The organism is Paraburkholderia ginsengiterrae (assembly GCF_001645125.1).
Classification (GTDB): Bacteria; Pseudomonadota; Gammaproteobacteria; order Burkholderiales; family Burkholderiaceae; genus Paraburkholderia; species Paraburkholderia ginsengiterrae.
Genome location: NZ_LXKA01000339.1, coordinates 1 through 51621 on the forward strand (window position 1 = coordinate 1; position 51621 = coordinate 51621).

The following is a 51621-nucleotide window of genomic DNA, read 5'->3' on the forward strand; positions in this document are numbered from 1 at the left end:
GTTGTCCTCGCGCTTCAGGTAGACCGGATTGCGCAGGCGTGCCGACAGATTCGGCGCGCGTTCGAGTTCGGTCTCGCGCGCCACGTCGTAGACGCGTGCGGTCAGGGTTTTCTTCAGGTAGTCGTGGCGCAGCGCGACGCTGTCGGCGGCAGCGACCGCCTGGGTGAGTTCGTGTAACGACAAGGCAGTCTCCTGTGCGGCAAGGCTAGTTCAGCAACGTGATCACCCCAGGAGGCAGGCAAGCGGACATAAAAAAACCCGCCTCGTGGGGCGGGTTATCTGTCACTGAGATCCGACGTGCGCTAACCCACCATTCGATGAATGATGCTAATAATCAGCGCAATACGGATGTCGAGGCAGTTCATGCGTTCGATCTTCGTTGACTTGACGTGCTTTGTCAATCCCTGTGCGGCGCTCAGTCGTGCACGCCGCTCTGTTTTTTGAACGCGCTGAGTATGCGCCGTTCCAGCGCATTGTAATCGCGGCCGAAGTGATGATCGCCCGAAGTGCGGATCACCTCGATGCCGGTTTGGGCCAGCGCGGGACACAATGTGTCCTTTTCATTTTCGCCGTAGAAACACTGCACGATCGCGGGCGGCAAGCGCGTCATTTCCGGTTGGACCTTCAATGCCTTGTCGCTGGCCGGCATGCCGAGCCAGCCGCCCACGCGGATCTGGAAGTCGGCGTCCGGCGCGAAACCGAGCAATGCAATCAGCGAGACCTTCGCGCGCAGCGCATCAGGCAGGCGGTTATACGCGAACGGCATCACGTCGGCACCAAAAGAGTAGCCAACCAGTGCGATGTGCTGCGCGTGCCAGCGCGAGCCATAGGTTTGCATCACGCGTGCAAGGTCGCGGCTCGTCTGCGCCGGCGGCTTCTCGCTCCAGAAATAGCGCAGGCTATCCCAGCCGATCACGGACACGCCGTCTTTCTGCAAGGCCTGAGCGATGGTCTTGTCGAGATCGCGCCAGCCGCCGTCGCCGGAAATCACAATCGCCATGAGGCCGTTCGGATGCGCGGCCGGCAATTCGATCAGCGGCAGATCGGACACATCGTCGTCGCCCGTCGAGACCGCTTGCAGATGCGGCGTGAGCAACGCGACGAGACGTGCGCGATCGGCATTGCCCGCGGTTGCCTTCTCGACGAAGCCAGGCACCTTGTCGCGAATCACCGTCGGGTCCGGCGGGCACGGCTGAAAGCGCGCATCCAACGTGCTCTCGGCATTGACCGCGACAGCGCCGGCAATCGTATTCGACGGCGCCTGTTCGAGCACATGCATCGCGAGTGTCGCGCCCTGCCCTGTGCCCGCCACGATCGGCGCGAAATAATGGCTCGATTGCAGTTGCCGTTCGAGTTGGTGACTCAAGGCTTCGGCATCGCCCACCAGCTTATGGCAGGTTTCCTTCGTTGCACTGAGATTCGCCGCATAGCGGGCGCTATCCACACCGACGGTCAACGCACCGGCTTTGGCGAGTGCATCGGCGCTTTGCTGGTCTGCCGCGCTCCAGCCGCCTGCTTGCGAATAAAGCACCACGAAGCCGCGCAGCGGACCCACCGGCTGCGTGACCTGGACATCGCCAAAACGGCCGCCGGGCACGGTGGTCGCCGCCGCGTGAGCGAGCGCGCAGCCAGTCACGAGGCTCGCCGCAACAGCGAGCCTGAAAAACGAATTCAATGTCATGAACGCCGGCCTCCTGCCAGCAATGACAGGTCCGCGAGTGTGAAGAACACGCCCACCGAACCCGACGCCGCGAGATAGCGCGGCTCCCAATGCGGCTGGAACTTGCTCTTGAAAGCACGCAGTCCGCGGAAGTTGTAGAAGCGGCCGCCGAAGCGCCACACGATGCCGGCAAGCCGGTGCCAGCGCGATGCAAGCGGCGTGGGCCGCATGCCGGAGAGCGGCGCGATGCCGAGGCTGAGCGAGCGGAAACCCGCCTGCTTCAGATGGAGCGCCAGGTGCGTGAACAGATACTCCATCGCATACGACGACGCGCTTTCGACGTGACGCATCACGCCGACCGTCGCTTCGGTGTTCAGATCGGTCGTCATGAAGGTGACGAACGCGGCCGGCTCGCCGTTCTGGCGCACCAGCATCACCGATTGCGCGGCGAGATACTCGTCGGTAAAGGCCGCGACCGAGAAGCTCTTTTCACGCGCGTCGCGGCTGTCGAGCCAGCCGTCGGAAATCTCGCGCAGCGTATCGAGCGATGCGGGCACGTCGGCCTGATCGATCATTTCAACGGTGAAACCGTCGCGCTCGCCACGCTTGAGCGCATAGCGCAGATGCGCGCGATGCGAGCCCTTCAGGTCGAAATCATCGAGCACGACGTGCGCCTCTTCGCCGAGCTTCATGAGCGTGAGGCCCGCGTCGAGATAAAGCGGCAACGCGTTGGCGCGAACCTGGTAGAACGCGGCCCGTCCACCGTGCGTATGGGCGAGCGCGACGAACTTGCTGATCAGGCCCGCCCACTCTTCACGCGGGCCGACCGGGTCGTGCAGCGCGGCCCACGTGCGGCCGTATTTCGCGTACATGAGGAACGCTTCGCGCGACTCGGAAAACATGAAGCTCTTGTCGCCCATCAGCGCGAGACCGGCGTCGCTGCGCTCCTGCGCGCGCACGATGCGCGCCGCGCCGCGCAGATCTTCCGGCGCCGGTTTGACGAAGCGGCCCGGCGCGGGACGCAGCAACTGCCAGAACGAAAAGGTCGCCGCGAACAGGCTCGCGGCCAGCGTCGCGCGCAGCGCGCGCGGCGCGCGTTCGTCGAAGGCGAATTGCCACCACAGATCGCGCGTGTACGGCACATCGCGAAACGCGAACAGCATGACCCACGTGGCCAGCATCAGCACCATCGCAACCGACACCAGCCAGCCCGCAGTAAACCGTTCGGCGAACAGCGACGAATGACGGTTGAAACGCCTGCGCGTGGACAGCAGCAGCGCGATCAGCATACCGAGCACGCCTGCTTCCACGAAGGCAAGCCCCTTGGTCAGCGACAACGCGAGACTCAGCACGGCGAGCATCAACGTCATCCACCACGCGGCGTCCAGGCGCCGCAGTAAGCCACGCGCGACGAACAACAGCAGCACGCCGAGCACGCTGCAGAGCATCTGCGAGCTTTCGAGCACCCACAGCGGCAGCACGTCGCGCAGAATATGAATGCGATGCCAGAACGCGGGCGTTGCGCTGGAGATCACCAGCATGCCGCCCACCACGAACGTGACGAGGCTCAGGAACAGCGGCGCGAGTTTCGACGCGGCGGCCGCGTGTTGCAGCGGCAAGCGGCTCTTCAGCGCGCGCCCCTCGAAACCGGCAAGCAGCGCGGCCGACACGATCAACGGCACACCGAAATAAATCGCCCGGTAGGCGAGCAGCGCGGCAACCATCTGATGCGTTTGCACGCTGCCGTTCAGCGTGAACACCATGGCCGCTTCGAAAACGCCGACACCGCCGGGCGTATGGCCGATCATGCCGAGCAGCATGGCCGCGGCATAGACCGTGATGAAGGTGACGAAGCTCACGTCCGCATGCGGCAGCAGCGCCCACAGTGCGAGTCCCGCGGCCACCACGTCGAGAACCGCAAGGGCCACCTGCGCAAGCAGATCGCGACGTGCGGGCAAATCGAACGAAAGCCACTGCCAGCGCGTGCGGATCGAACGCGTCTCGCTGCGGCACGCGGCGGCCGCCAGCGCAAGCGCGCCGAGCAGCGCCGCGCCGATCCAGACCAGCGCGAGCGGCGTGAGGTGCAGCATCGGCGCGAGCGCGCCGGCCTCGCACACCATGCCGAGGGCTGTCATCAGCACCAGCGCCAGCGCGAGCGAGACGCTCGTGAACACCGTCATGCGGCCGATCTGCGCGGGCGTGACGCTTGCCACGCCATACACGCGCGCACGTACGGCCCCACCGGTCAGCGCGCCGAAGCCGGTGGCATTGCCAAGCGCGGAGCCGGCCGTCGCGCCGACCCACAGCGCCGCGCGCGGCACATCTACGCCGAGATAGCGCAAGCCAACGGCGTCGCGCCCGACCAGCGCCACATAACTGAGCGCGGTAGCGCCGAGCGCCGCGGCCCACTCGCCGGCCGTCAGGTGGCGCAACTCGCGCATCACCGAACGATAGTCGACCGCTTGCGAGAGATGTTGCAGAACGACGAGCAGCAGTCCGCACACGACGAGCGCGAGCACGGGCGCAATCAGCCCGCGGCTGCCGAGCGCTTTCAATGCGCGGTCGAACATTGCGACTGGCCGGTCGAATCTGTTGGTAAAGCGGTGGAATGGGGTCAATGCGGGGCCTTGCTTGGATCTGTCGCGACGACGGAACGTCCGCCGCGGCGTCGCCTGCTACGGGCGATTACAAATGGATAACGGCAAAGGGCGCAAAAGGTTGACAGCGTCAGCCATTTCAGCGGGATTTAATTGAATCCGGCTGTCGAATCGGCCTGCGCTGCGCTCGCTGTGTTCGCCTCGGACCCCTTTTTATTGCATCAAGAATTTCGCGGTGCGTGCCGTAATCGGGAGCAATAGCTCAGTGAAACGCGGTGCATTTACCGCACGCAGTTCGATATTTGAAGGGGAACGATGATGGCAGAACAGGGTTGGATGATGGCCGGCGTGTATCTGGTCGGATTGGTGTCGATGGCGCTGCTGATGAGCGCATTGTCCGCGCGGGCAACGCGGACTCGCACGGCTCGTTCGACCATCGCGAAACCGGCTAAGGACTAATGCTCACCGTCCGGCCGTTGGGCAATCGCGGCCGGACTATCCCGAACGACTTGACGCCCGGACGCCGGCCGCATGGCCGGCACAGCGCATTCCGGCGCGCGGCCCGGTCGGCCTGCGCGCGGTGCACAGTTCGTGACTTACTGCGGACGGCGGTACGTTTCCGCGATCATGGCGCAGTTTTGCAGATGCAGGTTCAACGCACGCAGCGCCAATGCGCGCAGCTTGCCCAGCAGGGTGTTGTTGGTGGCGCGAACGGCTGCGGTCTGGGTAGCGGTATTCATGGCGAGCTCCGAATCAAGTGACCTAGGGTTTATACCTAGGCAATAACCCGATTATAGCCCTCTCGTGCCGCATCGCAACAAAAATCAATGAAACCGCTGCGCCGTTGCGCGGCAGTCACATCGGCCGCCCGCGGACTCCGGAAAAAAGGGCTGCATCGGACCACCGGTTATTAACAATCCGCACCGTACAGGTGCAATAATGACCGCTTTGCCTGCGACCGTCCGCCGCAGCCCGTCGCCATGACCGCCGTCCAGAAAGCCCTGATAGCGCCTCTCATCGTCGCGTGCGCGATGTTCATGGAAAGCGTCGACGCGAACGTGATCGTCACCGCGTTACCGGTCATGGCACGCGACTTCGGGCGCGATCCTGTCACGCTGAAAATCGCGGTGACGAGCTACGTTCTGGGGCTCGGCGTGTTCATCCCGGTGTGCGGCTGGCTCGCCGACCGGTTCGGTGCACGCACGGTCTTCCGCACGGCAATCGGCATCTTCGTGACGGGCTCGCTGCTGTGCGCCGCGTCGAACTCGCTGGCTACCTTCACACTCGCGCGCTTCGTGCAAGGCGTGGGCGGCGCGATGATGGTGCCAGTCGGGCGCATCATCATCTTCCGCGTGGTTCACAAGTCCGACTTCATCCGCGCGATGAACTATCTGAGCGTGCCCGCGCTGCTCGGCCCGGCCGCCGGCCCCCTGCTCGGCGGCTTTATCACCACCTATCTGCACTGGCGGCTGATCTTCTTCATCAACGTGCCGATCGGCATCCTGGGCATCTATCTGACCAACCGGCACATCGCCAACACGCGCGAGCCGGATCCGGGGCCGCTCGACTGGATCGGTTTTATTCTCTCGGCGGCGGGCGCGGTGCTGCTTCTGCTCGGGCTCTCGCTGGTGGGCGGCGAACTGATGTCGAATCGCGACGCGTTCGGCATGTGCGCGTGCGGCGCCTTTCTGCTGCTCGTCTATGTCGCCTACGCGCAGCGCGTCAAACTGCCGTTGCTCGACCTGCGCTTTTTCAAGGTGCCGACGTTTCAGGCGAGCGTGCTCGGCGGCTCGCTGTTTCGTATCGGCCTCGGCGCGTTGCCGTTTCTGCTGCCGCTGATGCTGCAGGAAGGCCACGGCATGAGCGCGTTCCAATCCGGCCTGATCACCTGCGCGTCCGCGTTCGGCGGCATGTTCATGCGCACGTTCGCTTCGAGCGTGCTGCACCGGTTCGGCTTCCGTTCGGTGCTGGTGGTCAACGCCGCGTTATCGGGGCTGTCGATCGCGGCCTGCGGACTGTTTTTCCCCGGCACGCCGACCTGGATCATCTGGGCGGTTGTGCTGCTCGGCGGCTTCTTCCCCGCGCTGCAATTCACCAGCCTGAATTCGCTGACTTACGCCGAGATCGCCAGCCGTGACGTGGGACGCGCCACGAGCCTCGGCAGTGTCGTGCAGCAGATGTCGCTCGGGCTCGGCGTAACGGTCGGCGGCATCGTGCTGCAGATTTCGCGCGTGCTACATGGGCATCCTGGCCTCATGTGGTCGGACTTCTGGCCCGCGTTTCTGGTGGTCGGCCTATGCTCGTTCGCCTCCATTCCGGTCACGCTGCGCATGCCGCATCGCGCAGGTGAGGAGATTTCGCGCGGCGGGCGCGGCTAACCGGCCCCACTATCGCGTGAGGCCACCGCGCGCTTGCGATCACCCGTGGCGTCGCGCGTCCGCCTCGGCCAGCAAGCGATCGAACAGCGCGAGTTCCACCGGCTTGACGAGATGCATGTGGAATCCAGCCTCGCGGCTGCGCTCGTGATCGCTTGTGTGGCCGAAGCCGGTCACGGCGGCGTACAGGGTATGGGCAAGTTCGGGCATCTCGCGCAGCACGGCGATCGTTGCGTAGCCGTCCGTCTTCGGCATCGCAATGTCGATCACGGCAAGATGAGGCGCGAAAGCAGGCGCTATCTGGAAGGCCTGCTCCGCCTCGTAGGCAATGCGGACTTCGTGGCCTTTGAGTTCCAGCAGCATCGCGAGGCTGTCGGCCGAGTCGCGATTGTCGTCCACCAGCAGGATGCGCAGCGGCGCGACTTCGGCCTGCTCCTCTGCCGGCTGGTCGCCCGCGGCGTCGGCTGGCGCGCCGGCCAGCGGCAGGCTCAGCGTAAATGTACTGCCGGTTCCCGGCCCTTTGCTGCTCGCGAGAATGCTGCCGCCATGCATTTCGACAAGCGACTTGCACAACGTGAGGCCGATGCCGAGACCGCCTTCGCCGGTATTCTGCCCGTCCTTTTCCTGAGCGAACAACTCGAAGATCCGGTCGAGCGAAGCCAATGGAATGCCACGCCCCTCGTCGCGCACTTCGAGCACGGCCATATGGTGATCGATACGCCCGAGCACCTCGATCGTGCTGCCCACCGGAGAAAACTTCGACGCGTTATGCAGCAGGTTTTGCAGCACCTGCACGAGGCGCGTCAGGTCGCCGCGAACGAACACCGGATCGGGCGGCATGCGCGGCTCGACATGCTGCTCGTTGGCATCGGTAAACGGGCGCGCCGCCTCGATCCCACGCGCCACGATCTCGCTCAGATCGACGCGGTCGAGGCGCAACTCGACCTTGTTCGAAGTGATCCGGCCGACATCGAGCAGGTCTTCCACCAGGCGCGTGAGGTGAGTGACCTGCCGGTCGATCAGATCGCGTGAACGTGCCAGGGTGGGACTCACGCCCGTTTCGATCTGCATCACGCCGATCGCATTGCGTACCGGCGCGAGCGGATTGCGCAATTCATGCGCGAGGGTCGCGAGAAACTGACGCATTCGCTCACCCGAACGCGTGAGCTCTTCGCGTTCGCGGCGCTCGGTCAGATCGCGCGTGACCTTGGCGAAGCCGCGCAGCCGGTTCGATTCGTCATGCACCGCCGTGATGTTGACGTTGGCCCAGAACGTCGTGCCGTCCTTGCGCACGCGCCAGCCTTCGTCCTCGACGTGGCCGATCTGCCGGGCAATGGCCAGCTCGCGTGCCGGCTTGCCCGCCGCAGCTTCTTCCGGCGTATAGAACACCGAGAAATGCTGGCCGACGATTTCCTCGCGCGTATAGCCTTTGATCCGCGCGGCGCCTGCGTTCCAGCTCACCACGTAGCCGTCAGGGTCGAGCATGAATATCGCGTAGTCCTTGACACTGTCGACCAGCAGGCGGAAACGCTCCTCACTCTGCCGCAGCGCTTCCACGTGTTCGCGCTGCGCGGTCAGATCGCGTGTAATTTTGGCAAACCCTGTAAGAATGCCTGATTGATTGCGGATCGATGTGATCACGACGTTCGACCAGAAGGTCGTGCCGTCCCTGCGAACGCGCCAGCCCTCGTCTTCGAAGCGGCCGGTCAGCGATGCCTGTTGCAACTCGTAGGCCGGCCAGTCACGTGCCACCGCCTCCTCGGTATAGAAGCGCGAAAAATGCTCGCCGACGATCTCCTCGTTCCGATAGCCCGTCAGCTTCTGCGCACCGGCATTCGCGCTGACGATCCGGCCCGTCGCGTCGAGCAGGAAGATTGCGTAGTCTTCGATCGCCTGCAACAACGGCCCATAGTCGACCGCGATCGTAGCGGCCGCAGCGGTCGCAGTCGCGGTTGAGCCGCTGTCGTTAGGGGCGCTGGGCCCGTCGAACTGTTTCATGGCGTGATGAAAGAAGGGCATCGTCCAAAAGCATACATGGGAGTCACCCAATGCTTTGCCTATGATTTCACCTGGGGAGCACGTGAACGGCTCTCCTTCAGACCGCCTTGTACGCAATTGCCGTGCCCCGTCCGGCACGTCCGGCACGTCCTCAACCTGGCTGCCCTATTCAGCCCGCGGCACTGACCTTTTCCGCCAGCTTCGCGTCGTAACTGGAATGGACGTGCACGCGTTTCTTGTCCGGAAATGCGTACGCATAGGCCTTGCGCAGCGCCAGCGACGCCTCGTGAAAACCCGACAGGATCAGTTTCTGCTTGTTCGGATAGTTGGCGATGTCGCCAACCGCGAAGATGCCGGGGCGCGAGCTCTCATAGTTGGAGGTATCCACGTCGACGCGGCCGCCGTGTATCGTCAGCCCCCACTGCGCAATCGGCCCGAGATCGGCAACGAGGCCGTACAGCACCACGAGGTGTTCGGCCACAAGACGCGTCTCGCCCTCGATATGCCGCAGCACGATGGACTTCAGCGCATCCCCTTCGATGTCGAGTCCAGCAATGGCGCCGACGACGAAATCCATCTCGCCGGCCGCGACCGCGCGACGCATCGATTCCACGCTCGAATCGGCCGCGCTGAAGCCGCTGCGCCGGTGCACCAGCGTCACGCGCCGGGCCACTTCGCGCAGCGCGAGCGCCCAGTCCAGCGCGGAGTCGCCGCCGCCCGCCACGACCACGGTCTTGCCGGCGAAATCGGCCAGGCGCGGCACGCTGTAGTGCACATGGCGCGACTCCAGCGGCACGGCTTCGGCAAGCGCCAGCTTTTGCGGCACGAACGCGCCATTGCCCGCGGCAAGCAGAATCGCCGCGACGTCGAAGACAAGCCCGCGATCGGTATGCACGGTCCAGCGCCCGTCCTCGCCCTGCGCGACCGACTCGACCCGCTGTTCGAGATGAATCGGCACGTCGAACGGCTTGCATTGCGCCATCAGCCGATCGACCAGATCGCGCGCGGTGCAGGACGGAATGGCGGGAATATCGTAGATAGGTTTGTCTGGATAAAGCTCGATGCATTGCCCGCCGACCTTGTCGAGTCCGTCGACGATATGGCAGGACAGGCCGATCACGCCCGCCTCGAAAGCGGCAAAAAGGCCCACGGGGCCGGCGCCGACAATCAGAACATCGGTGCGGACCGGCTGCGGAAGTTGGGCGGCGGCGGAAGTCATGCGCAATCTCGTCGAATAGGTGGATGACCCACCATACCGAATCGCCCGAAGCCCGGCAACGATGCCATTACGACCGGTAAGGACGCTCGGCGATCCGTCGCCGTGCATCGCCACCACCGCAAAGTGGTCACCTTAAAATAGACAGAATTGGCAATTTCACAAAGCCAGTCATGCGACTAATCTTCACTCATCGCATCACGGAATGCGTCCAAACCAACTCAGGAGTGCATCATGCAACGTCTGAACTATTACAAAGCCAACCCCGCCGCGATCAAGGCGTTGATGGGTGTTGAAGAGCGCATCGGCAAATCGGCGCTCGAAAAATCGCTGACCGAACTGGTTCGCTTGCGCGCCTCGCAAATCAACGGCTGCGCATACTGCGTCGACATGCATACCACCGATGCGCGCAAAGGCGGCGAAACCGAACGCCGTCTGGCAACGGTGGTGGTGTGGCGCGAAACGCCCTTCTTCACCGACCGCGAACGCGCCGCGCTCGAATGGACCGAAGCGCTGACGCTGATCTCGCAAGACCATGTGCCGGACGCGATCTGGGAAGCCGTGCGCCCCCACTTCAGCGACGAAGAGCTGGTCGACCTGACGCTGCTCGTCACCGCGATCAACGCATGGAACCGCATCGCGATTTCGTTCCGCACGATGCCGAGTTGAGCGCCGCGCGCTGACGTGGCGGGTTCAGCAAAGTTGTGTTGCTTGAACCCGTCCTTCTGCGCGATTTAATCCGGAATCCTGCCTATACGGCGAGCAGCCTCATTCCCCGATCCACGAGCCGCGCAGATCGCTGTCGTACAGCAATTGCAACAGCGTGCCCGCCGGCTTGCTGAGCCGTTTCGCCGCCAGCGCGATGAATTCCACCGACGGCAACGCCGGCAGGCTGGCGGCATTGAGCGGCGGCGTGAGCCCCCGCGCCGCCAGGTACTGCGGACGAACCGTAATGCCGAGCCCGCCGCGCGCCGCCGCGATACAGCCCGAATGGCTGCTGCTCGTGCACACCACTTGCCAGCCGAAGCCCGCCTCGGCGAGCGCGTCGAGCACGACCGCCCGCGTCACGCTCGGCTCAGCGACCAGAATCAACGGCAAAGGCTGGCTCAGATCGACCAGCGTGCCGGCGCGCGCCAGCCACTCCAGCCGGCCGGTAAACAGCGGCACGCCACGCCGGTCGCCCAGGCGCCGCTTGCCGACCAGCAGATCGATCGCACCCGCGTCCAGCAGTTCATAGAGCTTGCCGGTCATGCCGATGGTGATCTCCAGCTCGACGTCCGGATGCGCGTCACGAAACGCCGCCAGCACGGCAGGCAATGGCCCGAGCGCCACATCGTCGGAGGAGCCGAGGCGCACGCGGCCCTTCAGGCGCGACGCGCGGAATTGCGACTCGGCCCGCGCCAGCGCCTGCAGAATCACGCTCGCGTGCGCGAGCATGGCCTCGCCGTCCGGCGTCATGGCAAGCGAATGGGTATCGCGCACGAACAGCCGCCGGCCGACGCTTTCTTCGAGCCGCCGGATGTGTTCGCTGACGCTCGACTGCGTCAGATCGAGCCGCCGCCCCGCCTCGGTAAAACTGTGACACGCGGCGACGGTCGAGAAAGTCTTGAGCCAGATGGGATTGAGCATGCGCCATTGTCGCGCTGCTTATCGGCAAAGTCGATAACAGTCAGCGTCTCCAGTGGGGTTCCCGATCGGCAAGGATGTCAATATGATGACCAGATTCCCCCGATGAATGTTTCGAGCCCGGGCGCCCGCCCCACTGCCCGGCCGCCCCGCTAAAGATGACCAAGGATTCTTCCCACACCGCGCTGCTCTGGATCGTCGCCTCCGGCTTTTTCATGCAGTCGCTCGATACGACGATCGTCAACACCGCGCTGCCGTCGATTGCGCACAGCCTGAATGTGGCGCCGCTCGCGATGCAGCCGATCGTCGTCGCCTACACGCTCACCATGGCCATGCTTACGCCCGCCTCGGGCTGGCTCGCCGACCGGTTCGGCACGCGGCGCGTCTATTTCGCGGCCATCCTCGTGTTCGTGCTCGGCTCGGTCTGCTGCGCGAGCGCGCATACGCTAAGCCAGCTGGTGCTCGCGCGGGTGCTGCAGGGTTTGGGCGGCTCGATGCTGCTGCCGATCGGACGGCTCGCCGTGCTGCGCAGCGTCGCGAGCGAGCAGTACGTCGCGGCGCTCGCGTTCATTTCCATCGCGGGACAACTGGGGCCGATCGCCGGACCGACGCTCGGCGGCTGGTTCGTTCAGGCGATCACGTGGCACTGGATCTTCCTGATCAACGTGCCGATCGGTGTGGTGGGCCTCTACGCGGTCCAGCGCTTTCTGCCGTTACACGGTGGAGCTGACGCACCGCCCTTCGACTTCGCCGGCTGCGCGCTGCTGTCGTTGTGCATGATCGCGTTTTCGCTGGCGATCGACGCGCCGGTGCACGCCCATCGGGCGGCATGGTCGGCGGGACTGTTCGCGCTCGCCGTCGTGAGTGCGCTTGCCTACATTCCGTATGCAAGGCATCGCGCCAATCCGCTCTTCAAGCTGTCGCTGTTCGGCGAGCCGAATTTCAGCGTCGGGCTGATCGGCAATCTCGGCTGCCGCATCGGGTCGAGCGCAGTGCCCTTCCTCGTGCCGTTGCTGCTGCAATTGCAGCTGGGCTACTCGCCGCTGCATTCCGGTCTCATGATGCTGCCCGCGGCGCTGGCCGGCACGGTGGCCAAACGCTGGATCGCGCCGCTTGTGCGCCGCTACGGCTACGACACATTTTTGCTGGTGAACACCTTGATCGTGGGTTCGTCGATCGTTGCGTTCGCATTGATTTCGCGCGGCACGCCGCTCGTGATCGAGGTCGCGATTCTGGCGGTGTTCGGCGCGGCCAACTCGATGCAATTCGCGGCGATGAACAGCGTCACGCTCAAAGACCTCTCACATGAGGATGCCGGCAGCGGCAACAGCCTCTTTTCGATGGTGCAGATGCTGGCGATCGGGCTCGGCGTGTCGATCGGCGGCGGGCTGGTGAATCTGTTCTCGGCGCAATCGGGATCGGCCGCGCTCGGCTTCCGCCTGAGCTTCGTTTGCGTCGGCGCGATCACGCTGGTGTCGGCTTGGGTATTCCGCCATCTCGACAACACGTCTGCCGCGCGCCCCGTGCGTGGCCAGGCGACGCAAGGCGCGGGCCGCTGACTTTTGCGTTTATTCACTTTGCATTGACAGGCGGCAGTACCCTGCGCTAACGCATGAATTCAAACAGGCTTTCGCGTTAGCATGTCATGCATTAACTAATGCATAACAAAGGGATCTCGCATGCCATTTGACGAGCGCGTGCTGAACGGCATCGGCGTCCTGACGGCAATCGTCGATTGCGGCAGTTTTGCGGCGGCGGGTGAAGCGCTCGACATGTCGCAATCCGGGGTCAGCCGCGCGGTCGCGCGGCTCGAGGCACGTCTGGGCATCCGCCTCTTCGACCGCACCACGCGCTCGGTCACGCTAACCGACGAGGGGCGGCGCTTCTACGAACAGATCGTCCCGCTGCTGAGCGGTCTGGAAGAAGCCGCGGCGTCTGCCGCCCAGGGCGGGAGCGCCGTGCGTGGGCGTTTGCGCGTGAACATGGACCCGTTCTTCTCGCGCCTCATGCTCGGGCAAAGGCTCGGCGGATTTATCGACAGGCATCCCGATCTGCAACTGGAGCTGATCACGCGCGAGCAGCTCGGCGATATGGTTGCCGACGGTTTCGATCTGGCCATCCGTTTCGGTGACCCGCCGGCGCCGGCGCTGATCGCCCGCAAGCTGACGGAAGCGCGCATTCTCACGGTCGCCGCGCCGTCGTATCTGAAGAAGCATGGGCATCCGGCGAACCCGGCCGAACTCGAAAACGGCAAACATGTGTGCATCAAATATCGCGATCCGCTAACGGGCTATCCTTTCAGCTGGGAGTTTCATCGCGGCCGCAAGAAGATCGTCGTGACGCCGCAAGGCCGTTTAACGGTGAACGACGTGGCGACCCTGCACAGTGCCTGCATGGCAGGCCAGGGGGTCGCGCAGATTCTCTCGCTCGGCAACGAGTCGCTGATGGCGAGCGGCAAACTGATCGAGGTGCTTCCCGATTGGGGCGACGGCGCGTATCCGCTCCATGCGCTCTATCCTTCGCGGCATCAGCCGCCGGCGAAAGTGCGCGCGTTCGTCGACTTCATCGTGTCGCTGACGGGCGCCGCGCCGCGCGAATCGTCAGTCAGTTGAAATATAAAAGATGAGTCTTGAAGCGGCTTTACGGCAAATCAGTAAAAAATTCGCATAAATTTTTCCCTTCCCGCCCCTTTCAGAAGCCAAACATTTCTTCCTATTTTTTGCCGATTATTTTTTCGGCGCGATGGACTATTTTTCTGCTTGCAGCGATGTGTGCGTCAAGCAAACCGGCTGCCGCCCCTGAACAGAAAAGAAAGGCGACGCTCATGTCCATCAACCCGGCTCACCCCCACCTTCCCAAGGTCTCAATTTGCCTGCCGACCTGCAATCGTCCTGAACTGATCGTCGAGTGCATCGACTCGTGCCTCGCGCAGAGCTACGGCAAGCTGGAAATCGTGATCGGCGATGACTCGAAAGACACACGCACCCAGCAGTTGATCGCGGCGCGCTATGGCGACGAGCCGCGCGTGCGCTACCTGAAGCATGAACCGCCGCTCGGCCAGGCGCGCAACGTCGCCAGCCTGTTCAACCGCGCAACGGGTGACAAGATCCTGCTGATTCACGACGACGACCTGCTCACCACGGCCGGCGTCGAAAAGCTCGTGTCGCTGTGGACGCTTCATCCGCAACTCGACGCGGTATTCGGCGACCAGTACGAGGCCGATCACAGCGGTGCGATCGACTTCGAAGCCAGTGCGTACCTGAATGCGGACTTCAGACGCACCCGGGATGCCGAAGGCCTGCAGCGTCTGCCGGGCAGGACCGGTCTGATCCAGATGTTTCCGAACAATGGCTGGATGGCCGACGCGCAGCTCGTCAAGCGGATTGGCTATTCGGATCAGCACGGCATGTGCTGCGATTTCGTGTTCGGCACCGAACTCTGCCTCGCGGCGCGCGAGGTGTTTTACCTCCACGACTACGTCTCGGTGTACCGCAAGACGGCCAACTCAATCTCGCACAGCACCCGCGGCACGACCATCGCGGCGCCGGTCAGCGCGTACGCGTTCGTCAAGGCGTTGAAGCTGCCGCCGGAACTGGAGCCGTCGCGCAAGCTGGCGCTGCAGCGCCTCGCGCCGATCGTCGTCTCCGTTCACGCGAAAAACCGCCAGGTGCGCGCGGGCATCAAGGTCATGCTTGGCCATCTGTTCGCGTACAACTACGGGTTCAGCGTACGGCTCTACTACCATCTCCTGATGCTCGCGCGTGCCGCGTTGCGCGGGCCCCAGCAGGTCGCCACGGCCACCGCGGCCACCGCGGCCGCAGCGGTGGCGGCCGTGGCCGCGGCGCCCACTGTGGCCGCCAATCCGGCCGCGATCGTCAAGGAGCGCGTCGCGGAACTCATGACCGACCACTCGGAACCGGTCTGACGCTGCGCCGTTGCGCCGCTGTATCCTGGAAGCCGGCACCAGCGGTGCCTGCCAATCTCGCGCAATCAGCGTGTTTTCTGCTAAGCATCTTCTGCTTAGCAAACGCGTAATTGTTGCTTGGTCCCGCGCACCGCGCTGATTACGATGACCATGAACCGTCATCAGCGCCGAGGTGATTCGCCATGTCCGACAGTACCTGTTTCAAACCGCGTGTGATCGAGCCGGTCGCCGTCAACCAGCCCGAAGGATTGGGGCTCGCGGTGGAACTCTGGTTCACGCATCCCGTCGACCGGATCGCCGGGCGAGCGCTGCAGATTCATTTGCGCGGCGACGCGAAGATGGCGCAGGCCGAAGCGCTGCGCGACCTGCTTCATGCATTGGGAACCGAGATCGTGGTGGCGTGATCGTGGTGGCGTGAGAGAGCGCCCATGAAAAACGGCGGCCGGGTTGCCCCGCACCGCCGTTTTCAGGTCACGTTCCGACGTGACGGCATGTGGCCGCTACCGGCTCAAGGTTCGTGCCGCAGATACCCTTCTTTCGACGGATCGCGCATGCGCAGCGAGACGATGCCGGCAATCGCGCACAGTGCGGTGACGTACCAGTAGAACGTCGACTCGCTGCCGACCGACTTCAGCCACAGCGCGACGTATTCCGCCGAGCCGCCGAAGATCGCATTGGCCACCGCGTACGACAGACCCACGCCGAGCGCACGCACTTCCGGCGGGAACATTTCCGCCTTGATCAGGCCGCTGATCGATGTGTAGAAACTGACGATCGCCAGCGCCACCACAACCAGACCGAAGGCCGCATACGGGCTCGTCACGTCTTTCAGCGCGTGCAGCAGCGGCACCGTACCGATGGTCGCGAAGAAGCCGAAGAACAGCATCGAACGGCGGCGGCCGATGCGGTCCGACAGCGCGCCGAAGAACGGCTGCATCACCATGTAGACGAACAGCGCCGCGGTCATCACGTTGCTGGCCGTCTTTGCATGCATGCCGGCCGTGTTGACCAGGTACTTCTGCATGTACGTGGTGAACGTGTAGAAGATCAGCGAGCCGCCGGCTGTGAAACCCAGCACCGTCATGAACGCACCCTTATGCTGCCACAGGCCGCGCAGCGTGCCGGCTTCCTTGCGCTGACGCGTCTCGGCCGTGGTGGTTTCGTCGAGCGATTTACGCAGATACAGTGCGACTAGCGCCGCCATCGCGCCGATCACGAACGGCACGCGCCAGCCCCAGGCCTTCAGCTCTTCGGTGGACAGCGTCTGTTGCAGCACCACCAGCACCAGCAGCGCGCACAACTGCCCGCCGATCAGCGTGACGTACTGGAACGACGCGAAGAACCCGCGCCGGCCCTTGAGCGCGACCTCGCTCATATAGGTCGCGCTGGTGCCGTATTCGCCGCCCACCGACAACCCCTGGAACAGCCGTGCGACCAGCAGCAGCGCCGGCGCCAGCGCGCCGATCTGCGCATACGTGGGCAGCAAGGCGATCACGAGCGAACCGCCGCACATCATGAACACCGACACCATCATGGCGTTGCGGCGGCCGTGCTTGTCAGCCAGTCGCCCGAAGAACCAGCCGCCGATCGGCCTCATCAGGAAGCCCGCGGCGAACACGCCTGCCGTGTTGAGCAACTGCGTGGTGGTGTTGCCGCTCGGGAAAAACGCCGGCGCGAAGTACAACGCGCAGAACGAATACACGTAAAAGTCGAACCACTCGACGAGATTGCCCGAGGAAGCGCCAACGATCGCGAAGATGCGGCGCCGGGTGTCGTGAGCCGAGGCCACGGAGTGATCGGTCAGGTCGGTCATGTTGTTATCTTTCCTTGTCTTTGAACGGAGGCAGCGGTCGTGGCGCCGCCTTCACAACGCGCGCCGGGGCGCCGTCGCGGCCCTCGTCGTACGGGTGCGCGAATTTTACAGAATTGCAAGGAGAACATGGGGCTTTGTTGGCGCCCAATAGGGAAAGCCCCTGCCAGTCGCAAGACTGCAGGGGCTTCGGACAGACTCAATCGGATTGCCGCACGGTTGCGGGTTCAGGACGACGTCACACTCTCACCGCCGGCGGGACATACCGGCACTCATAACGCTTGCGGACCGTGCCGTTCTCATCGACGCTTTCCAGGTACACGTCGAACTGCCACAACCGCGCCATGTGCTTGAGCACCTCGTCGCTATCCGACGACAGATGCCGGTTGTCGCTCATGAAGTGCCGCAGCGTCAAGCTCCGGTCGCCGCGCGTATTGACCGCCCACACCTGGATATTCGGCTCGCGGTGATGCATGTCGTACTGCCGCGACAGCGCCTGGCGCACGTACTGATACCCGCTGTCGTCGTGAATCGCCGAGACTTCGAGCGCATCGCGCATGTCGTCGTCGAGCACCGAGAAAAGACGCATTTCCCGGATCAGATGCGGCGACAGATACTGCGCAACGAAACTCTCGTCCTTGAAGTTGCGCATCGCGTAGTGCATGGCTGGCAGCCACGGACTGCCGGCCAGCTCCGGAAACCATTTGCGGTCTTCCTCGGTGGGCGATTCGCAGACGCGGCGAATGTCGCTCATCATCGAAAAACCGAGCGCATACGGGTTGATGCCGCTGTAATACGGCTTCGTGACCGGCGGCTGGTAGACCACATTGCTGTGCGAATGGAGAAACTCCATCATGAAGCCGTCTTCCAGCGTGCCCTGGTTGTACATGGTGTTGAGCAAGGTGTAGTGCCAGAACGTCGCCCAGCCCTCGTTCATCACCTGGGTCTGCCGTTGCGGATAAAAATACTGGCCGACCTTGCGCACGATACGGATCACTTCCCGTTCCCACGGCTCCAGCAGCGGCGCGTTTTTCTCCGCGAAATACAGCAGATTTTCCTGCGGCTCCGGCGGATAGCGCTCCTCGATTTCCTCCGGCAACGGCGTATGCCGGCTCGGCAAGGTGCGCCACAGTTCATTCACCTGCGACTGCAGGTATGCCTCGCGCTCACGGCGCGCGGCAAATTCCTTCTCCAGCGACAGCTTCTGCGGACGCTTGTAGCGGTCCACGCCATAGTTCATCAGCGCGTGGCACGAATCGAGCAGTTCTTCCACCCGGTCGAGGCCAAAGCGCTCCTCGCACTCCGCGATGTAGTTCTTCGCGTAGACGAGATAATCGATGATGGCGTGCGCATCCGTCCACAGCTTGAACAGATAGTTGCCCTTGAAGAACGAGTTATGCCCGTAGGCGGCGTGCGCGATGACGAGCGCCTGCATCGTCATCGTGTTCTCTTCCATCAGATACGCGATGCAGGGGTTGGAATTGATAACGATCTCGTACGCGAGCCCCATCTGGCCGCGACGGTAGCTTTTCTCGGTAGAGAGAAAATGTTTGCCGAACGACCAGTGGCGGTAGTTCACCGGCATGCCGACGGACGCATACGCGTCCATCATCTGTTCGGAACTGATGAGTTCGAGCTGGATGGGGTACACGTCGAGTTCATATTGCTCTGCAACACGGGCAATATGCGAGTCGTACTCTTCGATCAATTCGAAGGTCCAGTCGGACGGGCACGGCAGAGGCCTTCTATCGGCTACGTTCATACGGACTTCCCTTTGCCCCTCAGTGGGCGTTCCGGTGTGTCCCCGTGCTGCAGCGGTGTCGACGGCTCCGGCTGCGGCGGCTCGACCTTCGTCCGCCCCGGCCTCGGCATGCCCCGACTGTTGCTGCTGCGGCACGCCTTTCCCGCGCTCCGGCTGATAGCCGCGCGCTTCGTTATGCAAATGCTTGCTCGTCATGAAGACGCCGCCTGCTTTTCGAACAACTCGCGAAACACCGGATAAATGTCCGCCGCGGTCTCGACCTTCTTCATCGCCATATGCGGCTGGCTCAGGGCCAGTTGCGCATATTCGAGCCACAGGTTCTGCTCTTCGGGCGTCACCTGAATATACGCAAAATACCGCACCTTCTCCAGGATGTCATCCGACAGTATCTTGCGGCACTTCGGCGAGTCGTCGGTCCAGTTGTCGCCGTCGGACGCCTGGGCACCGTAAATGTTCCATTCAGTCGGCGAATAGCGCTCGTCCATCACCTTGCGCATCAGCTCGAGCGCGCTCGACACCACCGTGCCGCCGCTTTCGGTCGAATGAAAGAAGGTATCTTCGTCGACCTCCTCCGCGCGCGTATGGTGGCGGATGAACACTACCTCGATGCGCTCGTAATTGCGTTTGAGAAAGAGGTACAGCAGGATGAAGAAGCGCTTGGCGAGATCCTTGCGCTGTTCGTCCATGGACCCGGACACATCCATCAGACAGAACATCACCGCCTGACTGGACGGCGTGGGCTGCTTCACGCGGTTCACATAACGCAGATCAAACGGGTCGATGAACGGAATCCGCCAGATGCGCCCGCGCAAATGGTGAATCTCCTCTTCGAGCACTTTGATCTCCTCGCGGCGATCCGCGGGGTCGGCCTTCATCGCCTCGAGTTGCCGCTCCATTTCATGCAACTGGTTGACGAGCGGCGCGCCGAGCGCGATGCGGCGGCCGAGCGCGCTCCTCAGCGAACGGACCACGTCGATATTGTTCGGCGTGCCTTCGGCAGCCCAGCCCGCGCGGATGCTCTTCCACGTGGGCACAGCCATCAGATGGGTTTTGACGAGACGCGGCAGTTCGAGGTCGTCGAAGAAATACTGCATGAATTCTTCGCGGCTCAGCTCGAATACGAAGTCGTCCTGCCCCTCGCCTTCATTGCTGGCCTGGCTGCCCCCGCCGCCTCCGCCACCGCCTTGCGGGCGCGGAATCTTGTCGCCGCGGATGTAGTCGGAGTTGCCTGGATGCACCATCTCCCGCTTGCCGCCCGGACCGTGGCGGAACGACGGCTCCGCGATGTCCTTGCGCGGGATGGTGATGCTCTGGGTGTTCTGTATGTCTTTGATGCTGCGGTCGCGCACCGCTTCCGAGACGGCGCGACGAATATAGTTCTTAACGCGACGCAAAAAACGTTCGCGATTTGCAATGCTCTTGTTCTTGCCTGCCAACCTGCGGTCGATAATTTGATGAAGCACGCCAGGTCTCCCGTGTCGATCGGAGTTGGTGCTTCAGCACTTACTCCGATCCCATGCATCCGCACAAATTCCATCAATGTGCGCGAGACACGCGCTGCATGCCCAGCAACGCTATGTCCATGCGGCTTGCGCCTTGCAGCGTGCCCGCGCGGCCGGACCGCGCGGGCGGGACGCCATGCGCATCATGATGACTTGCGCACGCGCAGATACCAGTCACACAGCAAGCGCACCTGCTTCGGCGTGTAGCCCTTCGTCACCATGCGATTGACGAAGTCTTCGTGCTTGCGCTGCTCCTCCGCCGAGCCCTTGGCGTTGAACGAGATCACCGGCAGCAGTTCTTCCGTGTTCGAGAACATCTTCTTTTCGATCACGACGCGCAGCTTCTCATAGCTGATCCACGCAGGGTTCTTCCCTGCATTGGCCGCTCGCGCACGCAACACGAAATTCACGATCTCGTTGCGGAAGTCCTTCGGATTGCTGATGCCCGCGGGCTTCTCGATCTTCTCCAGTTCGGCGTTCAATGCCGCACGGTCGAAACTCTCGCCGGTGTCGTGGTCGCGGAACTCCTGATCCTGAATCCAGAAGTCCGCGTACGTCACGTAGCGGTCGAAAATATTCTGTCCGTACTCGGAATACGACTCCAGATACGCGGTCTGAATCTCCTTGCCGATGAACTCGGCATAACGTGACGCGAGGACATCCTTGATGAACGACAGATACTTCTGCTCGGTTTCCGGCGGGAACTGCTCGCGTTCGATCTGCTGCTCGAGCACGTACATGAGGTGCACCGGATTGGCCGCGACTTCGGTCGAATCGAAGTTGAACACGCGCGACAGGATCTTGAACGCGAAGCGGGTCGACACGCCGGTCATGCCCTCGTCCACGCCCGCGAAATCGCGGTACTCCTGGAACGACTTGGCCTTCGGATCGGTGTCCTTCAGATTCTCGCCGTCGTACACCTGCATCTTCGAGAACAGGCTGGAATTCTCCGGCTCCTGCAAGCGTGTGAGCACGGACATCTGCGCCATCATCTTTAGCGTGCCCGGCGCGCAGACCGCATTGGCCAGCGACGAATTGCGCAGCAGCTTCTCGTAAATCTTGATCTCTTCGCCGTAGCGCAGGCAGTACGGCACCTTCACGACGAAGATCCGGTCGAGCAGTGCTTCGTTATTGCGGTTGTTGCGGAACGCCTTCCATTCCGACTCGTTCGAGTGCGCGAGGATCACGCCTTCGAACGGGATCGCGCCGAAACCTTCGGTGCCCTTGAAGTTGCCTTCCTGGGTGGCGGTCAGCAACGGGTGCAGGACCTTGATCGGCGCCTTGAACATTTCGACGAATTCAAGCAAGCCCTGATTGGCGAGACACAGGCCGCCGGAATAGCTGTACGCGTCCGCGTCGTCCTGTGCGTACTGTTCGAGCTTGCGGATGTCGACCTTGCCGACCAGCGACGAAATGTCCTGATTGTTTTCGTCGCCCGGCTCGGTCTTGGCGATACCGATCTGGCGAAGGATCGACGGGTAGCGGCGCACCACGCGGAACTTGCGGATGTCGCCGTTATATTCATGCAGGCGTTTTACCGCCCACGGGCTGAGAATGCTTTTGAGGTAGCGGCGTGGAATGCCATATTGCTCTTCGAGAATCGGGCCGTCTTCCTCGTAGTCGAACAGACCGAGCGGCGACTCGTTCACGGGCGAACCCTTGATCGAATAGAACGGCACGCGTTCCATGAGCTGCTTCAGGCGCTCCGCGATCGACGATTTGCCGCCGCCGACCGGGCCGAGCAGATACAGAATCTGTTTCTTTTCTTCGAGCCCCTGGGCCGAGTGACGGAAGTAGGCGACCACCTGCTCGATCACGTCTTCCATTCCGTAGAACTCACGGAATGCGGGGTATACCTTGATGACTTTGTTCGCAAAGATACGCGACATGCGCGGATCGTTGCGAGTGTCGATCTGTTCCGGTTCCCCGATGGCTGTCAACATGCGTTCGCCGGCCGTGGCGTACGCGGCGGGATTTTCTTTGCAGAGCGCGAGATACTCCTCGAGCGAGAACTCATCTTCTCGCGTTTTCTCGAAGCGGGTCGCGAAACTGCTGTAGATATCCATGCTACCTCCTCGCCGAAGTCTGGATCGATGTCGTGCGCGGCGCGCTATTCGGAAACGACATCGCTCGAATTCATCCTAAACCCTTTTAAATTTTTTTTCACGAACTACGTTGCGAAAATCGCGCCGTATTCGCCTACTAACATTCCTCACTTGGAAACAAAGTTTCGACCACCTACAATCTTGCACTCACGTCGCAGCGATTGCGGCCCTCATCTTCACCCCACGTTCATTGAATGTTCCCGCTGTTGCATCGGACAACCTGTCTGCACGCGCACACTGTTTGCAAAAAGCGCGGACGTCATGTGCGCTTTGTGCGGCCGGCCACCTTTTTTCCTCAACGCGCGACACGCGTATTCGGCCTACACGAGCCAACGCCTGTTACATGTTGACGCGCAATGCGGGCCTGAAGCGCGCTGCGTTCGCAACTGCTGCACCAGTTCGTCAACGCGTGAACGATTTTGTTCCGCGTCATCTCGTACCCGTGTAATGCGCCGTTACAAGCATCACGCATGCATCGCCACTGCATTAACCTCATCGATAGCAGGGTTTGCCGCGGTCATAACTGGATGACGGCGACGCCCGACATTGCTTCAATAGGTGTATACGGCAAAGCCGCCTTCACAGATGCGATGAATGTAAAACGGCCGCCCGCAGGCAGCCGTTCGAATGAGGCGTGCTAAAGCCGCAGAGCCCGGTGACGTGCGTCGCCATGCGGCGCCATGACCGATAGCCGTCTTGCTCAGGTCAGTTCAATCTCCACTTCGCCGAGGCCGTCGATATGGCCACGCACGATGCCCGGTTTGTTCACACTGTGAGCGCCAACGTACGAACCGGTGGTGAGCGTCCATTCCGGCTCGATGGTGATGCCCATGGCGGCGCAGTGGTTGACGAACCACACCAGCAGTTCACGCGGATCGCCGGCCGGATTGCCGGTAGCTTCGGGTATCAGCGATTCACCGTCGAAGCTCAGTTCCAGTTCGGGCGAAACGAAGTCGAAGCCGCGCGCGAGCCCCGCATAGGCCACCGGATGCCCCGTCATCAGCGCGCCGTTGTTCTGCGCGTCGGCCAGCTGCGCAAGCGGCGCGACATTCGGCCACTCGGCGAAGCGGCTATCTACGATCTCGATGGCCGGCAGCACGACGCCGACCTTCGAGAGCACTTCGTCGCGCGCGTAGGCACGCCCGCGCGGTTCGATCGCCTCGGCGAAGCGGAACGCAATCTCCAGTTCCACCAGCACCCGGAAGAAGCCCGCGTGCGCGATGCGCGCCGGCGACTGCAGCACCAGCGAGGCAGGAATCGGCGCGCCCGAGGCGGCGCCACCCGGCGTTTTGGCGCCGACTTTCCAGGCGCCGGTCGAGTCGCCGAGGCCGGCGATCACCGCCTGCTGGATCGCGTACGCGGTTGCCGCATCCGGCGGCAGGCTGTCGGGGGCGGGCGCATCGATCGGGCGATGCAGCCGGCGTGCCTCGACGAGGCGGTGCGCGAGGTCGTGTGGCGTCATGTCGGTCCTTTGTGGCTGGCGCATTGAGCGGTTACGGGGGCGTGGATGCCGTCAGAGGTAGGCCGCTGAGCCCTGGCAGCGTCCGTCAATGTACCGGATCATGAGGCCGGCCGGGTGTCAACTTGCATCGCCAGCGCGAGTTAATGCACACATCATAAAAAAAGACCGCGAATGCGGGCGCAATCGCGGTCTTTTGGCGTAAGGCGGTATCCGCGGCGGCGGCGTTCAGTCTGCTGCGCCGCCGGGAATGGATGTTGCAACGCAAACCGGGTTAGAACATGGGTTAGAACCGGGCTTAGAACGTTTCCCAATCCTGGTCGCTGCCGGCGCCAGCCGTCGCCATAGCTTTGGCCGGCGCGCGGGCCGGCGCGGCAGCGGGCTGTGCCGTGGCGGCCGGCACTTTGGGCGCGGCGGCGGCTTGCGGCGCGGGCTGCGCAGCGGCGCTATGGAATACGTGGCGCGCGGCTTTGCCACGCGCGGGGGTGCTCACGCGCTTCGGCGCGCTGCTCACGGACGCGTGCACAGGCGCATGAGAGCCGCCCTCTTCCAGCTGGAACACGGCGACCGCGGTGCGCAGCTTGCCGGCCTGGTCTTCGAGCGAGGACGCGGCGGCCGCCGCTTCTTCGACCAGCGCGGCATTTTGCTGCGTGACCTCGTCCATCTGCGTGACGGCTCGCGCCACCTGATCGATGCCGCTGCTCTGCTCTTCCGAAGCGGCAGCGATCTCGCCCATGATGTCGGTCACGCGCTGCACCGCGCCAATGATTTCGGTCATGGTGCGGCCCGCCTCGTCGACCAGCGCCGAGCCCGACTGGACCCGCTCGACCGAGGTGTCGATCAGCTCCTTGATTTCCTTCGCCGCGGCCGACGAGCGCTGCGCGAGGCTGCGCACCTCGCCCGCCACGACCGCGAAACCGCGCCCTTCTTCGCCGGCCCGTGCCGCTTCCACGGCCGCATTCAGGGCCAGGATGTTGGTCTGGAACGCAATGCCTTCGATGATCGAAATGATGTCGGCGATCTTTGCCGAGCTCTGGTTGATGTCGCCCATCGTGCCGACCACCTGGCCGACCACCGCGCTGCCCTTGTTGGCGATCTCCGACGCATTGGCCGCCAGCGAGCTGGCCTGGCGGGCGTTGTCGGCGTTCTGCTTGACCGTGCCGGTCAGCTCTTCCATGCTCGACGCGGTTTCCTGCAACGCCGACGCCTGCTCTTCGGTCCGCGAGGACAGATCGATATTGCCGGCCGCGATCTGGCGCGTGGCGGTCGCAATCGATTCACTGCCGCTGCGCACGGTACGCACCGTTTCGGTGAGGCTGCGCTGCATTTTGGCGATGCCTTCGAGCACCTGCCCCATTTCGTCACGCGAGGTCACGACGACCGGGCGGCGCAGATCGCCTGCCGAAATTGCTTCGAAGTGGCCGAGGGCTTCGCCGAGCGGCCGGGCGATTGCGCGGCTGAGCGTCAGGTACGAGATCACCGCGGCCAGCACGCCGATCACCAATGCACCCGCGCCGATCATGCGGAATACTTCAAAACTGCTTTCCGCGGAGTCGTAGCCTGCTTTCGCCGAGGTGAACTGGAACTTGGCCAGTGCTTCGTCGGCTGTGGCCAGATCGTTGTACGAAACCTGCAGGCGCTTCGAATTGTCGATCACTTTGGACTGGTCGTTCACCGCGATGACTGCCGCAAACGTGTCCAGTTGCTGATGCAACGCGTCGCGTTTGGCGACGACGTCCTGGGCGAGGCGGTCTTCCTCCGCGTCGCGCGGCAGGTCCATATATTTCTTCCACCACATATCGGAGTTGGCGCGCATCATGCGTGCGCGTTCGAGCACCGACGGCGCCTCCGGCGTGCCGATCATGAACGCTGCCCGGTCCAGCGCGAGCCGCTCGCGCGCCGCGTAGAGTTCGGCGTCGCCAATATCCACCGCGCTCGGCATGGCGTTCGTGAAAGTGTCCTGATAAGCGTCGTTCGAACGGCTCATCCCAAACAAACCAAAGACGCAGATGGCGACCAGCAGCGCGGCCAGAAAAGCCATCGTGAGGCCTATCCGTGCCTTGATCGTGATGCCTTTGTTCAACATGCTTGTTCCTGTGCTAGACAAAATGAAAGGCTGCTGCCGCAGCGCGAGATAACGTGTGGCGTCTGCGTGTTGGCGCTTTTTGAAGCGGCGTTCTAATAGTCGTGTTTACGGCCTCGCCTCTGTGTTCTTGAAGGTTTTATATGGTATGAAGAAAGACGATGTAAGCTTTTAGTAGAAATTACAACCAGCTAACGACTCAGGCGCGGCGGGTCATGCCCACGGTTGGGCGTGGAGAGGGAAACGATGGGGACGGCGCGCCGTTGGGGGGAATACGGCGGCGGGCGCGGCGCTAAAGAAGGATGCGCTGCTTTGATTCGTGCGGTGGGAGCGTCCGCGCTTCGAACAGGCGGCCGGTGTGGTGATGGGGTGTCGGGCGCGCTATCTAGACCGGCGGCACGCGCCGCCGTGTTTACATGGCGCGCAGGATCAGGCCGATGCGTCCAGTTCGGCGCGGGTGGGAATCGAAGGCTGCGCGCCGGCGCGCGTCACCGACAACGCCGCGGCACGTTGCGCAAAGCGGATCGCCGCATCGACGCTCGCGCCCTGAGCGAGCTGCGCGGCAAAGCCGCCGATAAACGTGTCGCCTGCCGCCGTGGTGTCGACGGCCTTCACCCGCGGCGCGTCATACAGCACACCTGCTGCGCCCTCGAGCATCACGTAGACACCGCGCGGACCGAGCGTCACCAGCACGTTGCGCGCACCGGCGGCGCGTAGCGCCGCGGCCGCCTTCGCGGCGTCCTCGGGCGAGTCGACCGGCAAACCGGTCAGCGTGGCGGCTTCGAGTTCATTCGGAATCAGATAGTCGATCAGCGGCAGCCAGTCGCCGGGCAATGGGCCGGTGGCGGGGGCAGGATTCAGGATAACCGTTCTGTCCAGACGCCGCGCCGTGGCCAGCGCCGCACGTACCGCGTCCGGCGGCGTTTCGAGCTGGCAGATCACCACGTGCGCGGCGGCCAGCGCGGCCTCGTGGCGCGCAATTGTCTCTGGTGTGACTTCGCCGTTGCTGCCCGCCACGATCACAATCGCGTTCTGGCTCGCGTCGTCGACGACGATCAGCGCGACGCCTGTTGCTTGCCGGCCGGTTTCGAGCGCCGCGCAGTCGATTCCTTCTGCCTCGAGTCCGGCGCGCAACTGCGCACCGTTACCGTCCGCGCCGACACAGCCGAGCATCGACACCTGCGCGCCGAGCCGGGCAGCCGCTACCGCCTGGTTGCCGCCTTTGCCGCCCGCCACCTGGGCAAACGTCTGCCCGGCCAGCGTTTCGCCGGGCTGCGGCAGACGCGGCGCGCGCACCACGAGATCCATGTTCAGACTACCGACCACCGTCACGCGCGAACGCGTTGCGTTGCTTGCCAATCCCTTCTCCTCAAATGCTCGGACCGCGGCGTGGAGCGCATCCACGCACGTGGTCGCATGTCGTCAATTCATGCGGCCAGATTGTGTTTGGCCGCGCCGGCCCAGGTCGCGGTGGATTCGCGCACGATCAGCCGCGGCGACACCACGCGCCGGCGGCCAGGCGCACGCGGACTGTCCGGCGACGCCCCGGCAATGCGATCGATCAGCGTCTGCGCGGCCATATCGCCGAGCGCGCGCACCGATTGCCCGACCGTCGAGAGCGCCGGATAGGTGAAGCGTCCGAGTTCGATATCGTCGAACCCGATAATCGAACAGTCGCGCGGCACGCTGATATTGCGCTCGGCCGCTGCGCGCAGCGCGCCGATGCCCATCATGTCGTTGCCGGCAAAAATCGCCGACGGCTTGACCGTGTCGAACAACTGCCCCGCCGCGCGGTGGCCGCCGGTACCGGAAAAGTCGCTTTCCACGATCGCGTCCGGCGGAATCTCGATACCGCGCTCGGTCATCGCGCGGATAAAACCGTGCACCCGCATCGCGCTGACCGCCGTCTGAACCGGCCCGGTGATGCAGCCGATCCGCACATGCCCCAGCTCCAGCAAATGACGGGTGGCGAGATACGCGCCCTTCTCGTGGTCGATCTGCACCAGGTCCGCGTTCAGGCCTTCGATATTGCGGTCGACAATCACCAGCGGCTCGCGCGAATCGGCGAGGGTTTGCGCGAGCACGGCGTCGTCGCCGGCGGATGCGACGATCAGCCCGTCGATACGCTTTTCCTGCAGCACGCGCAGATAGTTACGCTGCTTGGCGGGATCGTCGTCGGAATTGCAGAAGAACACACAGTAGCCGTTGCGCGAGCAACCATCCTCGATGCCGCGCGCCAGCTCCGCGAAATACGGGTTCGTGCTGTTCGGCACCACCAGTCCGATCGTCGCTGTCGCGCGCGCCTTCAATGAGCGGGCTACCGCCGACGGCACATAGTGAAGCTGACGGATCGCGTGTTCGACCTTCGCGCGCACGTCGGCCGATACCGGCCGTGAGTTGTTCACCACGTGCGATACCGTCGTGAACGAGACACCTGCCGCGGCCGCTACATCCTTGATCGTCGCCATAACCTGTTGCTCTCCTGCCTGTTTTCACCGCCGGCCGCGCCATCTGGCAACCTACCGGACGCCTTCACCGAAGACGGACCCAACCCGTGACCACCACTACCTTACCGCTCATCAAACCTTGACTGCCCGCCTCGCGTGAATCCGTCGCCTGCCATGCCGGCCGCGGATCAGGCACGCTTGCGGCGGCTGCGATACGTATCCAGCACCACCGCCACCACGATCACCGCGCCGGTGATCATGCGCTTGGTCGGCTCGTTCGCGCCGATCTGCGCGAGGCCGGCCGCCAGCACCGAAATAATCAACACGCCGAAAAACGTGCTGATGACCGAACCGCGCCCGCCCATCAGGCTGGTGCCGCCGATCACCACGGCCGCGATCACCTGCAGCTCCACGCCCACACCCGCATTCGGATCGGCCGCTTCCAGACGCGAGATCTGGAACAGCGCAGCCAGCCCCGCGAGCGCGCCCATCAGCGCAAACACGATGACCTTGTAGGGCCGCGGATTGACGCCCGCGAGCCGCACCGCCTCCTCGTTGGTGCCGATGCCGACCAGATAGCGGCCGAACACCGTGCGCGTCAGCACCAGTTGCGCGATCACCATCACCGCCACCGCGATCAGAAACGCCGGCGAGATGCCGAGCGCGATCGGGTTCGACAGAAAGTCGAAGGCGTCGCCGATATAGGCGGTGCGCGAATTCGTCATCTGATACGCGAGACCGCGCGCCGCTTCGAGCACACCCAGCGAGACGATGAACGACGGAATCCGCCAGCCCACCGTGACCGCGCCGGTGATAGTGCCGCACAACGCGGCCGCCGCGACACCCAGCAGCGCCGACGGCAGCGGCCCCCAGCCCCACTTCAGCGCCGCCACGCTCACCACCGACGCGCCCAGCGCCAGCACCGACCCCACCGACAGGTCGATCCCGGCGATGATCAGCACGAAGGTCATGCCCACCGACATCACCACCAGATCGGGAATCTGGTTGGCGATCGTGCTGAACGTGTCGTACGTGAGGAAGTGCGAGCTCAGCAGCGAAAACAGCACGATCATCGCCAGCAGCGCACCGGCAAGCCCCAGGTAATTCGAAAAACCGAGCCGCGTGCCGGCGGGTTTGCCGCTCGCGAGTGCCGCCGACGGGTCGGCCGGCGGCGTGAGCTCGGGTGCGCCCTCTTTGCGGCTCGCGGCTTCACGCAACGATTGTTCGTTCATGACAGACTCCCTGCTTCACTGGTGTCATGGGTGTGCAACAGCGCTTCGCGGCTGCGGTAGCCGGCAAAAGCCGCCGCCAGCAACGCGTCCTGCGACCAGCTGTCACGCTCGAATACCCCGGTCATGCTGCCTGCGGACATCACGCCGATCCGGTCGCAGATCAGCATGAGCTCACGCAGGTCGCTCGACACCACGACGAGCGCGCGCCCTTCACGAGCCAGCGCGCCCATCAGCCCATAAATATCGAACTTCGCGCCGACGTCGATGCCGCGCGTAGGTTCGTCGAATAACAGCACGCGGCAGTCGCGCGCCAGCCAGCGGCCGATCACGACCTTCTGCTGGTTGCCGCCCGACAGCTCGCCGACAATCTGCCCAGGCCCCGAGCTGCGGATCCGCATCGCGTCGATCTGCTTTTGCGCCAGCGCGTTCTCGCGCTTCGCATCGACGACGCCGTGCCGCGCCACGCTGCCGATATTGCCGAGCGACACGTTGGCCGCGATCGGCTGCGGCAGCAGCAGGCCTTCGCCCTTGCGGTCCTCGGTGATCAGCGCGATGCCGGCGCGCACCGCGTCCGAGGGCGAGGCGATGTGCACCGGCACGGGCGCCGCACCCGGGGTCGCAGCCAGCGCAACGCTGCCACTGTCTTTCTGATCGGCGCCGTAGATCAGCCGCATCAGCTCGGTGCGGCCCGCGCCGATCAGTCCGCTGATGCCGAAAATCTCGCCCGCGCGCACTTCGAACGACACCTCGCGCACCGCCTTGCCGCGCGTGAGCCGGTCCACCTTCAGGAGCGGCGCGCCGATATTGCGCACGCCCAGATCGATCCGCTCGCCGAGTTCACGGCCGACCATCCACGTGACAATCTGGTCGCTGGTCAAATTGGCCATGGCGTTGACGTGCACCAGCCGGCCGTCGCGCAACACCGCGATCTGCTCGGCCACCCGCGCCAGCTCCTCGAGCCGGTGCGAGATATAGATCAGCGCCACGCCGCGCGCTTTCAACCGGTCGATCTGTTCGAACAGCAGATCGACCTCGCGCGCGGTCAGCATCGCGGTCGGCTCGTCGAGAATCAGCACGCGGCAGTCGTCGATCAGGTTGCGCGCGATCTCCACCATCTGCTGATGGCCGATGCCGAGCTCGCCCACCAGCGTATCCGGATCGATGGCGTCGAGGCCCACCTGCGCCATCGCATGGCGCGCGTCTTCACGCAGCTTGCGCCGGTCGATCCAGCCGAAGCTGAACGCACCGGCCCGCGGCAAGCGATTCAGGAACAGATTCTCGGCGACCGACAAGGTCGGCAGCAGATTCAGCTCCTGCATCACCATGCGCACGCCGAGCGCCTCGGCTTCGGTACGGCTCGACGGCGCGTAAGACTCGCCGCCCAGCTGCATCGTGCCGGTGGTCGGATCGACCAGCCCACCGATGATTTTCGACAGCGTGCTCTTGCCCGCGCCGTTCTCGCCGGTCAACGCCAATACCTCGCCGGCGCGCAGCGACAGGGAAACGTCGGCGAGCACCGGTTCGGCGTAGGTCTTACCGATGCCGCTGACAGACAGTACGGCAGGTACGGCGTGGTGGTCGGTTGAATCCATCGGAATCCTGGTTCCGGGGCGCCGGGTTGGCTTCATGCGATCCGTCCGCATGAAGCCGCTGCCGGCCGCCTCGTGTCATGCCGGCCCAATACGCGGAATGCGCGGGCGCTAACGGCCACGCACCCTCCCGCCGCGCAGCCACCGTCATGACGCTTACCTCTGGAATTAACGGCGGCGCGGCAGTTTTCTTGAGCGTTTGTTGAATTGGAGCGGGCCCGCCCTCGCATCTCATGCATCAGGCATGAAGCGGCGTCAGCGAACCCGCGTGCCTTGGGGCTTACGCCGGGTGCAACCCGGCGGCGCTCACTTCGTCACCAGATCGCACGGCGTCTCCACCACGCCGGACAGATCCGTCTGCTTCTTGTGGTCGCTGAGCGCCTTCAACGCGGTGTCGATACCGAACACGGCCTGCTTGGCGGCGTATTGATCCGCGGTGGCGAGCACGCGGCCGTCCTTGAGCATCGGCTTGATGGCGTTGATGTTGTCGTAGCCGACCACGTACACCTTGCCCTGCTTGCCCGCCGCGCGCACGGCCGAAACCGCGCCGATCGCCATGTTGTCGTTGCCGGCGAGCAGCGCCTTCAGGTTCGGGTACTCGTTGAGCATGGCCGAGGCTACCGCATTGCCCTTGTCGATTTCCCACTCGCCCGACTGCACCGAGACGACCTTGGCGCCGACGGTCTGCATCGCGTCCTTGAAGCCCGCGGTGCGCTGCTGCGCGTTGGTGGTGGTGGACACACCTTCGATGATGCCGACCTCGTCGCCCGCCTTCAGCTTCTTGGCCAGATAATCGCCGACCTTCTGCGCGCCCTTGCGGTTATCCGGGCCGACGAACGGCACGTTCAGGTCTTTCGACTTGAGCACGTCCGGGTCGAGCCGGTTGTCGATATTCACGACGATGATGCCCGCGTCCACCGCCTTCTTGACCACCGGCACGAGCGCCTTCGAATCAGCAGGCGCCAGCACGATCGCGTCGACCTTCGAGACGATCATCTGCTCGACGATGCGAATCTGGTTGGCGGTGTCCGTCTCGTCCTTGATGCCGTTGGTGATCAGATCGAATTGGCCGGGATTGTGCTTCTGGTAGTCCTTCGCACCGTTTTCCATGGTGAGGAAGAACTCGTTGGCAAGCGACTTCATCACCAGCGCCACCTTCGGCTTATGCGCGGGGGCCGTTTGCGCGTAAGCCGAGGAAAACGGCAAGGCAACGGTAGCGGTGGCGAGGACTGCGGCCGCCAGTATGCGGCGGCGAATGCGATGGCTCATGCATATCTCCAGGTTTGTCAGGCTCGCGATCGAGCCGTATTTTTTGTAGCGCGCAAACGTTTGCGAGGCCTATTCTCAGCGTTGTCTGCTCAGAATGTCAACGATTCGTCGTGTTGCAGTGCATCGACGCGCAGAATGTGCGGCGATGCGTTGCGTTCGATCGATTCGAACCGGCGCGCCGGGTTGGCGCGCCGGCAGGCAGCGTGTGGCAAGTGTCCCTCGCTCTGTCCGTGCGTGGCGGATTTGCCGCCGGCCGCAAGATCCGAGGCCAACGGGCCGCTTATGCTGGCCCTTTATTGCGCGCCGTGCAAGCAGGAAGAACACGCGGTGCCTGGCGGGAGGTGGGTGTGCGGGCAGGTTTTGGCCTGAGTGGCCGGGGCCGGGGCCGTTCAGGGCGAGGCAGCGTGCGCCACGCCGCCCCGCTTGCCGCTCAAAGCCAGCCGGCCTTGCGGAAGCGCCAGAACAGCAGGACGTCGACGCTGAACATCACCGCCAGGCAGATCGGATAGCCGTACTGGTAATGGAGTTCGGGGATGCTCTGAAAATTCATCCCGTAGATGCCGGCAATCATGGTCGGCACCGCGAACAGGGCCGCGAATGAACCGAGCCGTTTGGTCACCTCGCTCTCCGCCAGCGAAATCATGCCGAGGTTGACCTGCACGGCGGTGACGACCATTTCGCGGCGGCCGTCGATGATCTTGACGATGCGCGCCAGGTGGTCGTAGACGTCGCGAAAGTACGCCTGCATGCCGTCGCAAATGCTCGGGATCCGGCCGCCCGTCAGTTTGCCGATGGCTTCCTGCAACGGCGAGATATGGTGCTGCAGGATCACGAGGCGGCGCTTCAGCGAATACAGGTCCTGAATGATCTCGCGCGAGGCCGCCGAATTGTTGCGCTCGAAAATACGGTCTTCGAGCGCCTCGATCTCGACGTTCATCGCGTCGATGACCGGGAAATAGCGATCGACGATGTCATCGGCGAGCGCGTATAGCACGAACGCCGAGCCCTTCTTGAGCAGCTGCGGCTCACGCTCGCAGCGTTCGCGCACGTTCTGAAAACCGGTGCGAGTGCCGCGCCGCACGGACAGCACGTAGTTGCGCCCCACGAACACGTCGACTTCGCCGACCAGCAGTTCGCCCTCTTCGTCCATTTCCACCGTGTGCATCACGGCGAACAGCGACTCGCCGTACTCCTCGATCTTGGGACGCTGGTGGCCGTTCTGCGCGTCCTCGATCGCGAGTTCGTGCAGGCCGAATTCGTGCTTCATCACGGCCAGCTCGCTCGGCCCCGGGTCTTTCAGCGCGACCCAGACGAAGCACTCGGGCCGCGCCACGTAGTCGCTAATACTTTCGATATCGATGTCGGCCAGCTTCCGGCCGTCCTGATAAGCGGCGCAATTGATCAGCATGTTTGGATTACCTTGAAACGGAAACGGACGCGCCCTGCCTTGCACGATGTGTCAGGCGAGCACCAGGTCCGCATGGACAAGTTAGCGTTAGCCGCCATGTTAAGGGCTGCGCGTGACCCTCATGTATCCATTTGTCAACGCGCTCGCGGGCCCACGCTGGAACGCCTGCGCCTGACGAGGCGCTATTGGGCAACCCGGTTCAACGCGATGCGGTGATCGTCACCGAACGTGACCGACGCACGGTTCGTGTAGCGCGGGTCCGCCGTTACCGTGAAGCGCATTTCGACGACCGGATCGAACTGCGTGGACACGCCGATGCGATGCACGCCAGGACTCAGATAAAAGACCACATGCTCGCCGTTCATCAGGTCCGTGACCTGCACGCCGTCGACATAGACCAAGGCGTCGCGGAAACGAACGATCACGTCGCGCGAACGTTCACGCCGGACATCCACCGCGACGAGCCCATCCCCTGCCTGGGTGTAGCCGGGTTGGACGATACGCTCGGCGGCTACCAGCTTGAAAGGAACCGGCTCGGCGGGCGTGGCGGCGCAACCGGCAAGCGCACCCATGCATAGCGCGGCAAGCGTGGACAGGCTGACCCGCCTGAACCGCTTGATTGAAGCGGTGATCGAGGCAGCAAGCGCGGCTTGGCAATGGCAATCGAGGCGCGTCGGCATGCCGGTTCTCCCGTACTGTTTCGTTTCGTTGATTGTGGTCCCGCTGGTTCTCAAAGGCGCTCCGGACGATGCTTTGCCATCCTGATTGCTCCAGCTCGCTGCTCATGCTCAATGCGCACGCTCGCTACTCAAACCCACCCACTGCCATGCATGATAGCAACGCCCGGTCGTTCCGCCAGCCTGGCCAAACGGCCTATCCTCCCCCCTTGCATGGCGCCGCGTTCTTCTTCATGATCGTTGCAAGGCGATTGCGTGCATGTTCCGACTACGAACCAGGAGACTGCAATGTGGTATTTCACGTGGATTCTCGGCATCGGCGTGGCGATGGGCTTCGGCATCATCAACGTGATGTGGCTGGAGGCCGGCGGCAAGTTTGCGCGTGACCCGCAAGCCGGTGCCGCCCCCGTCACCCCCACCCCGCCAGGTGCCACGCCTTCATGACCTATCTGGTTTTCTTCTGCGGCCACGCGGGCACGGGCAAGACGACCCTCGCCAAAAAACTGATCGGCCCGCTGATGCAGGCAAGCGCCACACCCTTCTGCCTGCTCGACAAGGACACGCTGTACGGCGGCTACAGCGCGGCCGCCATGGGCATGCTGACCGGCGACCCGAACGACCGCGACAGCCCGCTGTTCCTGCAGCATCTGCGCGATCCCGAGTATCGCGGCCTGCTCGATACCGCACGGGACAACCTCGAACTCGGCATCAGCGCGCTGGTGGTCGGACCGCTCTCGCGCGAAGTACGCGCGCGGCGTCTGTTCGACCGCGCGTGGCTGGGTGTGGGAGCGGACGTGGAATTGCGGGTCGTCTGGGTCTATACGACGGAAGAGACGGCGCACCAGCGGATCGTCGATCGCGCCAATCCGAACGACGCCTACAAGCTCGCGCACTGGGACGAATACCGGCAGCGCCGCTTCGTGCCCAGCGGCGATAGCTGCGCCGATCTGTTGATGTTCGACAATACCGCGCCCACGCCGGCGGACTACCAGGCATTGCTCGCGCGCCTCGTGGGCGAAGCGCAGGCTCAGGTATCGATAATGCCGCCGATGCCCGTCTAGCGGCCGCGTTCAAAATGAAAACGCCCCGTCAAGACGGAGCGTTCTGTTGGTTTGGCTCAGCCCTCTGCGGGGCTTTCCTGGCGGGCTCGCGGCGGACAGTCCGCCGCAGCCCTCGCCTTGCCGCACGGCCCTCGGCGCCGTGCCCTTACACCGTGGCCATCGCGTCCAGCGACTGCCCTTCATACAACTGGCCGAAACGGTTCGCGAGGAAGTCGCGCAGCGACACCTGCTCCTGACGCACAAAGCCGCGTTGCGGCAGCTTCTGCTCGCGGAACAGATCGAGCACCGCGCACATGGCGCCGGCCGTGGTGATCTGGATCGCGCTCATCGGCACGCCGCACACCGTCTTCGCGAAAATCTTGCGGGTGAAGACTTCCTGAACCAGCTGACCGTCACGCATGCCGCTCACCGTGATGAACACCAGCACCACGTCTTGCGCGGTCGACGGCACCGAACGGCGCATGATGGTCTTCAGCGTGTCGCGGTCGCTGGCAAGGCGCAGGTCTTCGAGCAGGAACTGCATCAGGTTGCGGTGACCCGGGTAGCGCACCGACTTGTAGTCGAGCGACTCGACCCGGCCCGACAGCGTTTCACACAATGTGCCGAGGCCGCCGGACGTATTGAAGGCTTCGTACTCGGTGCCGTCGAGCGAAAAATGTTCGAGGCCTTCGAGCGGCTGCACCCACTGCGTGCGGCTGTCGCGGATCGCTTCACACGGCTGGCAGTACTCGTTGATCAGTCCGTCGACGCTCCAGGTCAGGTTGTACTTCAGCGCGTTGGTCGGGAATTCGGGCAGCGCGCCCACGCGCATCTTGACGTCGCGGATTTCCGTGAAGCGGTTCGCCAGCTCGTGCGCGGCGATGCCGATGAAGCCCGGCGCGAGACCGCACTGCGGCATGAAAGCGTGCTCTGCGTGCTCGGCGATCGCGCGGATCGCGTGGGTGGCGCGCACGTCCTCGGTCAGATCGAAGTAATGCACGCCGGCGCCCTTGGCTGCCGACGCCACGTTCACCGCGAGGTAGTACGGCAACGCGTTGATGAGCGCATCGAAGCCTTGCACGGCGGCGCGCAGCGCGGCGGCATCGGCGGAATCCACGCGGCGGGTCGGAATGCCCTGGGCGGCGAGCTTGTCGAGCGCGTGCTGGTCGCGGTCGAATGCGACGACGTCGTAGTCGCCGGTTTCGCGCAACATGTGGGCGATGGTGTGACCGATCAAACCTGCGCCAACAATGGCTACTTTCATGCGCTTCTCCATATTATCTGTATGCTGTCTCCAGCTTGTGAAGTGCGCGGCGCCTAAGCGCCGCGCCCGGCGGGCTGAACCCTTGAGCAACAGTTTAGGGAGAAGCAAAACCAGTTCATACGCGCAAAATGCTGCGCTATGACCATGAAGTTCGACGTTATGACGAACATATCAGTCGATATGTCGAATAGTCGTCAAAATGGCGTAAACGGCGCGGCGTAAACAGCGCTCCGTCACACCGTGCCGCGGTCAATTTTGCGCGCGAGAATGATCGAAGTCGTGGTCCGCTCCACGCCTTCCAGACCGCCGATCTCATCGAGCAGATCGTTGAGGCGGTCGGGCGAATCGGCACGCAGCCACGCCACATAGTCGAACTCGCCGCTCACCGCGCACAGCAGCTGCACCTCGGGCATCTTGCCGAGGCGTTTCTGCACGGCCGGCCCATACTTCGGCGCGATGATGATGCCGACGTAAGCCACGATGCTGGAGTCGAGCACGTCCTGGCCGAGCCGCACGCTATAGCCGGCGATCACGTTGCTGCGTTCGAGCCGCGCGATTCGCGCGATCACGGTGGTGCGCGCCACGTCCAGCTGGCGCGCGAGATTGGCGACGCTCTCGCGAGCGTTGGCTTGCAGGAGCGCCACAAGGTTGCGGTCGAGGTCGTCGAGTTGGTCGAGGCGCGGAGGTCTCATCGAGGAAGAGTGAAGTGGATCGAGTAAGGCGAATTATCGCGCGTCTTCAAACGCGAGCGGCGAAATGTCGAAGCGTTCGTCAGCCTGCCCCGCGCGATCGCCGCGACAAAGAGTCACAAGCTGACACATTTATCTACACGCTATTTCCGGTTCGTTTCGGTTGTAAGCGTTTGTCGCATGAAAGCCGCATTGCGCGGATATCGTGATACTAATAGCGTCGACGGCAACGTGGGCAGCCGGCCGTCATGCCTGGCGCATGACGGGCCGCTCGTTCGCACGCCTTGTCCCAATTCGAATAGACATCAGGAGTTTCGATGAAAAAAGCACTGGTAATGCTGGCCACCGCAGTCGCCATGAGCGGCGCATTCGCACAAACTTCCGCGCCGGCTTCGGCACCGGTGAGCGCCGCTTCGGCACCCGCCGCCAAGGCAGGCCACGAACGCAATGTCGAAGACCGGATTGCCTATCTGCACACGCAACTGAAGATCACCTCGGCACAGGAAACGCAATGGAACGCGTTTGCCGAGGTGATGCGCAGCAACGGCGAGACGATGGGCCAGTTGTTCCAGCAACGCCGGGCTGCCACCAACGTGTCAGCGCTCGACGACATGAAGCAGTACGCGACGATCGCACAAGCCCACGCGGACGGCATGAAGAAGCTGGTCGATGCCTTCGATCCGCTCTACAACAGCTTCTCGCCGGAGCAGAAGAAGCTGGCTGATGCGACCTTCCATCAGCCGGGCGGCGAAGGGCATGGCCACCACGGCAAAGGCAAGGGCAAGAGCAAGGACGCCGCGGCAGCGGCAGCACCGGCAAGCGACGCGCAGTAAAAGCCGTCAGCCGCCGATTGGGCGCAGCGTGGGTTGTGGGTTGCCGGCGCTGCGCGCCGATCACAAAAGAAGCCGGCCGCCAGATGCATCTCGCATGAGACATCTGGCATGATGCAGGTCGTAAGCGAGACCCGGCGACACAGAGTCCGGGTGCCGCAGTCAACCTCTCCATTCCTGCCCGCTTCATGACCGAACTCAAGAATCTCGATCTGACTCAAGATGCCAATGCCCGCCGTGTCGTCAAGGACGAAACGGTCAGCGTGGCATTTGCCGCCGCCGAAGGCGAGCTGATGAGCCTCGAAGGCCCGAACCGCTATGTGCGCGGCGACGCGCTGATCACCGGATCGACTGGCGACCGCTGGGTCGTCTCGCGCGAACGTTTCGACGCCAAGTACGTCCCCGCCGACTCAGCCGGCGTGCACGGGGAAGCGGGCGCATACCGCAACCGCCCCGCCGTCGTGCTGGCCAAACAGATGCATGAAGCGTTCACGCTCGCACGCTCGGCCAACGGCGGCGACGTGCTGCGCGGCGCCGGCGGCGACTGGATCATGCAATACGCACCCGGCGACTATGGCGTGGTGCAGGCCGCGCGTTTCGCGAAGGTCTACCGGTTCGCGGACTGAGCCCCACTGACTGAACAGAGTCAGGCGAACTCGTCGCCGAGGTCCACGGTGACATCGCGCGGCACGGCTTCGCCGTTCGCATACATCTCTTCGAGCGAGCCGATGCTCGCTTCGACAAACGCGCGCAGCACCGCGAAACTGCGGCCGCGCAGCCGCACCGGCAACGCGCGGTAACGCGCGAGCGCGGCCGGCGCGATCACCACCGTCATCACGATGCGGCGCGCCGCCGCGCCGAAGCGCATCGCCACCCAATGAATTGCCAGCGTCGGCGTGCCGTCTTCCGCGGCGCGCTGGACGAACTGTGTCTGCTCGGGGAACAGATCGCTGATGACCCGCGCCAGTTCTTCGAACTCGGGATTCGCGCAGTCGTATTGGTAGGCTTCCATGGGGTGTGTCAAAAAGAAATCGGACTGAAAACAGGCCGATTGTAGACAACGACGGGCGCTACAGCGCGGCTCGCGCTGTAGCGGGGCATTAAAAATAGTCAGTCAGCGGCCGATAAACGGCCGGCGAACAAGCCGACAAGCAGGCCGTCAAGCGGCCGTCAAGCAGCCACCGCGGGACGCTTGAACGCCCTGAACAACAGCCCCGCGACGACCACCGCGCCGACAGCATAGACCGCATCCACGGCCGCGAGCGGCACGAGTTGCGCCTGGAACATGGCGGCCGGCACATCCACCAGCGCATGCAGAACAATCGCGAGCGGCAGGATCCCGCGCCAGCCGGCCCGCACGCCACGCCACATCAGCACCGACAAGCCGATCTGGAACACCAGCGCGGCCACCCGCTCGAGCGCGAAAATGCCCGCTGTCTGCGGGCTCAGGCTGGCGAGTATCAGATGAATGCGCATGATCGATTCGGGCGGCAGATTGCCCAGATACCCATCCAGTTGACCGCGGTTTTCAAACACCGCGAACAGGATCCATTGAATCTGCACCAGCACGCCGACGAGCCAGGCTTCCGCGCCGCCGTGGCCGAGGCCGTAGGTCAGCCCGGCGCCATCCGTTGCGACAGCGCCCTTGCCCGCCGCTTGCGGCGCGGCGCCGGATTTCGCCGCCGCGCGCCTGAGCATCAGCCGCATGGCGATGAACCGCCCCACTTCCTCGCAGATGCCCGCGATCAGTGCGCCATACACCACGAAAACGAGCGGGTTCGACAGAAAGGCCGAGGTCGCTTCGTTGCGATGGAACACGTAGTCGTTCAGCGCGCGCTCGATCACCATGGCGAACAGCGCGAACACCGCAATCCCGGCGATGGCGTCGCGCGGCTGAAGCGCGAGCAGCCTGCGCAAACGGCGGTAGATCAGAAAGGGCAAAGCGGCGACCAGCAGCGTCGCGAGAGACAGGCTGGCGAGGGTAAGCGGTGCAACAACCATGAGTTTCCTTGCGATGACCGGCGCGCACCCGCTGCGCGCCGCAGCCCGCATGATCGCAGATCAGCGCGAAGTCAGCGCAATCTCAACGCAGCATCAGCGCAAGGTCGACGCGCGCACGATCAATTCGCCCGGCAGCAGGCAGTCGCGCGCGGCCGTCTGAACGCCTTCGATGCGTTCGTGCAGAAACTCGACCGCACGGTAGCCGATCTCGTAAGTCGGCTGGCGAATCGTCGTGATGCCGGTCAATTCGGCCCAGTCGGGATCGTCGATGGAGAGCAGAGCGACGCGCGTCTGCCAGTCGTCGCCGTAGCGCGTTTTCAGATGCAGCGCGAGGCGCAACGCGACCGGCGCGTTGGCCGCGAACAGCGCAACACGTCCGCCATGCCCCGCCGCTCCGGTCCCGCCGCGCACGTTGTGAGCCGCGTCGATCGCGCGGTCCAGTTCGGCAAGGGTGCGCTCCATCTCAACCATGTCCGAAAGGTCCAGCACCACTGTGTGGCCACGTGCGGCGTGCTGTTCGCCGCGGCGGTCCTGCGCACTCATGGCCTCGCGAAACGCCGCTTCGCGCAGCCGCCGCGAGCTGACCTGCTCGAAAGGCTGCACGACGAACCAGATGTCGTCGAACCCATTGTCCAGCAGATGCCGCGTGCCGAGCTCGGCCGCCGCGTGGTTGTCCAGCCCGACCATATCGGTGACGAGGCCATCCACCGACCGGTCGACCAGCACCGCCGGAATCCCGACGCCGCCCACCGGCCGCAGCGTTTCCTCACGCACGCCGAGCGCGTTGACGATCACGCCTTCCACCCGGTACGTGGTGAGCAGTTGCAGATAGCGCCGCTCCATTTCGACTTCGTTCGCCGCATGGCAGATGAGCGGCATCAGGCCGAGCGCGTGACATGCCGCTTCCACGCCTTGCAGCACTTCGACCGTGTACGGATTCGTCAGGTCGGCAACCAGCATGCCGATCAACCGGTTGCGGCCGCGCTTGAGCCCACGTGCCATCTGGTTGGGCTGATAGTCGAGCCGCGCGATAGCGGCTTCGATGCGCGCGCGCAATTCAGCCGACAGCACGCTCATCTCGCCGTTCAGATAGCGCGAGATGCTGGTCTTGCCCGTGCCGGCTTCGCGCGCGACGTCGGTGATCGTCGCGCGGCGCGGCGTGGTCTGCGGCGTCGTGCTCATCGGATTCTCGTAGCGTGGTGGGTCGATTGGCCCGTCGATGATTTCACTGAGCGCCTCGCACCGCAAGCACTTCGCGATTGACGATGTTGGTGACCAGCGTGCCGTCGAGTGCGGCAACGAGATTTTCCGCCGCGTTGCGCGCCATCGCATGACGGGTTTCGTGCGTCGCCGAACCGATATGCGGCAGCGCGACCACGTTCGCCAGCTTCAGCAGCGGCGAGTCGGCCGGCAGCGGCTCGGCCGCGAACACGTCGAGCCCGGCGCCGCGAATCGTCCCGTTTTGCAGCGCCTCGATCAGCGCCGGTTCATCGACGGTCGCGCCGCGCGACGCGTTGATCAGGATCGCGCTCTGCTTCATCGAACGGAGTTCGGCCGCGCCGATCAGATGTTTCGTTTCCGGCGTGAGCGGTACCTGCAGACAGACGAAGTCGGCGCTCTCGAGCAGTTCCGCCAGCTCGACGCGCCGTGCGCCGTAAGCCTGTTCAGCCTGTGGATTCGCACTGCGGTTCGTATAGAGCACCTTCATGTTGAAGCCGAGCGCCGCACGCCGCGCCACCGCACCGCCAATGCGTCCCAGCCCGACAATGCCGAGCGTCTTGCCCTGCACGTCGACGCCGAATTGCGCCGGCCCGATGCTGTGCTGCCAGTGCCCCGCCTTCACCCATTCGGCGAGTTCGACCACCCGGCGTGCCGAAGCCAGAATCAGCGAGAACACTGTATCGGCGGTGGACTCGGTGAGCACGTCCGGCGTATGCGCGAGCACAATGCCGCGGCGCGTGAGATCGGCGACGTTGAACTGATCGAAGCCCACCGAGATGGTCGACAGCGCCTTGAGCCGCGTCGCCCCTTCGAGCATCGCAGGCGTGATCTTTACGCTCGCACCGATGCCGCCGTCCGCGTCGCGCAGCGCGGCCACGAACTCGTCGTTGCGCGCCGGGTCGATCTGCACGACCTGCGCGTGCTGTTGCAGATACGCGAGCACGTCGTCGGGCAACGACTTCCAGGCGACGATCTTCTTCATCAGCTTATTTTCCTTGCAACGGAGTAGCGAGCGTAGGTGCGCTGTTCGACGTCTGCTGCTGCGGCTTGACGATCAGCGTCAGAATCACCGCGGCGACGAGCGCCACGCTCATGAATGCATACGAGGACGCGGGCGATCCGGTCGCGCCGTTCAGATAGCCGACCACATATGAGCCGACGAACGAACCGAGCGCGCCCATGCTGTTGATCAGCGCCATGGCGCCACCCGCCACGTTCTTAGGCAACAGTTCCGGCACGATCGCGAAGAACGGGCCGTACGGCGCGTACATCGCGGCGCCGGCAATCACCAGCAGCGCATACGAGAGCCAGAAGTGCGTGGAGCCGAGCGCGTATGACGCCGCGAACGCGACCGCGCCGGCCAGCAGGAACGGCCACACGAATACCTTGCGGCGGTTGAGTTTATCCGATGCCCATGAAGCTGCAAGCATCGCGATGGTCGCGGCCAGATACGGCAATGCAGAAAGCCAGCCGGTTTCGACCATCCCGAGCGACGAACCGTTCTTCAGGATCGACGGCAGCCACAGCACGAAACCATACACACCGATGCTCCAGCAGAAATATTGCGCGCACAGCTTGATCACCGCGGGCGTGCGAAACGCCTCGCTGTAGTTGCGCACCGGCTTGATCGCCGCCTGTTCGGCGCGCAGCGTGTCGGCGAGATCGTCCTTTTGCTGCTGGGTGAGCCACGTCACCTGCTGCGGCTTGTCCTTGACGATGAACCACCAGCACACGGCCCACAGGATCGCGGGCACGCCTTCGGCAATGAACATGTGGCGCCAGCCGAACGAATGCACCAGATAGCCCGACACCACCGACATCCACAGCACCGTCACCGGGTTGCCGAGAATCAGGAACGTATTGGCACGCGAGCGCTCGCTCTTCGTGAACCAGTTGCTGATGAAGATCAGCATGGCCGGCATCACCGCGGCTTCGACCACGCCGAGCACGAAGCGGATCACCATCAGCGACGGGATATTGCTGACCATGCCGGTCAGCGCCGCGCAGCCGCCCCACAGAATCAGGCTCCAGAACACCAGCTTCTTGACGCTGCGCCGCTCCGCGTAGATCGCGCCGGGAATCTGGAAGAAGAAATAGCCGAGAAAGAACAGCGCGCCGATCAGCGACGACAATCCCTTGCTGATGCCGAGATCCTGGTTGATGCCGGCGGCCGACGCGAAGCCGTAGTTCGCGCGGTCCAGATAAGCGAGGCTGTACGTGATGAATACGATCGGCATGATCGTCCACCAGCGGCGAATCGCAAGCGATGAGGTCATGGGGGTCTCCTTTTACGACGTCCCGAAACAATGATGAACGGTCATGCGGCGCTCTCGTGCGAACGCTCTTGCTGTTATCGAAAATCGCGGTTGCCTGCGCAAACGCGGCTGTCCACGTTAAAGGCGGTCACGCGGCGGTCACGCGGCGGTCGCGACGTTCGGCGCATCGGCTCGGTCATCGGCCTGCTCATCGGCCTGTTCAAGCGCATCGAGTTCCGCGCGGCGCGGCAGGCCTTCCGAATCGCCGATCACCTGAATGGCCAGCGCGCCAATCCGATTGCCGCGCGCCACGGCTTGCGACAGCGGCTTGCCTTCGAGTAGCGCGCTGATCACGCCGACGGCGAAACCGTCGCCCGCGCCGACCGTGTCCACCACGTTCGCGACCGGCTGGCCGGCGATCACCGCGGCATCGCGCGCGGTGCGGAAGTAGGCGCCCTGCGCGCCGAGCTTGATGATCACGCCCCGCGCGCCCTGATCCAGATAGAACTTCGCGATATCGTCCGGCTGCGTATAGCCGGTCAGAATCTCGCCCTCGCCGATGCCCGGCAGCACCCAATCGGCCAGCGCGGCGAGCGCGGTCAGGCCGTCCACCATCGCGGCGCGCGACGGCCACAATGTGGGGCGCAGGTTCGGGTCGAACGAGATCGTCTTGCCCGCCGCGCGCATTTCACGCGCCAGATGGAACGCGAGTTCGCGCGAGCTCGCCGAAATCGCGGGCGCCACGCCGGTCAGGTGCAGGTGGCGTGCCTGCAGCACGTAGTCCGCCGCGTAGTCGGCCAGCGACACATGGCTGGCCGCCGACCCCTTGCGAAAGTACTCGACGGCCGGGTCGCTGCCGTCGTCGTTCTTCGACTTCAGCTGGAAGCCGGTCGGATAACGCTCGTCGGTCGTCACGCACGCCTGGTCGATGCCCTCTTTCGTCAACGTGTCGCGCACGTACTGGCCGAACGAATCGTTACCCACGCGGCTCATCCAGCCCACCTTGAAGCCGAGCCGGGACAGGCCGATCGCCACGTTCAGATCGGCGCCGGCAATCCGCTTCGTGAACTGGCCGACGCCCGCGAGCGGGCCGGTTTCGGCGGCCACGAACATGGCCATGGCTTCGCCGTAGGTGATGACATCGAGTGCTGTGCTGGTCTTGCTCATGCTTTGCTCCTGCGGGTGTTCCGTGCTGCGCGTCAAGCCGCGCCCAACCATGCGACGTAGTGCGCCGCGTCCGCGTCGATCCGGCTCGTGTCGAAAGGAAATTCAATGCCGCGCGGCACATGGCGCGGCAGCTTGTCGAGCACCGCGGCGAACTGGGCGTCGTCGGCGGCGGGTGCGGCGGGAAAGCGCCGCGCGCCCTCACCGACGGCCGTCTTGCAGTGGATGTAGTCAACGTGCGCCGCCAGCGGTCCGGCGGCCTCGAGCGGTGCGACCTCGCACCATGCCCAGTTGCCCATGTCGAAGGTCATGCCGAGCACGCCGGCGTGGCCTTCGCGCGCCAATGCCTCGAACAGGCCGACGAACTGCGCAAGCGAGCCGCCTTGCGCCAGTTGCCCGTTTTCGACCACCAGCCGCAAATCCGCGCAGCGCAGGTGATCGGCGATCACCGCGGCGTAGGCGTCGGCGGCGAATCCGCCGAGCTGCAGCTTCAGGAAACGCGCACCGAGCGCGATCGCTTCTTCGATCGAGACGCGTAGCGCGTCGGTATCGAGCTCGCCGTCGACCGTATAGAGCGAAGCAGGCGTCGAATACACCGACCACAAACCCAGTTCGGCAATTTGCCGGCCGAGCGCGCGCAGGTTTTGCGGCTCGGCTTCGGCCTCGCCGGCGAACAGCTCGCGGCGTACTTCGAAGCCCGCCGCGCCGGCCTGTTTGCTCGCCTGCGCCCACTTCAGATGACCGTCCGCGCGCACCGCCTCCATGCCGAATGCGCTTGCGACGATCACGATGTCCATTGCGTCAGCCATGTCGAATTAATTCAATTACGTCCGGTGAATGCTTTTGGAACCGGTTCCAAAAGCATTTTTAAAAAAAGCGCCGAGGCGCTTCCGATGCCCGAATAGTGCGCCGAGGTCGGCGTCACGCACCATAGTGGAAATCCCCAGGCGGGCTTGGCATACAACCGGATCCCGTGACGACCGACGCCGGTCTGTTTCAGGGGCCGTCGGCCAGGCACAGCGCGAGAAACTGCTCCACCACGCGCGACGGCGCACTCGCATGCGGCACGAGAATCGACAGCCGCCGCGTGAGCGGCTCCGGGCTAAGCGACATCAGACACAGCGCGCGGTCTTCATGCCGCATCGACATGACCGAGACGAAGCCGATGCCCATGCCGGCCCGCACCGCCTCCTTCACCCCTTCGACGCCGGCAATCTCCAGCGCCACGCGCATCGGCACGCCCGCTCGCGCGAACGCCCGCTCGACGATCTGCCGCACCGCCGAGCCCGCCTCGCGCAAGATCAGCGGCTGGTCGCCGAAAGCCGCCAGCGCGACGCCGCCGTTTTCGCCTGACTGCGCGAGCGGATGCGAACGCGGCATGATCGCGACGATCTCGTCCTGGCGCCACGCATGCACCGCGGTGTCCGGCGGCAGATCCGCGCCGACCGGCCCCTCGATCATGGCGATATCCACCGAATCGAGCGCGGCGACGATCTCGGTGGTGTTGCCGTCGGCGGTATGCAAGGTCACGTCCGGATAGCGGCGATGGAAGTCGGCAATCAGATACGGCAGCAGGTAGCTCGCCGGCGTGGTGCTCGCGCCGATCCGCAAAGTGCCCTGCTCGAGCCCGCGCAACGCGTCGCGGTACGCATGGGCCTGCCGCCAGGTGTCGCGCAGCCGCGTGGCATAGCTGGCCAGCTGCTCGCCCGCGGGTGTCAGACGCACGCCGCGGCCGTCGCGCTGATACAGCGGCTCGCCGAATTCGTCCTGCAACTGCCGCAACTGGCCGGACACGGCGGGCTGCGATAGATGCAGCGCCACAGCCGCCCGGCTGATATTGCGATGCTCGGCGACGACGGCAAACGTTATAAGTTGATCCGGGGTCATGAGTTCAAAGTATCGGCTCGCGTGATACCTTACATTCTAAATCATGATTTTTCATATCGATATATCTAATTTAGGATTAGCCCCATCGAATTCAGTCAGTCACCTAAGGGCTGCATCATGACTACCGCACATCTCACTGCTTCCGCCTCCCCCGCCGAGTTATCCACCCGCGGGCAACTCAACGGCGTGCTATTCGTCGCACTCTTCGCCGCCGCCGTCACGCGTATCGCGTCGATTCCGGCCATCGCCGGGCTGGGCCTGAGTCCGCTGATCGTCGGCATCGTGGCCGGCGCCATCTACGGCAACGCGCTGCGCGACGGCATGCCCGCCAGTTGGGCGGCCGGCGTCAACTTTTCGGCGCGCAAGCTGTTGCGCATCGCCGTCGCGTTCTTCGGACTGCGCGTGAGCCTGCAGGAAATTGCTCAGGTCGGTCTGCCCGGTCTCGCGGAATCGGTCCTGATCGTGGTGAGCACGCTCGTGATCGGCACGTGGGCCGGCATGAAAATCATGAAGCTCGACCGCGACACCGCCTTGCTGACCGCCGCGGGCAGCGCGATCTGCGGCGCGGCCGCCGTGCTCGCGTTCGAGTCGACGCTGCAATCGAAGCCGCACAAGAGCGCGATGGCCGTGGGCAGCGTGGTGCTGTTCGGCACGCTCTCGATGTTCCTCTACCCGGTTCTGTTCAAGGCCGGCTGGCTGCATCTGGACACCATGGGCGCGGGCCTCTTCTTCGGCGGCACGATTCACGAAGTCGCTCAGGTGGTCGGCGCGGCCAGCAACGTGAGCCCCGAAGCGACGCACATCGCCACCATCGTCAAGATGACTCGCGTGATGCTGCTGGTGCCGGTGCTGCTGGTGATCGGCATGTGGGTGAACAGCTCGGCGCGCCGCACTCACGCTTCGGCCGGCGCTCATAGCAATGCACCGCGCAAGCTGGCGATTCCCTGGTTCGCAGTCGGTTTTCTCGCCTTCGTCGTGATCAATTCGCTGCATGTGCTGCCGGAAGCCGCGACCAGCACGCTCAACATGCTCGACACCTTCGCGTTGACCATGGCCATGACGGCGCTCGGAATCGAAACGCGCATCGCGCAGATCCGTCAGGCCGGCCCCCGGGCGCTGACCACCGGTTTCATCCTGTATGTGTGGCTGATTGCCGGCGGACTGGGAATTACATGGGCTGTCCAGCACCTGCTCGGCTAAGCCGCCCTCGCCCTCATCCCCACCCCGCCGCGTGCGGGGTTTTGCGCATTCAGGAGACCCATCCGTCACGCCCGCGCGGCATACTGGCTGCCGACGCGCTCGAGTCACGCAATCCGCTTACGCCGCGCGTTCATGCCACCGGAATGAGGATCGATCGATGAGCCTGGAACTGTACTATTGGGATGGCCTCCAGGGCCGCGGCGAATTCGTGCGGCTCGCACTCGAGGAAGCCCGCGCCGACTACGTGGAAGTCACGCGCGGCGAGCCGTCGGAAGGACTTGGCACGCGCGCCATGATGGATGTGATGAAGAGCCGCGACGAACCGCACCCACCGTTCGCGCCGCCGTTTCTGAAAGACGGCGATCTGGTGATCGCGCAGACCGCCAACATCCTGTTCTACCTCGGCCCGAGGCTGAACCTCGCGCCCAAAGCGGAAAGCCTGCGTTATGTAGCTAACGGCCTGCAACTGACCATCGCCGATATGGTCACCGAGGCGCACGACACGCACCATCCGCTCGCCAGCGCGCTCTACTACGAAGATCAGAAAGACGCCGCGAAGACCCGCGCGCACGACTTCATCGACAACCGCATTCCGAAGTTCATGTCGTACTTCGAGCGGGTGCTCAAGCAGAATCCGGCCGGCGACCAGTTCATGGTGGGCGACACGCTCACCTACGTCGACCTGTCGATGTTCCAGCTGATCGACGGTTTGCTGTATGCCTTTCCGCGTGCGCTCAAGCGTTTCGGCGAGCACTACCCGCGCCTCGCCGCATTGCATGATGCGGTGATCGAGCGGCCAAATATCGCCGCGTATTTGCAGTCCGAGCGGCGCATCGAGCACAACGAGGCCTGCATCTTCCGGCACTATCCGGAACTCGACAAGGCACCGACTTGACTCTCGCCCTCGTCCCCCGTCCGCCTGCCGCTTCGCGTGCGCCTTCCAGCGTGCACGCGAGACGGCTGCCGGGCACTTTTTTCAACCCACTCTCACGCCCTGTACCACCGACGTGCTCTCATTCCTGCTGAAGCTGCGCACCCGCGCCCAAGACCTGTTCCGTCTCTCCGATGCCCATACGATGCTGGTCTGGTCTGTCGTGGTCGGCGTCGCGGGAGCCTTCGCGACAATCGCCTTTCGCGAGGGCATCGCGCTGCTGCAAGTCGCGGTGGTCGGCAAGTCCGGCAGCTTCGTCGAAATGGCGCGCCGCTTGCCGTGGACCGTGCGGATCTGGCTGCCCGCCGCGGGCGGTCTGATCGCCGGCGTCTTTCTGCTGATCGCGCAGCGTTACGCCGATAAAAGCAATCACGCCGACTACATGGAAGCCGTCGCGATCGGTGACGGCGTGGTGCCGGTGAAGCTCAGCTTGTGGCGCAGCGTGTCGTCGCTGTTCACGATTGCGAGCGGCGGCTCGATCGGCCGCGAAGGTCCGATGGTGCAACTGGCGGCGCTGGCCGCCTCGCTGATCGGACGCTGGGTGCATTTCGATCCGTCGCGGCTGCGTCTGCTGGTGGCATGCGGCGCGGCGGCGGGTATTACGTCCGCGTACAGCGCGCCGATCGCGGGCGCGTTCTTCGTCACCGAGATCGTGCTCGGCTCGATCGCAATGGAGAGCTTCGGGCCGGTGGTGGTCTCGGCGGTGGTGGCCAACATCACCATGCGTGAATTCACCCGCTACCAGCCGCCGTACGAGATGCCGGTGTTCCCGCCAGTGGCGGGCGCCGAGGTGCTGCTGTTCGTCGGGCTCGGCCTGCTGTGCGGGGCGGCGGCGCCCCAGTTTCTGCGCGTGCTCGATGTGTCGAAGGCCAACTTCCGCAAGCTGCCTGTGCCGTTGCCCATCAGGCTCGCGATCGGCGGCCTCGTGGTCGGCATTCTGTCGGTGTGGACGCCCGAGGTGTGGGGCAACGGCTACAGCGTCGTCAACTCGATTCTGCATTCGCCGTGGACGTGGACCGCGCTCGTCGTCGTGCTGGTGTTCAAGCTCGTCGCCACGGCGGCCACCTCGGGTTCCGGCGCGGTGGGCGGGGTCTTCACGCCAACGCTCTTCATGGGCGCCGTAGTCGGTGCGCTGTACGGTCAAGGGATGCACGCGGTGTGGCCGAACGCCACCTCGGGGTCGTTCGCGTATGCGATGGTCGGCATGGGCGCGTTTCTGGCGGGCGCCACCCAGGCACCGTTGATGGCGATCCTGATGATCTTCGAGATGACGCTCAGCTATCAGGTCGTGCTGCCGCTGATGCTCGCCTGCGTGGTCGCGTATTTCGTGTCGCGCGCGATCGGCAAGACCTCCATGTATGAAATCACCCTGCATCGCCACCGCGAAGAACAGGAGCGCTCGCGCCTGCGGGCCACGCAGATGCGCGAACTGATCCGGCCCGCCGAAACCGTCGTGCTGCCCAACGCGAGCGTGCAGGAGATGACGCGCGTGTTCCTCGAATATCCGGTGAAATATCTGTACGTGGCCAACGATTCCGGCGCCTTTCTCGGTGTGGTCGCGCTCAAGGACATCACCGCCGATCTGCTCGAAGAACGCGATACCTCCGCGAAAACCGCCGCGGACTACCTGCAGCCGCATTTCGACGTGCTGACGCCGGACATGCCGCTTGGCGTGGCGCTGCAGCATTTCCTCGCATTTCAGGGCGAGCGCCTGCCAGTGGTCGAGAGTGCCGCGCATCCGAGGCTCGCCGGCGTGGTCTATAAAAGCTCGCTGCTCGACGCCTACTTCCGCATGAATCCGAGTCGCTAGAGACGACCCGCGCCCCCGCCTGGCGGGCGTGCAAAGTGTGGCAAATTCTTTACAATGAAGAGACCGCTGCCGAATCGGACGGCAGCGCGCGTTACGCCGGAACGGGCGCATCGAGACGCCCGTCCTTCGATCTGAGCGAAGCTGAGCGACCCGTCCGCCGACGCCATGCGCCGCGACCAGGCGCGCTTGATTTTCCTGCTTATCGACGGCGAGCCTTACGACCGCTGCGAACAGCACGTCCACTTCCTCGCCACCGAGACCCAGCACGCGATCCGCACCGCCCGCCACCTCCCCAACATGGACACAGGCCCAGCTATCCATGCCTCTGTCCACCCCCCCTCCTCCCACTCCCTCCGCCCCCTCACTTCCGTCTCCTCCGCCCCCCTCCCCACCCCCACCCCCATTCCTCCCCGCCTGGTCTCCTCCTCCCCCACCCATCCGCTCCGCCCCGCGACCACCCGGCTCGACCACCCACCCCCCCTAGTCCGTCCTCCCGTGCACACCGCGACCCCCCTCGCCCCTCCGCCCGCTCTCGCCGTCTACCCCCCCTATCCCACCCACCCCCTGCACCGCTTCGAGACCAACCCCC

43 protein-coding genes and 1 pseudogene are annotated in these 51621 nt (G+C 64.1%); 14 read left to right on the top strand and 30 right to left on the bottom strand.

What is annotated here, in order from left to right; all coding sequences use genetic code 11:
* The 3 genes and pseudogenes from A6V37_RS28045 to mprF form a co-directional block, all read right to left on the bottom strand.
* A pseudogene (locus A6V37_RS28045) lies at window positions 1-183 on the bottom strand (threonine ammonia-lyase, biosynthetic); the annotation flags it as partial.
* Between the two features lie 232 nt (window positions 184-415).
* The gene (locus A6V37_RS28050) at window positions 416-1681 is read right to left on the bottom strand and encodes a virulence factor family protein (protein ID WP_064268161.1); all 1266 of its coding nucleotides are present in this window, start codon (window positions 1679-1681) and stop codon (window positions 416-418) included.
* Window positions 1678-4230, bottom strand: a complete 2553-nt coding sequence (gene mprF, locus A6V37_RS28055) for a bifunctional lysylphosphatidylglycerol flippase/synthetase MprF (RefSeq protein ID WP_064286520.1) — start codon at window positions 4228-4230, stop codon at window positions 1678-1680. The genes A6V37_RS28050 and mprF overlap by 4 nt, the downstream gene beginning before the upstream one ends.
* A 345-nt stretch (window positions 4231-4575) precedes the next feature.
* On the opposite strand from mprF, the gene A6V37_RS41545 reads away from it, so the two are divergent.
* Window positions 4576-4716, top strand: coding sequence for a hypothetical protein (locus A6V37_RS41545; protein WP_208607899.1), 141 nt, complete (start codon window positions 4576-4578; stop codon window positions 4714-4716).
* A gap of 137 nt (window positions 4717-4853) precedes the next feature.
* Here A6V37_RS41545 and A6V37_RS41550 read toward each other — a convergent pair whose 3' ends face one another.
* Window positions 4854-4997: a hypothetical protein gene (locus A6V37_RS41550; protein ID WP_165614444.1), complete on the bottom strand. Its 144-nt coding sequence runs from the start codon at window positions 4995-4997 to the stop codon at window positions 4854-4856.
* Between the two features lie 240 nt (window positions 4998-5237).
* On the opposite strand from A6V37_RS41550, the gene A6V37_RS28060 reads away from it, so the two are divergent.
* Complete coding sequence (locus A6V37_RS28060) at window positions 5238-6635, top strand: MFS transporter (RefSeq protein WP_064268163.1); 1398 nt, start codon at window positions 5238-5240, stop codon at window positions 6633-6635.
* Between the two features lie 39 nt (window positions 6636-6674).
* Here A6V37_RS28060 and A6V37_RS28065 read toward each other — a convergent pair whose 3' ends face one another.
* Complete coding sequence (locus A6V37_RS28065) at window positions 6675-8630, bottom strand: PAS domain-containing hybrid sensor histidine kinase/response regulator (protein WP_064268229.1); 1956 nt, start codon at window positions 8628-8630, stop codon at window positions 6675-6677.
* Between the two features lie 169 nt (window positions 8631-8799).
* Window positions 8800-9849: an NAD(P)/FAD-dependent oxidoreductase gene (locus A6V37_RS28070; RefSeq protein WP_064286521.1), complete on the bottom strand. Its 1050-nt coding sequence runs from the start codon at window positions 9847-9849 to the stop codon at window positions 8800-8802.
* A gap of 228 nt (window positions 9850-10077) precedes the next feature.
* Here A6V37_RS28070 and A6V37_RS28075 point away from each other — a divergent pair, with 228 nt between their 5' ends.
* Window positions 10078-10515, top strand: a complete 438-nt coding sequence (locus A6V37_RS28075; protein ID WP_100249392.1) for a carboxymuconolactone decarboxylase family protein — start codon at window positions 10078-10080, stop codon at window positions 10513-10515.
* Window positions 10516-10614: 99 nt separating this feature from the next.
* Here the strand turns inward: A6V37_RS28075 and A6V37_RS28080 are convergent, their stop codons facing one another.
* Window positions 10615-11475 carry a LysR family transcriptional regulator gene (locus A6V37_RS28080; protein ID WP_064286522.1) on the bottom strand — a complete coding sequence of 287 codons (861 nt, stop codon included), beginning with the start codon at window positions 11473-11475 and terminating at the stop codon, window positions 10615-10617.
* A 155-nt stretch (window positions 11476-11630) separates the two neighbouring features.
* Here A6V37_RS28080 and mdtD point away from each other — a divergent pair, with 155 nt between their 5' ends.
* From mdtD to A6V37_RS28100, 4 genes are all read left to right on the top strand, one after another.
* Entirely contained in the window at window positions 11631-13031 is a 1401-nt protein-coding gene (gene mdtD, locus A6V37_RS28085) for a multidrug transporter subunit MdtD (RefSeq protein ID WP_064286523.1), read from the top strand.
* Window positions 13032-13151: 120 nt separating this feature from the next.
* Entirely contained in the window at window positions 13152-14084 is a 933-nt protein-coding gene (locus A6V37_RS28090) for a LysR family transcriptional regulator (protein WP_064268168.1), read from the top strand.
* 212 nt (window positions 14085-14296) lie between these two features.
* Window positions 14297-15397, top strand: a complete 1101-nt coding sequence (locus A6V37_RS28095; protein ID WP_064268169.1) for a glycosyltransferase family 2 protein — start codon at window positions 14297-14299, stop codon at window positions 15395-15397.
* A 182-nt stretch (window positions 15398-15579) separates the two neighbouring features.
* The gene (locus A6V37_RS28100; RefSeq protein WP_064268170.1) at window positions 15580-15801 is read left to right on the top strand and encodes a hypothetical protein; all 222 of its coding nucleotides are present in this window, start codon (window positions 15580-15582) and stop codon (window positions 15799-15801) included.
* Window positions 15802-15905: 104 nt separating this feature from the next.
* On the opposite strand, the gene A6V37_RS28105 is transcribed toward A6V37_RS28100, so the two are convergent.
* The 13 genes from A6V37_RS28105 to A6V37_RS28170 all read right to left on the bottom strand — a co-directional run bounded on the left by A6V37_RS28105 (window position 15906) and on the right by A6V37_RS28170 (window position 34743).
* Window positions 15906-17210: an MFS family transporter gene (locus A6V37_RS28105; protein WP_064268171.1), complete on the bottom strand. Its 1305-nt coding sequence runs from the start codon at window positions 17208-17210 to the stop codon at window positions 15906-15908.
* A gap of 235 nt (window positions 17211-17445) precedes the next feature.
* Window positions 17446-19164: a SpoVR family protein gene (locus A6V37_RS28110; protein WP_064268172.1), complete on the bottom strand. Its 1719-nt coding sequence runs from the start codon at window positions 19162-19164 to the stop codon at window positions 17446-17448.
* Entirely contained in the window at window positions 19161-20432 is a 1272-nt protein-coding gene (locus tag A6V37_RS28115) for a YeaH/YhbH family protein (RefSeq protein WP_064268173.1), read from the bottom strand. Before A6V37_RS28115 ends, A6V37_RS28110 begins: the two co-directional genes overlap by 4 nt.
* 182 nt (window positions 20433-20614) lie before the next feature.
* Window positions 20615-22537: a PrkA family serine protein kinase gene (locus A6V37_RS28120; RefSeq protein WP_064268174.1), complete on the bottom strand. Its 1923-nt coding sequence runs from the start codon at window positions 22535-22537 to the stop codon at window positions 20615-20617.
* 739 nt (window positions 22538-23276) lie between these two features.
* Window positions 23277-24038 (bottom strand): 2-keto-4-pentenoate hydratase, encoded by a 762-nt coding sequence (locus tag A6V37_RS28125; RefSeq protein ID WP_064268175.1) that lies wholly within the window; start codon window positions 24036-24038, stop codon window positions 23277-23279.
* Between the two features lie 295 nt (window positions 24039-24333).
* Window positions 24334-26121, bottom strand: coding sequence for a methyl-accepting chemotaxis protein (locus A6V37_RS28130; RefSeq protein WP_064286524.1), 1788 nt, complete (start codon window positions 26119-26121; stop codon window positions 24334-24336).
* Window positions 26122-26547: 426 nt separating this feature from the next.
* Entirely contained in the window at window positions 26548-27477 is a 930-nt protein-coding gene (gene rbsK / locus A6V37_RS28135; protein WP_064286525.1) for a ribokinase, read from the bottom strand.
* 68 nt (window positions 27478-27545) lie between these two features.
* Window positions 27546-28586: a LacI family DNA-binding transcriptional regulator gene (locus A6V37_RS28140; protein ID WP_064268178.1), complete on the bottom strand. Its 1041-nt coding sequence runs from the start codon at window positions 28584-28586 to the stop codon at window positions 27546-27548.
* Between the two features lie 167 nt (window positions 28587-28753).
* Window positions 28754-29797 carry an ABC transporter permease gene (locus A6V37_RS28145; RefSeq protein ID WP_064268179.1) on the bottom strand — a complete coding sequence of 348 codons (1044 nt, stop codon included), beginning with the start codon at window positions 29795-29797 and terminating at the stop codon, window positions 28754-28756.
* Window positions 29794-31389, bottom strand: a complete 1596-nt coding sequence (locus tag A6V37_RS28150) for a sugar ABC transporter ATP-binding protein (protein ID WP_064268180.1) — start codon at window positions 31387-31389, stop codon at window positions 29794-29796. Before A6V37_RS28150 ends, A6V37_RS28145 begins: the two co-directional genes overlap by 4 nt.
* Before the next feature lie 303 nt (window positions 31390-31692).
* Entirely contained in the window at window positions 31693-32655 is a 963-nt protein-coding gene (locus A6V37_RS28155; protein WP_064268181.1) for a sugar ABC transporter substrate-binding protein, read from the bottom strand.
* Between the two features lie 430 nt (window positions 32656-33085).
* Window positions 33086-34063 (bottom strand): magnesium/cobalt transporter CorA, encoded by a 978-nt coding sequence (gene corA / locus A6V37_RS28165; protein WP_064268183.1) that lies wholly within the window; start codon window positions 34061-34063, stop codon window positions 33086-33088.
* A gap of 182 nt (window positions 34064-34245) precedes the next feature.
* Entirely contained in the window at window positions 34246-34743 is a 498-nt protein-coding gene (locus A6V37_RS28170) for a hypothetical protein (protein ID WP_064268184.1), read from the bottom strand.
* Between the two features lie 285 nt (window positions 34744-35028).
* On the opposite strand from A6V37_RS28170, the gene cydX reads away from it, so the two are divergent.
* Together cydX and A6V37_RS28180 are read left to right on the top strand one after the other, a co-directional pair.
* Window positions 35029-35184, top strand: a complete 156-nt coding sequence (gene cydX, locus A6V37_RS28175; RefSeq protein WP_064286526.1) for a cytochrome bd-I oxidase subunit CydX — start codon at window positions 35029-35031, stop codon at window positions 35182-35184.
* The gene (locus A6V37_RS28180) at window positions 35181-35801 is read left to right on the top strand and encodes a P-loop nucleotide/nucleoside kinase family protein (RefSeq protein WP_064268186.1); all 621 of its coding nucleotides are present in this window, start codon (window positions 35181-35183) and stop codon (window positions 35799-35801) included. The genes cydX and A6V37_RS28180 overlap by 4 nt, the downstream gene beginning before the upstream one ends.
* Window positions 35802-35946: 145 nt before the next feature.
* Here A6V37_RS28180 and A6V37_RS28185 read toward each other — a convergent pair whose 3' ends face one another.
* Both A6V37_RS28185 and A6V37_RS28190 read right to left on the bottom strand, forming a co-directional pair.
* Window positions 35947-37044: a saccharopine dehydrogenase family protein gene (locus A6V37_RS28185; protein ID WP_064286527.1), complete on the bottom strand. Its 1098-nt coding sequence runs from the start codon at window positions 37042-37044 to the stop codon at window positions 35947-35949.
* A 233-nt stretch (window positions 37045-37277) separates the two neighbouring features.
* A complete protein-coding gene (locus A6V37_RS28190) occupies window positions 37278-37736 on the bottom strand; it encodes an Lrp/AsnC family transcriptional regulator (protein WP_064268188.1) in 459 nt (152 codons plus the stop codon).
* Window positions 37737-38050: 314 nt separating this feature from the next.
* On the opposite strand from A6V37_RS28190, the gene A6V37_RS28195 reads away from it, so the two are divergent.
* Both A6V37_RS28195 and A6V37_RS28200 read left to right on the top strand, forming a co-directional pair.
* Window positions 38051-38566, top strand: coding sequence for a Spy/CpxP family protein refolding chaperone (locus A6V37_RS28195; protein ID WP_064268189.1), 516 nt, complete (start codon window positions 38051-38053; stop codon window positions 38564-38566).
* 185 nt (window positions 38567-38751) lie between these two features.
* Complete coding sequence (locus A6V37_RS28200; protein ID WP_064286528.1) at window positions 38752-39189, top strand: PGDYG domain-containing protein; 438 nt, start codon at window positions 38752-38754, stop codon at window positions 39187-39189.
* A 20-nt stretch (window positions 39190-39209) separates the two neighbouring features.
* On the opposite strand, the gene A6V37_RS28205 is transcribed toward A6V37_RS28200, so the two are convergent.
* The 8 genes from A6V37_RS28205 to A6V37_RS28240 form a co-directional block, all read right to left on the bottom strand.
* On the bottom strand, window positions 39210-39575 hold the full coding sequence (locus A6V37_RS28205; RefSeq protein WP_064268191.1) for a DUF3022 domain-containing protein: 366 nt from the start codon (window positions 39573-39575) through the stop codon (window positions 39210-39212).
* Window positions 39576-39733: 158 nt separating this feature from the next.
* Entirely contained in the window at window positions 39734-40564 is an 831-nt protein-coding gene (locus A6V37_RS28210) for a YhfC family intramembrane metalloprotease (RefSeq protein WP_064268192.1), read from the bottom strand.
* Window positions 40565-40657: 93 nt separating this feature from the next.
* Complete coding sequence (locus tag A6V37_RS28215) at window positions 40658-41746, bottom strand: LacI family DNA-binding transcriptional regulator (protein WP_064286532.1); 1089 nt, start codon at window positions 41744-41746, stop codon at window positions 40658-40660.
* 43 nt (window positions 41747-41789) lie between these two features.
* A complete protein-coding gene (locus tag A6V37_RS28220) occupies window positions 41790-42767 on the bottom strand; it encodes a 2-hydroxyacid dehydrogenase (protein ID WP_064268193.1) in 978 nt (325 codons plus the stop codon).
* A 4-nt stretch (window positions 42768-42771) separates the two neighbouring features.
* Window positions 42772-44061: an MFS transporter gene (locus tag A6V37_RS28225; RefSeq protein ID WP_064286529.1), complete on the bottom strand. Its 1290-nt coding sequence runs from the start codon at window positions 44059-44061 to the stop codon at window positions 42772-42774.
* A 138-nt stretch (window positions 44062-44199) separates the two neighbouring features.
* A complete protein-coding gene (locus tag A6V37_RS28230) occupies window positions 44200-45207 on the bottom strand; it encodes a sugar kinase (RefSeq protein ID WP_064286533.1) in 1008 nt (335 codons plus the stop codon).
* Between the two features lie 32 nt (window positions 45208-45239).
* The gene (locus A6V37_RS28235) at window positions 45240-46013 is read right to left on the bottom strand and encodes a TIM barrel protein (protein WP_064268195.1); all 774 of its coding nucleotides are present in this window, start codon (window positions 46011-46013) and stop codon (window positions 45240-45242) included.
* 187 nt (window positions 46014-46200) lie between these two features.
* Window positions 46201-47091, bottom strand: coding sequence for a LysR family transcriptional regulator (locus tag A6V37_RS28240; protein WP_064268196.1), 891 nt, complete (start codon window positions 47089-47091; stop codon window positions 46201-46203).
* A gap of 117 nt (window positions 47092-47208) precedes the next feature.
* Between A6V37_RS28240 and A6V37_RS28245 the strand changes: the two genes are divergently transcribed.
* The 3 genes from A6V37_RS28245 to A6V37_RS28255 all read left to right on the top strand — a co-directional run bounded on the left by A6V37_RS28245 (window position 47209) and on the right by A6V37_RS28255 (window position 51032).
* The gene (locus A6V37_RS28245) at window positions 47209-48291 is read left to right on the top strand and encodes a YeiH family protein (protein WP_064286530.1); all 1083 of its coding nucleotides are present in this window, start codon (window positions 47209-47211) and stop codon (window positions 48289-48291) included.
* 157 nt (window positions 48292-48448) lie between these two features.
* On the top strand, window positions 48449-49186 hold the full coding sequence (locus tag A6V37_RS28250) for a glutathione S-transferase (RefSeq protein ID WP_064268198.1): 738 nt from the start codon (window positions 48449-48451) through the stop codon (window positions 49184-49186).
* 112 nt (window positions 49187-49298) lie between these two features.
* The gene (locus A6V37_RS28255) at window positions 49299-51032 is read left to right on the top strand and encodes a ClcB-like voltage-gated chloride channel protein (protein ID WP_064268199.1); all 1734 of its coding nucleotides are present in this window, start codon (window positions 49299-49301) and stop codon (window positions 51030-51032) included.
* The last annotated feature ends 589 nt before the right edge of the window (window positions 51033-51621 follow it).

Excerpts from the sequence above, each read along its gene's own strand:
- A6V37_RS28250 (WP_064268198.1), top strand. The coding sequence starts at position 48,449 with ATGAGCCTGGAACTGTACTATTGGGATGGCCTCCAGGGCCGCGGCGAA.
- A6V37_RS28220 (WP_064268193.1), bottom strand. The coding sequence starts at position 42,767 with ATGAAGAAGATCGTCGCCTGGAAGTCGTTGCCCGACGACGTGCTCGCG.
- A6V37_RS28180 (WP_064268186.1), top strand. The coding sequence starts at position 35,181 with ATGACCTATCTGGTTTTCTTCTGCGGCCACGCGGGCACGGGCAAGACG.
- corA (WP_064268183.1), bottom strand. The coding sequence starts at position 34,063 with ATGCTGATCAATTGCGCCGCTTATCAGGACGGCCGGAAGCTGGCCGAC.
- A6V37_RS28105 (WP_064268171.1), bottom strand. The coding sequence starts at position 17,210 with ATGACCGACCTGACCGATCACTCCGTGGCCTCGGCTCACGACACCCGG.
- mdtD (WP_064286523.1), top strand. The coding sequence starts at position 11,631 with ATGACCAAGGATTCTTCCCACACCGCGCTGCTCTGGATCGTCGCCTCC.
- A6V37_RS28070 (WP_064286521.1), bottom strand. The coding sequence starts at position 9,849 with ATGACTTCCGCCGCCGCCCAACTTCCGCAGCCGGTCCGCACCGATGTT.
- A6V37_RS28120 (WP_064268174.1), bottom strand. The coding sequence starts at position 22,537 with ATGGATATCTACAGCAGTTTCGCGACCCGCTTCGAGAAAACGCGAGAA.
- A6V37_RS28140 (WP_064268178.1), bottom strand. The coding sequence starts at position 28,586 with ATGGCGACGATCAAGGATGTAGCGGCCGCGGCAGGTGTCTCGTTCACG.
- A6V37_RS28170 (WP_064268184.1), bottom strand. The coding sequence starts at position 34,743 with ATGCCGACGCGCCTCGATTGCCATTGCCAAGCCGCGCTTGCTGCCTCG.
- A6V37_RS28155 (WP_064268181.1), bottom strand. The coding sequence starts at position 32,655 with ATGAGCCATCGCATTCGCCGCCGCATACTGGCGGCCGCAGTCCTCGCC.
- A6V37_RS28145 (WP_064268179.1), bottom strand. The coding sequence starts at position 29,797 with ATGAACGAACAATCGTTGCGTGAAGCCGCGAGCCGCAAAGAGGGCGCA.
- A6V37_RS28230 (WP_064286533.1), bottom strand. The coding sequence starts at position 45,207 with ATGAGCAAGACCAGCACAGCACTCGATGTCATCACCTACGGCGAAGCC.
- A6V37_RS28125 (WP_064268175.1), bottom strand. The coding sequence starts at position 24,038 with ATGACGCCACACGACCTCGCGCACCGCCTCGTCGAGGCACGCCGGCTG.
- A6V37_RS28205 (WP_064268191.1), bottom strand. The coding sequence starts at position 39,575 with ATGGAAGCCTACCAATACGACTGCGCGAATCCCGAGTTCGAAGAACTG.
- A6V37_RS28090 (WP_064268168.1), top strand. The coding sequence starts at position 13,152 with ATGCCATTTGACGAGCGCGTGCTGAACGGCATCGGCGTCCTGACGGCA.
- A6V37_RS28190 (WP_064268188.1), bottom strand. The coding sequence starts at position 37,736 with ATGAGACCTCCGCGCCTCGACCAACTCGACGACCTCGACCGCAACCTT.
- A6V37_RS41550 (WP_165614444.1), bottom strand. The coding sequence starts at position 4,997 with ATGAATACCGCTACCCAGACCGCAGCCGTTCGCGCCACCAACAACACC.
- A6V37_RS28215 (WP_064286532.1), bottom strand. The coding sequence starts at position 41,746 with ATGAGCACGACGCCGCAGACCACGCCGCGCCGCGCGACGATCACCGAC.
- A6V37_RS28150 (WP_064268180.1), bottom strand. The coding sequence starts at position 31,389 with ATGGATTCAACCGACCACCACGCCGTACCTGCCGTACTGTCTGTCAGC.
- A6V37_RS28185 (WP_064286527.1), bottom strand. The coding sequence starts at position 37,044 with ATGAAAGTAGCCATTGTTGGCGCAGGTTTGATCGGTCACACCATCGCC.
- A6V37_RS28225 (WP_064286529.1), bottom strand. The coding sequence starts at position 44,061 with ATGACCTCATCGCTTGCGATTCGCCGCTGGTGGACGATCATGCCGATC.
- A6V37_RS28195 (WP_064268189.1), top strand. The coding sequence starts at position 38,051 with ATGAAAAAAGCACTGGTAATGCTGGCCACCGCAGTCGCCATGAGCGGC.
- A6V37_RS28240 (WP_064268196.1), bottom strand. The coding sequence starts at position 47,091 with ATGACCCCGGATCAACTTATAACGTTTGCCGTCGTCGCCGAGCATCGC.
- A6V37_RS28065 (WP_064268229.1), bottom strand. The coding sequence starts at position 8,630 with ATGAAACAGTTCGACGGGCCCAGCGCCCCTAACGACAGCGGCTCAACC.
- A6V37_RS28110 (WP_064268172.1), bottom strand. The coding sequence starts at position 19,164 with ATGACGAGCAAGCATTTGCATAACGAAGCGCGCGGCTATCAGCCGGAG.
- A6V37_RS28210 (WP_064268192.1), bottom strand. The coding sequence starts at position 40,564 with ATGGTTGTTGCACCGCTTACCCTCGCCAGCCTGTCTCTCGCGACGCTG.
- A6V37_RS28245 (WP_064286530.1), top strand. The coding sequence starts at position 47,209 with ATGACTACCGCACATCTCACTGCTTCCGCCTCCCCCGCCGAGTTATCC.
- A6V37_RS28060 (WP_064268163.1), top strand. The coding sequence starts at position 5,238 with ATGACCGCCGTCCAGAAAGCCCTGATAGCGCCTCTCATCGTCGCGTGC.
- A6V37_RS41545 (WP_208607899.1), top strand. The coding sequence starts at position 4,576 with ATGGCAGAACAGGGTTGGATGATGGCCGGCGTGTATCTGGTCGGATTG.
- A6V37_RS28050 (WP_064268161.1), bottom strand. The coding sequence starts at position 1,681 with ATGACATTGAATTCGTTTTTCAGGCTCGCTGTTGCGGCGAGCCTCGTG.
- mprF (WP_064286520.1), bottom strand. The coding sequence starts at position 4,230 with ATGTTCGACCGCGCATTGAAAGCGCTCGGCAGCCGCGGGCTGATTGCG.
- A6V37_RS28080 (WP_064286522.1), bottom strand. The coding sequence starts at position 11,475 with ATGCTCAATCCCATCTGGCTCAAGACTTTCTCGACCGTCGCCGCGTGT.
- A6V37_RS28235 (WP_064268195.1), bottom strand. The coding sequence starts at position 46,013 with ATGGCTGACGCAATGGACATCGTGATCGTCGCAAGCGCATTCGGCATG.
- A6V37_RS28130 (WP_064286524.1), bottom strand. The coding sequence starts at position 26,121 with ATGTTGAACAAAGGCATCACGATCAAGGCACGGATAGGCCTCACGATG.
- A6V37_RS28200 (WP_064286528.1), top strand. The coding sequence starts at position 38,752 with ATGACCGAACTCAAGAATCTCGATCTGACTCAAGATGCCAATGCCCGC.
- A6V37_RS28095 (WP_064268169.1), top strand. The coding sequence starts at position 14,297 with ATGTCCATCAACCCGGCTCACCCCCACCTTCCCAAGGTCTCAATTTGC.
- A6V37_RS28100 (WP_064268170.1), top strand. The coding sequence starts at position 15,580 with ATGTCCGACAGTACCTGTTTCAAACCGCGTGTGATCGAGCCGGTCGCC.
- cydX (WP_064286526.1), top strand. The coding sequence starts at position 35,029 with ATGTGGTATTTCACGTGGATTCTCGGCATCGGCGTGGCGATGGGCTTC.